45 protein-coding genes (1 of these 45 cut by a window edge) are annotated in these 57671 nt (G+C 44.6%); 20 read left to right on the plus strand and 25 right to left on the minus strand.

What is annotated here, in order from left to right:
* The first annotated feature begins 252 nt into the window (after nt 1-252).
* Both ACWYVB_RS14415 and ACWYVB_RS14420 read left to right on the plus strand, forming a co-directional pair.
* A complete protein-coding gene (locus ACWYVB_RS14415) occupies nt 253-1023 on the plus strand; it encodes a TerC family protein (RefSeq protein ID WP_457529271.1) in 771 nt (256 codons plus the stop codon).
* A 160-nt stretch (nt 1024-1183) separates the two neighbouring features.
* Entirely contained in the window at nt 1184-1786 is a 603-nt protein-coding gene (locus ACWYVB_RS14420) for a 2OG-Fe(II) oxygenase (RefSeq protein ID WP_005394168.1), read from the plus strand.
* 61 nt (nt 1787-1847) lie between these two features.
* Here the strand turns inward: ACWYVB_RS14420 and ACWYVB_RS14425 are convergent, their stop codons facing one another.
* Nucleotides 1848-3113: an HD domain-containing phosphohydrolase gene (locus ACWYVB_RS14425; protein ID WP_457529273.1), complete on the minus strand. Its 1266-nt coding sequence runs from the start codon at nt 3111-3113 to the stop codon at nt 1848-1850.
* 624 nt (nt 3114-3737) lie between these two features.
* On the opposite strand from ACWYVB_RS14425, the gene ACWYVB_RS14430 reads away from it, so the two are divergent.
* From ACWYVB_RS14430 to ACWYVB_RS14465, 8 genes are all read left to right on the plus strand, one after another.
* Nucleotides 3738-4931 carry an iron-containing alcohol dehydrogenase gene (locus ACWYVB_RS14430; RefSeq protein ID WP_457529275.1) on the plus strand — a complete coding sequence of 398 codons (1194 nt, stop codon included), beginning with the start codon at nt 3738-3740 and terminating at the stop codon, nt 4929-4931.
* Between the two features lie 161 nt (nt 4932-5092).
* Nucleotides 5093-6298: an aromatic amino acid transport family protein gene (locus ACWYVB_RS14435; RefSeq protein ID WP_150918642.1), complete on the plus strand. Its 1206-nt coding sequence runs from the start codon at nt 5093-5095 to the stop codon at nt 6296-6298.
* 274 nt (nt 6299-6572) lie between these two features.
* Entirely contained in the window at nt 6573-7697 is a 1125-nt protein-coding gene (locus ACWYVB_RS14440) for an HD-GYP domain-containing protein (protein WP_457529277.1), read from the plus strand.
* Between the two features lie 87 nt (nt 7698-7784).
* Nucleotides 7785-8003 (plus strand): hypothetical protein, encoded by a 219-nt coding sequence (locus ACWYVB_RS14445; protein WP_005377723.1) that lies wholly within the window; start codon nt 7785-7787, stop codon nt 8001-8003.
* A 325-nt stretch (nt 8004-8328) separates the two neighbouring features.
* Nucleotides 8329-9093, plus strand: a complete 765-nt coding sequence (locus ACWYVB_RS14450) for an ABC transporter ATP-binding protein (RefSeq protein ID WP_005394180.1) — start codon at nt 8329-8331, stop codon at nt 9091-9093.
* 10 nt (nt 9094-9103) lie between these two features.
* A complete protein-coding gene (locus ACWYVB_RS14455) occupies nt 9104-9988 on the plus strand; it encodes an ABC transporter substrate-binding protein (RefSeq protein ID WP_104969484.1) in 885 nt (294 codons plus the stop codon).
* Nucleotides 9985-11961, plus strand: coding sequence for a Fe(3+)-hydroxamate ABC transporter permease FhuB (fhuB, locus tag ACWYVB_RS14460; protein ID WP_256899135.1), 1977 nt, complete (start codon nt 9985-9987; stop codon nt 11959-11961). Before ACWYVB_RS14455 ends, fhuB begins: the two co-directional genes overlap by 4 nt.
* A gap of 210 nt (nt 11962-12171) precedes the next feature.
* Nucleotides 12172-14394 (plus strand): TonB-dependent siderophore receptor, encoded by a 2223-nt coding sequence (locus ACWYVB_RS14465; protein ID WP_457529279.1) that lies wholly within the window; start codon nt 12172-12174, stop codon nt 14392-14394.
* A gap of 41 nt (nt 14395-14435) precedes the next feature.
* Here the strand turns inward: ACWYVB_RS14465 and ACWYVB_RS14470 are convergent, their stop codons facing one another.
* The 6 genes from ACWYVB_RS14470 to ACWYVB_RS14495 all read right to left on the minus strand — a co-directional run bounded on the left by ACWYVB_RS14470 (nt 14436) and on the right by ACWYVB_RS14495 (nt 22338).
* Nucleotides 14436-14984, minus strand: coding sequence for an MSHA operon transcriptional regulator (locus ACWYVB_RS14470; RefSeq protein ID WP_457529281.1), 549 nt, complete (start codon nt 14982-14984; stop codon nt 14436-14438).
* Nucleotides 14985-15235: 251 nt separating this feature from the next.
* Nucleotides 15236-17011 (minus strand): ABC transporter transmembrane domain-containing protein, encoded by a 1776-nt coding sequence (locus ACWYVB_RS14475; RefSeq protein WP_457529283.1) that lies wholly within the window; start codon nt 17009-17011, stop codon nt 15236-15238.
* Nucleotides 17012-17014: 3 nt separating this feature from the next.
* The gene (locus tag ACWYVB_RS14480) at nt 17015-18754 is read right to left on the minus strand and encodes an ABC transporter transmembrane domain-containing protein (RefSeq protein ID WP_457529284.1); all 1740 of its coding nucleotides are present in this window, start codon (nt 18752-18754) and stop codon (nt 17015-17017) included.
* Nucleotides 18755-19027: 273 nt separating this feature from the next.
* Nucleotides 19028-19540: a prepilin-type N-terminal cleavage/methylation domain-containing protein gene (locus ACWYVB_RS14485; protein ID WP_264301720.1), complete on the minus strand. Its 513-nt coding sequence runs from the start codon at nt 19538-19540 to the stop codon at nt 19028-19030.
* 193 nt (nt 19541-19733) lie between these two features.
* Nucleotides 19734-21077, minus strand: a complete 1344-nt coding sequence (locus ACWYVB_RS14490) for a sodium/glutamate symporter (protein WP_041852964.1) — start codon at nt 21075-21077, stop codon at nt 19734-19736.
* Between the two features lie 574 nt (nt 21078-21651).
* The gene (locus ACWYVB_RS14495; RefSeq protein WP_012841859.1) at nt 21652-22338 is read right to left on the minus strand and encodes a DNA-3-methyladenine glycosylase I; all 687 of its coding nucleotides are present in this window, start codon (nt 22336-22338) and stop codon (nt 21652-21654) included.
* 86 nt (nt 22339-22424) lie between these two features.
* Between ACWYVB_RS14495 and ACWYVB_RS14500 the strand changes: the two genes are divergently transcribed.
* Nucleotides 22425-22619, plus strand: a complete 195-nt coding sequence (locus ACWYVB_RS14500) for a hypothetical protein (protein ID WP_005394200.1) — start codon at nt 22425-22427, stop codon at nt 22617-22619.
* A 98-nt stretch (nt 22620-22717) separates the two neighbouring features.
* On the opposite strand, the gene ACWYVB_RS14505 is transcribed toward ACWYVB_RS14500, so the two are convergent.
* The 3 genes from ACWYVB_RS14505 to ACWYVB_RS14515 all read right to left on the minus strand — a co-directional run bounded on the left by ACWYVB_RS14505 (nt 22718) and on the right by ACWYVB_RS14515 (nt 28177).
* Nucleotides 22718-25528 (minus strand): Hsp70 family protein, encoded by a 2811-nt coding sequence (locus ACWYVB_RS14505; RefSeq protein ID WP_457529287.1) that lies wholly within the window; start codon nt 25526-25528, stop codon nt 22718-22720.
* A 61-nt stretch (nt 25529-25589) separates the two neighbouring features.
* Entirely contained in the window at nt 25590-27545 is a 1956-nt protein-coding gene (locus ACWYVB_RS14510; RefSeq protein WP_191907421.1) for an Hsp70 family protein, read from the minus strand.
* Entirely contained in the window at nt 27545-28177 is a 633-nt protein-coding gene (locus tag ACWYVB_RS14515) for a DUF2760 domain-containing protein (RefSeq protein ID WP_005394205.1), read from the minus strand. The genes ACWYVB_RS14510 and ACWYVB_RS14515 overlap by 1 nt, the downstream gene beginning before the upstream one ends.
* Before the next feature lie 289 nt (nt 28178-28466).
* On the opposite strand from ACWYVB_RS14515, the gene ACWYVB_RS14520 reads away from it, so the two are divergent.
* A complete protein-coding gene (locus tag ACWYVB_RS14520; RefSeq protein ID WP_457529290.1) occupies nt 28467-30008 on the plus strand; it encodes a sensor domain-containing diguanylate cyclase in 1542 nt (513 codons plus the stop codon).
* Nucleotides 30009-30091: 83 nt separating this feature from the next.
* Nucleotides 30092-30622, plus strand: a complete 531-nt coding sequence (locus ACWYVB_RS14525; protein ID WP_457529292.1) for an exonuclease domain-containing protein — start codon at nt 30092-30094, stop codon at nt 30620-30622.
* 251 nt (nt 30623-30873) lie between these two features.
* Here ACWYVB_RS14525 and ACWYVB_RS14530 read toward each other — a convergent pair whose 3' ends face one another.
* From ACWYVB_RS14530 to ACWYVB_RS14540, 3 genes are all read right to left on the minus strand, one after another.
* On the minus strand, nt 30874-31314 hold the full coding sequence (locus ACWYVB_RS14530; RefSeq protein WP_457529294.1) for a tellurite resistance TerB family protein: 441 nt from the start codon (nt 31312-31314) through the stop codon (nt 30874-30876).
* A gap of 189 nt (nt 31315-31503) precedes the next feature.
* Entirely contained in the window at nt 31504-33444 is a 1941-nt protein-coding gene (locus ACWYVB_RS14535) for an alkaline phosphatase D family protein (RefSeq protein ID WP_457529296.1), read from the minus strand.
* 9 nt (nt 33445-33453) lie between these two features.
* Nucleotides 33454-33804 (minus strand): VC1380 family protein, encoded by a 351-nt coding sequence (locus ACWYVB_RS14540; RefSeq protein WP_005377676.1) that lies wholly within the window; start codon nt 33802-33804, stop codon nt 33454-33456.
* 237 nt (nt 33805-34041) lie between these two features.
* Between ACWYVB_RS14540 and ACWYVB_RS14545 the strand changes: the two genes are divergently transcribed.
* On the plus strand, nt 34042-35346 hold the full coding sequence (locus ACWYVB_RS14545; protein WP_457529299.1) for a MipA/OmpV family protein: 1305 nt from the start codon (nt 34042-34044) through the stop codon (nt 35344-35346).
* A 62-nt stretch (nt 35347-35408) separates the two neighbouring features.
* A complete protein-coding gene (locus ACWYVB_RS14550; RefSeq protein WP_225480717.1) occupies nt 35409-35828 on the plus strand; it encodes a hypothetical protein in 420 nt (139 codons plus the stop codon).
* 79 nt (nt 35829-35907) lie between these two features.
* Here ACWYVB_RS14550 and ACWYVB_RS14555 read toward each other — a convergent pair whose 3' ends face one another.
* Nucleotides 35908-36492: an FMN-dependent NADH-azoreductase gene (locus ACWYVB_RS14555; protein ID WP_167426600.1), complete on the minus strand. Its 585-nt coding sequence runs from the start codon at nt 36490-36492 to the stop codon at nt 35908-35910.
* A 185-nt stretch (nt 36493-36677) separates the two neighbouring features.
* Between ACWYVB_RS14555 and hrpA the strand changes: the two genes are divergently transcribed.
* The 5 genes from hrpA (at nt 36678) to ACWYVB_RS14580 (ending at nt 44505) form a co-directional block, all read left to right on the plus strand.
* Nucleotides 36678-40664: an ATP-dependent RNA helicase HrpA gene (hrpA, locus tag ACWYVB_RS14560; protein ID WP_457529301.1), complete on the plus strand. Its 3987-nt coding sequence runs from the start codon at nt 36678-36680 to the stop codon at nt 40662-40664.
* 182 nt (nt 40665-40846) lie between these two features.
* Nucleotides 40847-41326 (plus strand): outer membrane beta-barrel protein, encoded by a 480-nt coding sequence (locus ACWYVB_RS14565; RefSeq protein WP_005394221.1) that lies wholly within the window; start codon nt 40847-40849, stop codon nt 41324-41326.
* Nucleotides 41327-41525: 199 nt separating this feature from the next.
* On the plus strand, nt 41526-42041 hold the full coding sequence (locus ACWYVB_RS14570; protein ID WP_005394222.1) for an outer membrane beta-barrel protein: 516 nt from the start codon (nt 41526-41528) through the stop codon (nt 42039-42041).
* 372 nt (nt 42042-42413) lie between these two features.
* The gene (locus tag ACWYVB_RS14575; RefSeq protein ID WP_005394224.1) at nt 42414-43994 is read left to right on the plus strand and encodes a BCCT family transporter; all 1581 of its coding nucleotides are present in this window, start codon (nt 42414-42416) and stop codon (nt 43992-43994) included.
* A gap of 121 nt (nt 43995-44115) precedes the next feature.
* Complete coding sequence (locus ACWYVB_RS14580) at nt 44116-44505, plus strand: ATP-binding protein (RefSeq protein ID WP_005394226.1); 390 nt, start codon at nt 44116-44118, stop codon at nt 44503-44505.
* A 20-nt stretch (nt 44506-44525) separates the two neighbouring features.
* On the opposite strand, the gene ACWYVB_RS14585 is transcribed toward ACWYVB_RS14580, so the two are convergent.
* The 11 genes from ACWYVB_RS14585 to ACWYVB_RS14635 all read right to left on the minus strand — a co-directional run.
* On the minus strand, nt 44526-45164 hold the full coding sequence (locus tag ACWYVB_RS14585; RefSeq protein WP_005394228.1) for a sugar transferase: 639 nt from the start codon (nt 45162-45164) through the stop codon (nt 44526-44528).
* 10 nt (nt 45165-45174) lie between these two features.
* Entirely contained in the window at nt 45175-46362 is a 1188-nt protein-coding gene (locus ACWYVB_RS14590; RefSeq protein WP_457529304.1) for a glycosyltransferase family 2 protein, read from the minus strand.
* Nucleotides 46355-47473 (minus strand): glycosyltransferase, encoded by a 1119-nt coding sequence (locus ACWYVB_RS14595; RefSeq protein WP_457529305.1) that lies wholly within the window; start codon nt 47471-47473, stop codon nt 46355-46357. Before ACWYVB_RS14595 ends, ACWYVB_RS14590 begins: the two co-directional genes overlap by 8 nt.
* 220 nt (nt 47474-47693) lie before the next feature.
* Nucleotides 47694-49127, minus strand: a complete 1434-nt coding sequence (locus tag ACWYVB_RS14600; RefSeq protein ID WP_006742947.1) for a GumC family protein — start codon at nt 49125-49127, stop codon at nt 47694-47696.
* Nucleotides 49124-50248 carry a glycosyltransferase gene (locus ACWYVB_RS14605; RefSeq protein ID WP_432596209.1) on the minus strand — a complete coding sequence of 375 codons (1125 nt, stop codon included), beginning with the start codon at nt 50246-50248 and terminating at the stop codon, nt 49124-49126. Before ACWYVB_RS14605 ends, ACWYVB_RS14600 begins: the two co-directional genes overlap by 4 nt.
* Nucleotides 50249-50363: 115 nt before the next feature.
* Nucleotides 50364-51728 carry an O-antigen ligase family protein gene (locus ACWYVB_RS14610; RefSeq protein ID WP_457529308.1) on the minus strand — a complete coding sequence of 455 codons (1365 nt, stop codon included), beginning with the start codon at nt 51726-51728 and terminating at the stop codon, nt 50364-50366.
* Nucleotides 51725-53155, minus strand: a complete 1431-nt coding sequence (locus tag ACWYVB_RS14615) for a lipopolysaccharide biosynthesis protein (protein WP_432596211.1) — start codon at nt 53153-53155, stop codon at nt 51725-51727. The genes ACWYVB_RS14610 and ACWYVB_RS14615 overlap by 4 nt, the downstream gene beginning before the upstream one ends.
* Entirely contained in the window at nt 53148-54320 is a 1173-nt protein-coding gene (locus ACWYVB_RS14620; RefSeq protein ID WP_253652169.1) for a glycosyltransferase family 4 protein, read from the minus strand. Before ACWYVB_RS14620 ends, ACWYVB_RS14615 begins: the two co-directional genes overlap by 8 nt.
* A gap of 11 nt (nt 54321-54331) precedes the next feature.
* Complete coding sequence (locus ACWYVB_RS14625) at nt 54332-55516, minus strand: glycosyltransferase (RefSeq protein ID WP_457529310.1); 1185 nt, start codon at nt 55514-55516, stop codon at nt 54332-54334.
* Between the two features lie 155 nt (nt 55517-55671).
* Nucleotides 55672-56742: a glycosyltransferase family 4 protein gene (locus tag ACWYVB_RS14630; protein ID WP_253652170.1), complete on the minus strand. Its 1071-nt coding sequence runs from the start codon at nt 56740-56742 to the stop codon at nt 55672-55674.
* A protein-coding gene (locus tag ACWYVB_RS14635; protein ID WP_161445568.1) for a sigma-54-dependent transcriptional regulator crosses the window boundary here: on the minus strand, nt 56717-57671 show its 3' portion. It continues 569 nt past the right edge of the window; the window shows 955 of its 1524 coding nt (coding positions 570-1524); the start codon falls outside the window, past its right edge; the stop codon is at nt 56717-56719. The genes ACWYVB_RS14630 and ACWYVB_RS14635 overlap by 26 nt, the downstream gene beginning before the upstream one ends.

Consider the following 57671-nt stretch of genomic DNA (forward strand, 5'->3'; position numbering starts at 1 on the left):
TGTTAGATCTTTGGCGTTTTCCTTTCCTCAATTTTAGAATTTCTATTTTATTTATCTTTCTAGTGCGAGGGCTGAATAGTTTGTGTACGAATGAAAAGCCGTCATTACCTATTAAAAATAGCCATTGTGTTGTTGATTGTTTGGTGATTTACTCAAGATCCTTAAGTAACAGAGGTATAAATAATTAATGGACGACCCCTTTAGTCGACAGAACCCTTCACCGTATGTCTTCCCATCACTGGAGGCGTACTCATGTTAGAACTTTTCATGCAACCAGAGGCTTGGGCGATTTTTGCCACTTTGTTTGCGCTTGAAGTTGTCTTAGGCGTTGATAACGTCGTTTTTATCTCCGTCCTATGTGAAAGATTGCCACTGCATCAACGTAAACTGGCAAGAAACCTTGGTATCGGCCTTGCTGTTATTGCTCGTATTGCATTGGTTTTTTCTATCTCTTGGATTATGCAGTTGACTCAACCACTGTTTTCCGTCGTAAACCAAGCGTTTACCGGAAGAGACGTGATCATGATCGCGGGTGGTGCATTCCTATTGGCAAAAAGCCTGAAAGAGTTGTGGAGCTGGTTAAATCACAATGAATCTGGCCACTCGACTCATGCTCGTACTGGATTAGCGGTAGTGCTGCTGCAGATTGTTGCTGTGGATGCGGTATTCTCAATGGACTCGGTGATAACCGCCATCGGTTTGACAAGTGATGTCCCGCTTATGGTCGCGGCGATTGTCTCGTCTGCAATCGTGATGGTAATGACTGCTGAAAAAATCAATAATCTGGTGACGCGCTATCCCGGCTTTAAAACGTTGGCATTGCTGTTCCTCGTTTTATTGGGTGGCTTATTGATGGCAGAAGGCTTCGCAATTCATATCAATAAAGGTTATGTGTACTTTGCGATGGCATTTGGTTTGATTCTGGAACTTTGTCATATCCAGCTAAAAAACAAACAGCGTCCTAGCATTAAGCGTCTTCGTCCGTTGCGAATTCGAGCAACGAGATTAGAAGCTCGTCAATAACAAACGACATTGCCGCTCACATGAGCGGCATTTTTGTATCTTGTATCGTCATTTTTAATTCTCGTTTTGCTTCATTGTCGTCTCGATAAAAAATCGCATTTGTTGTTGTGTCGCAGATTTTTTATATAGAGCGCCCAACTAACACGAGTGAACGAAAATAATGAATAAAATGATCGATGCGTTAGCAACCAATGGCTACTACATCTGGGATGATTTTCTTTCTGAACAAGAGGTGGCTCAACTGCGAGATTGCATTCCAAGCAATTGGAAAAAAGCACGTATTGGTCGTAACGATGATGTGACTCGTATTGAATCTATTCGAAGTGACAAGATTCAATGGTTATCGCCAAATATGGGGCATGCTGTTGCTTCTTACTTGGATAAAATGGAAGAGATCCGCCAAGAAGTGAACCGTCACTTGTTTCTTGGACTTTTTGAGTACGAAGCTCATTTTGCCAAGTACGAGAAAGGGGACTTCTACCAAAAACATTTAGATTGCTTCAAAGGTAACGAAAACCGTCGATTGACGACCGTTTTTTATATGAACGAATCCTGGACGGAAGAAGACGCGGGTGAATTAGTAGTATACGATTTGAATGACAATAAAATTGCAACCATTCCCCCACGCTCAGGGCGTTTGTTCGTATTCTTATCAGAGCAGTTCCCACATGAGGTGTTACCAACTAATGCCGAGCGTTTTAGTATCGCTGGTTGGTTCAGAATCAATGGTGTGCGAGATAATTTACTTGATATTGCTAGGTAGCTATTTATCTGCCTAGTTTTATCATCCTAAAAAAGGGGGCGTGTGTTCGCCCCTGTTTTGATTAAACGTCGGTTGAGAGTTCGTAACACTCTGTCATGTGTCGTTCTAATACCGCATAAACGTCAGAGCAAAGCTCCTCTTTGGCTATTTGCTCACCCATAATGTCGGCGATCTGTGTTTGAGTCATTCGTCCTCGATAGGGGCGATCTTGAGACAGGGCTTGGAAGACATCCGCGACAACAATGATACGCGATGGAACATCGAGCTCGTCGCCTGTTTTGTGATAGGGATAGCCCGACCCGTCTAAACGTTCATGATGATTGGAAGCCCATTCCGCTATTTTCGCGTTAGGAAAGACCTTGTGCAATGCGAGCTGAGTATCAATGGTATGGCGTTTAATGCGTGTGTACTCTTGTTTGTTTAGAGAGCCTTCTTTGTGAAGGATTTCATCTGGTGTTTTTAACTTTCCAATATCATGCACCAGCCCTGCAATATATAACATTTCTTGATCGTGCTCGTTTAGCCCAAGCTTAATTGCTAGATAACGAGATAATTCCGCCACTTTTTGTGAATGTTGATAAGTGAATGGGCTCTTTGCATCAACAATTTGAGCGATAAACATTCCCAAACTGTTCATATCTTGGATGGTTAATTGTTTTTGAAGCCAATCAATGCTTTTAAAATTTAGGCCTATGGTTTCAATATTTTCCGACTCCATCGCGAACCAAAACGCGTCGGTCATGACGAGTTTAACCATTGCTTCGGCCATGCTTGGATTAAACAAGGTTCCAACGTTTGCCATGATGCACTCAGCAATCAATTCTTCATGAAGCGTGACAATGTCACAGTGGCAGTTCATGACGTATTTTGAGCGCATAAAATCAAGTCGGTCCGATAAGTAGAGCAGGGCGGCCACCTCTTTTTCAAAAGGCGGTAAATCGAGCTCTTTTAGTTCGCTCCAATGTGTATGGTGGTAAAGAACTGGTGTCGCAAATTGGCGCAACAAACGACACTGCTTGAGGCTTCGGTACCCTCTTAAGCAGTGTGTTTTCACGTCTTGTGGCACCAGCTCTCCAAGTAACATTTTATGTTCTTGTGTTTCGGAGACTCCACAGTCGTGGATCATACCTGCGAAGTAACAAAACTCCGCTTTTTCTGGCTCCCAACCCATGACGCGAGCACATTGGTAAGCGATATAAGCGACACGATGGCTGTGGTGAGTATCGTCAACACCGACATAATCGAGTGCTCGAGCAACCCAGATAAGTGCTTGTTTTAGATCGACTTCAAAGCCCGTGTCCGTATGGGAATGGCAAGAATGATTCATGGTTTATACCGACATTGCTAATTAGCCCACGCGAAACCCAAATCAGAAGGTGATAGGAAAATTGGGTACGACAGCGAATAGACCCCAAAAAGGTGGGCGTTTAGACGTAGTTTTAATTATGGGGCGGATAATAATCCTAGTTGCATAACAATATCACCTGAAGCTCATGATTAAGAGTCAGTTATTTGAACTAAGTATTAGTTTTGAAAGATTATTGTTGCTTTTATTGACTTATTTGAAAACGACAATAAATCATGATGTAACGCATTCTTATTTGTATTTTTATAAGTGATGTTCAGATTAGATTACTGATATGCCGTACAGTTATGTGATTAAGCAGAATCCATATTTTTGAGTTTGTATGAATGATAAGGCACCTTCAATAACCACTTTATGATCGGCAAAGCCGAAGAGGGGTGAGTTATTAAGGTAACGCTAATGGAAAATCATAAAAAATAATTTTCTCTACAGCTCATGTGGTGTGGAGAGATCAAGATAACGGTATTGCTCCCTCAGCAGCATTTATGTGTTGATGTAATGACTTAATTAAAAATGTGTGATTGCAAAGTAAGCATAGGTGATAAAAGTAGCTAGAATGATAGCTCTAAATGAAAAGGATTTCGTATGTTGAAGCATCGCTTATATCGGACTTACACCGCAGGGCTAAAAATAGCAGCTCTTATCCTTCCTATGCCGAGACCAACCTTGTTTTCCGGCCCTGGTTCGATGAATGAGCTATTAGAATCGATGACCGAACTGGGATTTAAACGCGTCTTATTAGTTACCGACGAAGGGTTACTCCAAGTCGGTATTGTCGATAAGGTGCTCAAGGCGGCAGCACAACTCGATTTACAGTTAGATGTTTTCTCGAAAGTGCAGCCCGATCCTACCTATGATCAGGTAGAAAGCGGTCTAGAGGCTTACCATCGTTTTCATTGTGAGGGTATATTAGCTTTGGGTGGTGGCTCGGCAATGGACTGCGCAAAGGTCATTGCTGCGAAAGTTACCAATAAACGGTCAATAAAAAAGTTAGCTGGACTATTGAAAGTATGGCGAATGCCAGCGCCTTTGTTTGCTATTCCAACGACCTCAGGAACAGGAAGTGAGGTCACCATCGCCGCGGTCGTGTCAGATCCCTCTTCACACATTAAAACCCCTTTGATGGATCCAAAGTTGGTGCCACTAATGGCAGCTTTAGATGCGAACTTAATGATTGGTTTACCTCCTAAGATCACGGCTGATACTGGCGTTGATGCATTAACTCACGCTATTGAGGCGTATATGTCGAGAAATGCTACTCAAGAAACTAGGGCTTACTCTGTTGCCGCCATTAAGTTAATTTTTAAGCATCTTCCTCGGGTCGTAGCACAAGGGGATGATGTTGAAGCTCGACATAAAATGGCCATGGCATCCTACTACGCAGGTTTAGCATTTACGAAAGCGAGTTTGGGTTATGTTCATGCGTTTGCTCACACATTCGGTGCGAAATATGGAATACCTCATGGTATGGCAAACGGATTAGCCTTGTTACCTGTGCTGCGCTTTTCATTGTCAGAGATAGAGCCTCAACTAAGAAAACTCGATGCGTTGACGGCCGAAGTGCAGTCAGGTGAGGCGAGTGCTCAACACTTTTTGACGCACGTGGAGTCTTTGTTTGCAAGCATTGATATTAAGCAGAAAAGTGCACTCATTAAGCGCGAAGATGCTGATGCGCTTGTAGATTTAATTCTGAAAGAGGCGCACTGGAATTACCCTGTCCCTAAGTTCATGAGCAGGGAAGAATGTACTCAGCTATTGTTGGATATTAGTGGTGTGTAAATTATCATTTACACTTGTGGTTTTTTATCCTTACACTTTGCTTGATCTTCTGCTGAAGATCCTACAATATCGACAGCATTACAAATATGGTATTGGTTTCGGTACGCCGTTGCCCGATCTAATACCGATAACTCCTAATAAAGTGTAAAGATAAATATACAATGAGTCGTTCTAAAGTATTCGGTAGTACTCTAATTATCGCGGGAACTACAATAGGTGCTGGCATGCTAGCCCTTCCACTTGCCTCTGCCGGCATTGGTTTTTCAACTTCAATCATCATCATGCTCAGTTTATGGGCTCTGATGGCTTTCACTGCCTTACTCATGCTTGAGCTTCATCAGCATGCAGAAAGTAGTGCAACTCTTCATACTTTAGCGAAACAGATCCTAGGCCAAAAAGGCAAGTGGGTGGCAAGTTTTGCGATGCTTTTTCTGTTCTACTCATTGTGTGCAGCATACATCGCTGGCGGTGGTGCTCAGTTCGGAGACCGCCTTGCACAATGGTTTGACCTTGATATTTCAGGGCCTACATCAACGATAATCTTTACCTTGATTGTGACTTTAGTTGTGACAGTTGGTACAGGTACGGTCGATAAAGTTAACCGCGTGTTGTTCGCGATGAAACTTGTTGCGATGGTTGCTGTGCTTTCTTTTCTTGCTCCAAACGTTACGGAATCTTACTTATTGAGTATGCCGATTGAGCAAGGTCTTATTGTAGCGGCGATTCCTGTTATCTTTACTTCGTTTGGTTTTCACGGAAGTATTCCGGCAATTGTGAATTACTTAGATGGCGATACTTCTTCTTTGCGCAAAGCCGTTATTATTGGCTCGACGATTCCGCTCGTGATTTACATCTTTTGGCAGATCGTGACGTTGGGTGTGGTTAGCCAAAATACACTTATTGAAAACGGTGGGTTGAGCGCGCTTATTGGTCAACTATCGCAGACGGTGCACCAATCAAACTTAGGCAACATTGTCGGTGTATTTGCTGATTTGGCACTGTTAACGTCATTTCTTGGTGTGAGTTTAGGTCTATTCGAGTTTTTGGGTGACACCATCAAAGGGAGCAACGATAAGCCTAATCGCTTGGTTGCGGCACTCGTGACGTTTACCCCACCGCTGGGCTTCGCACTTTTTTACCCTCAAGGCTTTATTATGGCTTTGGGCTATGCAGCGATTGCCTTAGCGATTTTAGCCATCTTTTTACCTCTGGTTATGGTGATCAAGGTTCGTAAATCGGATGATTTTACAGGAGAGTACCGAGTAGCTGGTGGCCAAGGCGCATTAGTGATAACGGGTATCGCTGGCACAGGTATCGTATTAGCTCAGGTGTTAATTACTTTGGGTGTGCTTCCTGCTTTGGGCTAGTTGTTTAGAACGTTCTCTGAATAACCTCTAGTTACTGAATCCATCGTAATCAATCAGTATTGTTAAGCCAACGAGTTTCGCTCGTTGGCTTTTTTAATCTGGATCAAATTACCGTAAGATATTCGGTGAAAGAATTGGTAGAAATGTGCTTTTATTTCGTACACTTAAGTTGTGGTATATCGATAATTTAAGTGGAGAAAACCGCTCAAAATACCATTGAATTTGCAACACAATGAGCTTCTCTTGTTTCTCTGCTTGGGTGTGGAGGTGAAGTATGGCGCAGCGGAGTTTTTACCCGTTTGCAAAACCGCTTAATGAGCAACTGCAAACGCTAAAGGGCAGGATGCAGGCGCACTTGCCGTGTATTGATAGGGTGTCATTTGCTAAATATCACCCAGACCAAGATGTGCTCAAATCATTTGCAGAAAGTGAGTTCGACACTTGGTGTTTAGCCCACCATGAGTCAGCATTCCGTAAACTCCACCACCTCAATATTGCCTCCAAAAACGCGATTCCTCGCATCGTCGAAGACCTTCACGATATTAATCATTGTCCTCGGGTTCAAACCTTACTCAAACACGGATACCAGTCGTCGGTTGCGATTCCTTGTTACGACAATAAAGCATTTACAGGCTTTGTGTTTTTAAATTCCACTCAGCCCAATGCGTTTAGCTTAGAAGCGTTGAATAGTCTCAAACCTTATTTCGAAATGATTCAATTTGCGGTTGAATCAGAAGACCACGTCGTTAGCGCGATAGAAACGTTGGCGAACCGAATGCAATGTATGATGCCAGGCTACTCCCCTGAGTTTTACGCGCATACCAAACGAATGAAGTACTACAGCCAAGTCATCGCAACGCAGTTAGCGGATCGTTATCACCTGAATGATGAAATGGTCGAAGATATTGGTATTTTTGCTCAATTCCATGCGCTCAGTGATGTTCAGCTGCCAGTTGAAATTGCTAGTCGCCGAACAAATTATACTCAAGAACAAGAGGCGATATTGATGCAACATATTGAGCGTTGCATCGACTCGGCCGATGACATAGTGGCTCGTATCGGAAATCCGGTTCACCCGAGTGTGACTTTGTTTTTGCAGATGGTTACTTATCAATACGAAAACTTAAATGGTACTGGTTATCCGTATGGTTTAACCAGTGACGATATACCAATCGCCGCGCAAATTACGGCTGTCGCGAATGCCTTTGATTTTATGACGACGCACCATCCGTACAGACAAGCGTGGTCCATCCCATACGCATTGTTAGAACTTGAAAAATGGGTATATCAGGGATGGTTATCTCGAGAATGTGTTAATGCTCTGCGAGAGCATCAAGGTTATATAAAGAAAATCATCCACAAATATCCGGAGCACTATACAGGCTTGGGGTTAATGTGAAGAGCAGTAACGAAGTTGAAATGTTGACGAGGAGGAATATTTAAACAATACTGTTTTTATATACAGTAATAAGTTTGGAGGTGAAGTATGTTGTGGGAAACCCTTGAAAGAGTAAACCGCTTACGCCAACAAGCACTTGCAAATCCTGAGTTTGTTGAGTCAGCAAAAGAGCACGAACAAGCACTTCAGGAGCAAGAATACCATTATCAAACGAAGAAAAAGCGTTCAGCCAAAGACAAACAAGGTAAAAAGTCGCTGGCCGATATCTATAAAGAAGTAGAGTTTGGCGCTGACGCTCGTCATTAATTTATTCACTGCGGCATTTCTCATTTCTTCATGCGCCGCAGTATTCATTCAAATTTATGCGAGGGCAGTGGTAGACCGCTGCTCTCGTTGACCTGCCGACAATCCACTAATGAAGTCATCCGCAACAAATAATCATTAACGCTTAGTAATTCTCTCAATGATCTTGTTGATGTAATGATAATGACAACGGTTTGCATTTGTATCTTTGTTGTTATATAAAACCTCCCTTATTAATCGTTCTGTTGAATAAGAACGGCAAACGTGATGAACGAATGAAAGCGGCTGATTAGCTTTCATTTGTGAATGGCTATTAGGTGAAGTAGGGATGTTGGAAGCTAAAGCACTCCAGTTTGAGATTGAAGGCAAGTCATTGCTAAAAGCGTTTGATGTGACATTTGAACCCGGAAAAACATACGCTCTTGTTGGGCACAATGGTTCAGGAAAATCTACATTGTTAAAGTTGCTGGCACAGCAACAGCCATACACCGCTGGTGACGTGGTTCTGCATGGAACGAGCATTAACGATCTCTCAGCGAAAAAATTCGCCCAACACATTGCCTACTTGCCTCAGCATCTTCCGGTGACCGACAGTATTTTAGGTCGCGATTTAGTCGGTTTTGGTCGTTACCCATGGCATGGTTTACTTGGTCGTTTGAGCAAGAAAGATCATGACATTGTTGAAGAATCAATGGCGATGACAGGAACACTAAAATACGCAGATCGTTTAGTTGACACGTTATCTGGAGGGGAGCGTCAACGTGTGTGGCTAGCTATGCTATTAGCGCAAAAAACCGAGTATTTGCTTCTTGATGAGCCTTTGTCTGCATTAGATATTAGCCATCAAGTCGATATGTTGAAGCTCATCTCTAAACTCAGTAAAGAGTTGGGTTTGGGCGTTATTATCGTATTGCACGACATCAACTTAGCGGCGCGCTTTTGCGATCATATCGTTGCATTACATCAAGGTGATTTGATTGCACAAGGCAATGTTGAACAGGTGTTTACTGAACCTAAGCTAAGGGACATATACGGGATAGAGATGAAGATCTCTGACCACCCTGCGGGTTATCCGGTGGCGATGCCAAGCTAGAGGTTGAATAATGAGCAGTACAAACACTCGACTTAAGCATTTCTCTTTCGCTCTCTCACTTAGTGCGCTTTTGGTCAGTTCCTTTCAAGCAGTAGCTGAGGCGTCACCTCGGGTGATGTCGGTTGATTGGACACAAACTGAAACGATGTTGGCGTTAGGGGTCGTGCCCGTAGGCGTCGCTCAAGGGCAAGATTACGATGCTTGGGTAAAATCGCCACCGTTACCACCTCAAACTAAGGATGTAGGGTTAAGAACTCAACCCAATATAGAGCGTATTTACGAGCTCAGACCTGACCGTATTTTTATTGCCCCGTATTTCTCCTCAATGAAGCATCGCTTAGTCGATATTGCCCCCGTTACCACGATTGACTTATATGAAAGCGGGATTACAGATTGGTCGGTACTTACTCGTTTCACTCGGAGGTTTGGTGAAGAGCTAGGAAGAGAAGCGGAGGCTGAGGCACTTATCCAACAATATGAAGAACGTTTCTCTTTACTAAAACAGCGCATAAACAAAGGCCAGCCGCCGCTTTTAATGATTCAGTTTATGGATACGAAGCACGTTCGTGTTTTTGGTCAGAATAGCCTTTACTCTCAGGCTATCGAAAAGATTGGGCTGAGTAATGCGTGGAACGAAGAGACAAATAGCTGGGGCTTCAGCTTAGTCGGCATCGATAAGTTAGCAGGTATAAGGGCCCAAATTGTTATCGTTGAGCCATTGCCTCACGGTGGCGAAAAGCGGCTCTCTCAAGATCCGTTTTGGCAATACGTTGTTCAACAGTCTGGTGAGAAGGTCATGCAAGTCGCGCCTGTTTGGAGTTTTGGTTCTATGCCTTCAGCGCTTCGGTTCGCGGAGTTAGTTACGGCGAGTAAGGTCGAGGAGTTAGAACAATGAAAACCATGCCTTTAAGCCTTGTGGTGTTACTTTCGGCATTTACCTTTTCTATTGGTGCTTTCCAATTGTATCAAGCAAGTTCATTCTCACTGGCTCTTAGCAGTTTATGGAAACCTAACTTTCAATCTATCGATTCCGTCTTACTTCACTTTAGCTGGTGGCCTCGAGTCTTCACCACGATTATTTCTGGTGCCGGATTAGCGGTTGCTGGGGTATTAATGCAACAAGTTCTGCGCAATCCTCTTGCTTCGCCAACAACATTAGGTGTGGCGAGCGGTTCAAGTTTTGCTTTGATGTTAGCTACGCTATTTGCCCCTTGGATGTTGGATATAGCACCTAATTTGGTTGCTCTCATCGGCGGTGTGACATCGATGGGGTTGGTGATGCTGTTGTCATGGCGACGAGCGTTATCTCCAACGGTCGTCGTCGTTTCTGGGTTAGTGATAAACCTGTACTTTGCATCATTAAGTACGGTTATTCTGATGATGAATACCGAAAAGCTGAATGGATTAATGATATGGGGAGCGGGCTCGCTTGTTCAGAGCGGATGGGGTGATTTCTCGTATCTTGCACCTCGAATCGCACTTGCTACGGTTATCGCATTTGTGTTTGCAAAGCCGTTAAGTCTGTTAGAACTCTCCGAGCAAGGTGCCAAGAGTTTAGGTGTCTCGCTAGCCAAACTGCGCTTTGTCTGTCTTGGGCTTGCGGTGTTAATCACTTCTTGGGTCGTTTCTGCAGTAGGAATCATCGGTTTCATCGGATTAGCAGCGCCAGCGATTACTCGATTGATAGGTATCAATAAAATCCAGCATAAGCTTTGGGTATCGATGCTGATTGGTGCCATGTTATTGACTTTAACCGATTTGGTTATTCAGCAACTGCCGGGGCTAATGGCGAGTTTTATACCAACGGGAGCAGCAACGGCTGCACTGGGCGCTCCGCTACTGTTATGGCTGCTACCTCGCTTATCACAAAAGACGCAGGGACATACTCAGACGGTGTTAACTCGGCATCGTCAACATGTTTACAAGCTAAACCCTAAAGCGATCTTATTGGCATTGTTCGGCACGCTAATTTCCGTTGTTCTTTTTGCCACGGTTGCTGTGCAAAATGACGGATGGACAAACTTGTTTGCTAGCCAAAATTGGATTTTTTTGGAATGGCGCGCACCTAGATTATTTGCAGCAGCAATTGCGGGGGCAATGTTAGCGATTGCTGGGACCATGATTCAACGCCTAAGTGGAAACCCAATGGCCAGTCCTGAAGTGATCGGTATCAGTTCAGGGACAGCGATGGGGTTGATTATCGCGATGTTTACTGGGTTTGGTTCGTCAATTTTCACTCTTTCTTTAGGCGGGCTTGTAGGTGCATTAGCGACGGTATTGGTCATTGTGCTGCTAAACCGTAAATCAGGTTTTCAGCCGGAGCGTATTTTGTTGACTGGTATTGCTATTACCGCACTGATGAATGCAATACAGAGCTTTATTCTAGCCACTGGTGACCCAAGAAGTTATCAAGCATTGGCTTGGTTGTCTGGGTCTACCTACTATGTTTCGGTTGAAACGTTACTCCCATTGTCTTTATCTGCGCTTGTCTTTATAGGGTTGAGTTTTCTCTGCGTAAGATGGCTAGATATTCTTCCTGTTGGCGCCGCTTCCTCTAAAGCACTTGGGATTCGCGTTGATCGTTCGCGCGCGATACTGCTGCTTTTAGTTGCTTGTCTCACGGTCAGTGCGACATTGGTTGTTGGTCCTATTAGCTTTGTTGGGTTACTGGCTCCGCATTTAGCTCGCTTATTTGGCTTTAACAAAGCGTCACAACACATGTTATGCGCCGCGATATTGGGTTCTGGCGTGATGTTGTTGGCCGATTGGTTGGGACGACAAGTTCTTTACCCGCAAGAAATACCAACAGGGCTGATGGCGTCTCTCATTGGCGGTTTGTATCTGATGTGGGGATTACGCCGTTTATAGATACCAGCTAAGCCTCAACGAAGAAAGTACTTATACAACAAACAAGCACTCGCAATGGCATTGGTAACCTATGCCACTGCGAGTGCCTTATGCAAAAACCTCTGGTTTGTCTTTATGGAAACAACTGGCGATGCCGTAACTCGCTTTTCTTTCAGCGTTCGCTGAAGTCATGAAGGGTTAGTTTGGCTGCCGACAAAAAAGGAGAATAATATGACTCGGCAGTTTATGCTGACACCAACGTCAATGGCGGTTGTATTAGCGTTATCAACACCAAATGTCTTGGCTCAGGAAGATCAAAATATAGTCGTGATTGGACAGCAGCAAGACAGTGCAGTTGGTCCTGATTTTAGTTATCTTGGAGCGAAGAGTCGGGCAGCGACGAAAACTGATATTGCCATCAATGAGACTCCAAGAGCGGTGTCTGTTGTTACGCGAGAACAAATGGATGATCGTGCCTCTATTAGCATTTCTGACGCACTACAGTACACACCAAGTATTCAAACTAATTATTTTGGCGAAGATAACAAGCAAGATTGGTTTATTATTCGTGGTTTTAAACAGGCGAACAGCGGGCTGTATCAAGATGGTACCCGTTTATATTCTTCTGGTTTCTATAGTTGGCAAATAGATCCGTTTGCGTTAGAAAGGGTTGAAGTGTTACGTGGTGCAGCGTCTGTTCTTTATGGGCAAAACCCTCCAGGTGGGGTCATCAATGTCGTCAGTAAGCGACCTCAATTTGATGGGGGCTCAGGGCTTGTATCTTTGGAGTACGGTTCTGAAGACCGTAAACAACTTTCTCTTGACGTAAACTCTGAGGTGAGTGAGCAGTTAGCTTTCCGCTTTCAAGGGTTAGCGAGAAAAAATGGGACGAGAATTAGTGGGGTAGAAGCGGAGCGCATTCTTCTCTCTCCATCAATGACGTACAAATTTACTGAGACGTCTGAAATTACCTTTCTAACGAGCTATCAAAAAGACGACTCAGATCCTTATCTGCAATTTTTGCCAGTTGAAGGAACATTAACGCCAAACAAAAATGGAAAGATCAGTGATAGTTTAGCGATAGGTAATCCTAACTGGGAGGCCTTTGAGCGTGAGCAGGTGTCTTTAGGCTATGAGTTTTCTCATGCGTTTAATGATACCACTTCATTTGTTCAAGCAGCTCGTTACAGTGAAATGGATGTTAAGTTGAGACAAATGTATTCGTACGTTTACTCGGCTGATGTGTCTGGTTTGGGGCCGATTTTAGATCCATCAAATGAACGCAAGACCATACTTCGGGGCGCTTCAACAGAAGATGGGTCATCCGATGCTTTTAATATTGATAATCGTTTGATGCACCAAGTAAATTGGGGAAGCGTTGAGCATAACTTGATGTTGGGCTTAGATTTTCAAATGATCAGTATCGATGGTAAGGACTTTGCTAATGATCCTATCGTTGCTGATGGTAATGCACTCTTAAACACACCAATGGGAGCTTTGCCCGATCCTAGGTTTAATGTATTTAATCCTACTTATTCGGATAACATAATGTTACTCGATCCGAATACGCTACAACCATTGAGCGAAACCGATAAGCAAAGAACGAAAATCGATAATCAGCAACTCGGCGTCTACTTTCAAGATCATATGCTGATCAACGATAAATGGGCGATGTTATTGGGGGCACGTTACGACGATACAAGTAATGAAGTACATAATGTTACCACGGGTGCTCGCACGAAAGTCGATAATGGAGAGTGGACGTTTAGCGTGGGAACGGCTTATATTTCTGATTCTGGCTTCACGCCATATTTTAGTTACTCTCAGTACTTTGATCCAATTATTCAAGAAGACAGCAATGGTAAGCCAGCGAAGCCTGAAAGCGGTGATCAATTTGAAATCGGTATGAAATTCCAACCGGATTCATTTGATGGCTATTTCAATATTGCAACGTATCGGGCAACAAAAGAAAACTTGGCTCGTATCTACCTGAGTGAATTAACGCAAATAGGAAAAATAGAAAATAACGGCGTTGAGTTTGAAGCTGTAGCTAATGTGACACCATCCTTAACATTGATCGGGAACATTGCGTACGTTGATGCAGAGATAAAAGAAGACATCAATAAGGTATGGGTTGGCAAAACACCTTCCCAAGTGGCGAATACCGTATCATCAGCTTGGGCACATTATCGTTTCTTTGATGGACCTCTTGATGGCTTTGCTGTTGGCTTAGGTGCGCGCTATACAGGTGAGTCATACGGAGATAATGAAGAGAGACTAAAAGTACCAAGTTACTTTTTAATGGATGCGACGGTCAGCTATCGCATTGGAGATTACAAGCTACAAGTCGCAGCCAAAAATATCACTGATAAAGAGTACATAGCGACATGTGATGGTTTTTGTTGGTATGGCGATCGACAAAATATTATTGCCAGTTTAACTTACGATTGGTGATTTAACGGATAAATAAACACCCCTAGTGTAGGGGTGTTTATTTAGAAATCGGCTTTGCGGACAAAATGTGGGTTTTTGTACTTTTTCTGCGGACCAAACGATGATACTACGAGCTTGTTCCATAACGTTTTGTCAAACTCACCCTTTGGAATCGAAGGGTAGAGGGTTTCCTCTTCTTCTCTTGCAAAGTTCATGTACTGTTTCTTCTTAATTTGATTGTACTTTTTGGCGATCTGGTTATGTTTTCTTACCCACTCCAGTTTGTAATTGTGGAGCACTTTTTCACCTTCTTCCGCACTCATTCGAGATAGGAATAATCGCTTGTACGAGACCTTTCTGTCCAACATTGTGCGCATGACGGTTTGGATATATTTACCGTGGTGCGTGACAGTAATATCTTTTTCGTCAACAGGAGTGACGCACCAGCCTTTAGGTAAAAAGTCTGGCTTCTTAAACTGCTTATTACGCTCCATTAGCGCCTGATGTAAAATCAAATCAGAGGTACCGCGGAACGTTTTTTGCCATTTACCGATACGAATTTGAATCGAACCAGGCAAGCGATAGATGTTAGTAAACTTATCTTTGTCCATGGACTTGTGTCATGAGATTAATATGCATTATTAGAAAGTGAAAACAGTCTAGTGCAAAGGGCGCCAGACTGAAGTACCGTACGATTTTACAACGACCTTGCGTGATATAGCGAGGGGTTATGTCAATAATAGGTAAGAAATAGAAAATTAGTTCACATTATGAAGAAATTGGAAGCTAATCAGGCTAACTTTTGAAGTTGGGCCGATTATGCCCATGCCTACCAAATAAAAAGAAGGCATGGGTATAAACATCACACCGCTTCTTCGAGTTGCTTGGTTTCTTCTTCAATCTGCTGTAAATGTCGGTTTGCTTGCTGTAACTGATACATTTGGGCATAACGACCATTTTGTTTCAACAGTGTTTTGTGTGTGCCTTTCTCTACTAACTCCCCATGATGAAGAACAATGATTTGGTCCGCATCCAAAATAGTTGAAAGTCGATGAGCGATAACGACTAGTGTCATGTCTTGTCTGAGTACTGCCAAGCTCTTTTGTATTAAAGCTTCTGTTCCTGAGTCAATATTGGCCGTTGCTTCATCTAATATCAATATTTTAGGTTTTACCACAAGCACACGCGCTAACGCTAAGAGCTGTTTTTGTCCAGCAGATAGATTGGTTTCACCTTGACCTAACTGCGTGTCTAGCCCATTAGGATAACGGTGAATTTGCTCTGCCAAACCTACCTTGTCTAACGCATCCCATATTTGAGTATCATCAACCGCCCGACTGAGGGAGATGTTTTCTCTGACTGAAGCAGGGAGAATATGTGGATCTTGTTGAACCATTGCCACATCTTTGCGAAGGACGTCTTTCCCTAGTGTTTTAAGTGGACGACCATCGATGAGCAGTTTACCACATTGCGTTGGATAAAAGCCCATCAATAGTGACGCTAATGTGCTTTTACCGCTTCCGGTATGCCCGACAAGCGCGATAAAGTCTTGGTGGTTGGCCTTCAACGAAATGTCTTTTAGGACGTCCTGTTTACCATCGTAGCTAAATGTGAGGTCTTTAAGTTCGATAGCACCTGACCTTAATGGCAGATGATCGTCCCCATAAGTTTGTTCTTTCGCATCAATCAATTCAAACACACGTTCGCTTGATACTAACGCTTGTTGAAGTAGAGCAAGCTGCTGAGTCATTTCAATTAATGGCTCAGTAACGCGCGCAAGATAACTGATAAACGCATACAGTACCCCCACACCAATCAACTCAATACCGTTAAAGCCAAAGATCGCAACCAAGCAAAGTAACGCGAGGCCAGCGAGCAAGTCCATCAATGGTCTTAGCAGATAGCCGTTTAGCCGAATCACTCGTTTAGATGCCACCAAATGCTCTGCGGTTAGCTCGTTGAACTGTTTATTAAAACGCTCTTCTTGTTGCATTAATTGAATGACACTCATCCCTTGAATGGATTCACTCAGATTCGCATTTATATCAGTCAATAGGTCACGCATCTTTCGGTAGCTTTCTGTACTTAGCTGCTTAAACAAGTACATAAAGCCGATGACGATCGGTAGCAATACAAGCACAACAAGTGTGAGTTTCCAGCTCATGAAAAACATAACGCCAAGCATCACCACAATCATGACCACGTTTTTCACCACGGTCGCGATCAAGAGCTCATAAAATTGCTGTAGAGATTCCGTATCGTTGGTGATTCGCGATACCAATTTTCCAGCAGGAGTGTAATCAAACGCAGATAACGGCTGCTTAATCACGCCAGAAAATACTTGCTTACGAATCGCTTTGATCGTGTTAGCCGCGACAATGCTAAATTGCAATGACTGAAAATACTGGAATGTTGCCGATACGATCTGAAGAGCGATATAACCTACTGCTAGCGAAATCAGAATATTTTGTGAATAGTCACCTTTAGCGATGTGCTCATCAATGAAATATTGAATTAACCAAGGGCCGCCGGCGCTGGCTAACGCTGCAATAAACAGCAAGGCGAGTCCTTTAATCATTGGCTTTGGTTGAGATAATGGGTAAGACATTAACCGTTTAAACGTACTGGTCTGCTTCATTCATTATTCCTCCATCGCCTGTTCTAGTTTTTGGTACTCGAACATTTCGGCGTACCAGCCTTTATGCGCTAATAAAGCGCTATGTTGCCCACGTTCAGTAATGTGTCCGTGATTCAATACAATGATCTCGTCTGCTGCTTCCAATGCGGTGAGGCGGTGCGCAATAACGATTAGGGCTTGATCACGGTAGTGCGTTTCCAAATTCTTAAGGATTTGATGTTCGGTCCGTCCATCAACAGCGGAAAGTGCATCGTCCAAAACCAACACTTGGGCATTCAACAGCATAGCGCGTGCTATCGCAATACGTTGTTTTTGCCCGCCGGAGAGTGTAATGCCTTTTTCACCGACTTCTGTTTGGTAGCCTTCAGGAAACTTCTCAATATCGTCATGTATACAGGCTAACTTTGCTGCTCTGTAGACTTCTTCCTTTCCCGCGTTAGGGTTTCCTAAGGCAATATTGTCAAAGATAGATTTGGAGAATAGAAACGGGCTTTGATTAACCACGGCAAAGCGGTTGCGCCACTGAGGAAGTAGGGCATCTTTAATCTCAACATCCCCGAATGTAATTGAACCGTTTGTTAGGTCGTGCTGACGCAAAAGCAGCGTTAGCAGGGTTGATTTTCCGCTTCCGACAGGGCCAGCTACTCCCAACATTTTACCGGGTTCAAGTTCGATTTTTATTTCGGCTAAAGCTGGTGGTAAATCACTGGACCAGTGGAAAGCATCGATATCAATTTTTAATGGCAGTGGTTTATCTTCTAATGGTTTATTTCCACTGACAATCTCTGGTGTTTCATCAAAGATCTCTTGTAGGCGATTCCATGCTGCGGAGCCTCGCTCTAAAATATTAAATAAGAAAGCGAAGGCCAGCATAGGCCATATCATTAACCCTAAATACATCGTAAAGGCTGTTAGATCACCAAGCGTGATCTCTCCCTTATCGACAAGGTAAGCACCAGCAGCGACACTGAGAAGGAAAGAGAGGCCGATGGTGAGTTGGATAGCTGGATCAAATCTCGCGTCGACTCTAGCGACGGCGATATTTTTCTGACCGGTATCCTCGACTACATCTTCAAAGCGCTGTTGTTCTTGATTCTCTAACCCAAAAGCTCGCAACATTCGCACGCCGTTAAGTGACTCTTGCGTCATGTCTGACATGGTAGAAAAGGCTTCCTGAGCAATGCGGAAACGTTGATGCAGTATACGGACAATAAAAAAGATGATGATTGCAAGAAACGGCATTGGAAGAAGTGCCATAACGGTGAGCTTCCAGCTAACTTGCGTTACCATGATGATTAAAACTGCAATACCCGTGATCAAGGAATCGGCTGCCGTTAAAACCCCTTCGCCGGCTGTCATTACGATGTTACGTACATCATTAGTACCACGCGCCATCAGATCACCGGTCTTATAACGTTCGAAAAATCGGGGTGGTTGTGTCGATAAGTGCCTATAGAGACGATTACGTAGAATGGTTCCGAGTTCCCAGCTTGCGCCGAAAAGCCAAATTCGCCATAAGATACGGCATCCATAAATGGCAAAGATCAGTGCAGTGAGTCCCAAGAGCCACAGAATCAGCGTATTTGTATCTAACGTGTTATCTACGACCCCATCAACGATGATACCGACCGCTTTAGGAGGAACAAGTTGTAGAGTTGATATCACAGCGAAAAGCAAAATCGATCCGACATAATGCTTCCACTTTTGTTGGAAATACCAACGTAACTGCCAGAATATTCTCATCACGCCTCCCGCTTTAAATTATTGAATTTGTTATAGAACTATTATTGAGCGAAATGATGAGTTTACAAGCACAAATTATTGGCGGTCGGAAAAACGATAGATTGTTTCGATTACGGGCGTGTGCGGTCGCGAATTACTTGTTTTCTCGCTGCAAGCTAATTATGAAACAACATTATGTGAAATAGTTGTTAATAATGGGTTTTGGGGCCAGTATTCTGCTAAAAGCGATGAAAGCACCAAAAGTGCAACTGTTACTTTCACTCACTAGGGGAACTAGCAGTCGTCAGTTTGTATTTTGTAGCTGACTTGGCCACCTGGAGTTTCTGGGTAGTAAACTTCGACATAACACATATGGTCTGGACCAACAGGTTTGTTTGCAAAGCCGATAAGGAAATAGGGTTCGTCCGGGCTGTCTACCCCGTACCAAGTATTGATAGTGAGTTGAGGGTCGAAACCTGCCAGCTCTTTTGCGGGAATGACATTCTTAATAAATCCAAAGTAACCAATTAGGTCGTTATTGCCGTCATTATCTAGATCAATGTTATGTTGTTCGCCACCATCTACCGTCTCTTGAGATTGAATAACGGCTTTGGTGTACACAAAGTTGTTTGCAGTCATGAGCGCTTCCCTCGCGCCATATAGAACCGCCACTCGGGCATCTTTTTGCAGACCAAGAAATTTAGGAAGGGCAATAACACTAACGACACCAAGGATAATGATGCACACAATGAGTTCAATGAGGGTAAATCCTTGAGAGCGATGCACTGCCTTTTCTCCATGAGTCATGAATAGTTTGGCGGCTATTTTGATATAAAAATGCGCAGGTCAAGTATTAAAAAAGGATGGGAAGGAGTGACCAAGCTTGCAGATCTTAAATACAAAACAAGTTGCTTATTTGTTGCATGCTGGTGGGAGGCGGCTATCGAATAAGGGGAGAGAGTTAAATTCGGGAGGATAAAATACCTCCCGAAATGAGCAATTAAGACTCGTTTGCGACGGCTTGACCGCTGCGCTTAAACACAAATCGCCAAATAAATAAGACAACGGCAATATAGGTTAGACCAACACCTAACGCTTGCCAGTGCATGCCGTTATACATTGCGATTGGCATAAGCGAGATGATGAAAATGTCCGTAATTGAGCCTGGAACATAAGCGATAGCATAGTCATCTAACACTTTACTGCGCATTTTGGGGTCGACAATGCGTAATAACGCGATACCCATAGCGACTGTACCTGTTAACCATCCCCAAGAGAAAATGCCTTTCTCAAACCAGTCATCTCCCATGATGCGAGGTGCAACCCAAAAGATAAGCCATAGCGTGAACGCGATACCACCAATTGCGAGCACTACCATTGGCATTAAATACTGCGCTAGAACCGTGATCTTAATAGCTGAAATACCAAAGATGATCAGGTAATCCGTACTAATACCCGCTGCGTGTTTGAATGCGCCGTCACATAGGTAATGAGATGCCTTGGTTTGCTTAGCGATGATTCGAACTAACATACCGCCTAGAAAGCCAGTAACGAAAGTCGGAATTTGTACCTTATCGTGGAAAGAAGATAAGTAGTTGGCTGCTACATAAGAGAAAGCCGTTACCACTACAACCAGCGCCGCGTGAATCGCGAAAGAATCGACTGACAATGATGACATCGTATCTTTCATCACAGGTTCTTGATCGTCAGGTTTCACTAAGCCTTTGCGTTCGTGTTCGTCCATGCTGTCGAATGTCGTAAAGCTACGAATCCAGCCCATTTTCAACGCAAACTGAAGCATTAACATGCCCACAGAGATTGAAATAAAGATCCCAACTGTGGCGAACGTTAAACCGAGCGTGAAGCCATCTTCCCAACCAAGTCCCGTGAAGATTTCACCGACTACAGATGCTGAACCATGTCCGCCCATGAATCCAGCGGACATGGTTACGCCAAACCCAGGATTAATGTCAGGCCAAAAGAAGGTGGTAAGTACTAAACCAAACATTGCTGCAAACAGCCATTGCGACACGGATGCAATTTGGTTAAACGCCCACAATGAGCCTGCTCGTTGAGCAACCACTTTTGGTGACGGGACATCTGTTGCTAAACCCAACGCAGAAAAAAGTGCAGCAGTTAAGAGGCTTGCGTTTGCGGTAAAGGTATCTGTCCAAGGTAATACGTTAAGCAGAGCTGGGCCAAAAATAAGACCAAATAACCCAGCCAATACAGCAGATGGAATGTACATGCGTTGTAGTAAAGGCATATGTACACGAATTACTTTTGCTGCAATTAATAGTAAGCCAGCGATGGCTAAGTCAGTCAGCATTAGACCTTTTGGCATTTCTTGTCCTCCAGTAAATGCGTTCAAGGGGCTCATCCTTTTAACCAGCCTTGATGTAATAAATAACTTCCAGCACAAAACCACGAAAATAGTCACTCATGTGACATCGCGTCATGGTTGTTCTAGTCAGCACTCTATTGCGCTGTCGAATTTGTATTAACGGATCTGTTGATCCTTAAATCTATAAAGTGAGTGCAATTGTTGTGAGTGCTCACGAAGTGTTGAGAAATTTGAATAAATTCCTCGATCAAGTTTCTGATAGTTCACTCAGGAAGGGCGTGTATCCTAGTCAGTTTGTCAGCGCAATGCAATTGAGCGTCATCAATATTTAGTGCCTAAAAACTGGGCACTTGTAATTAAATATTTGATAAATAAAAATATTGAACAAGAAAAATAATTTGTCGATATGATAACTTTTTGTGATTTGAATGGGGATTTTGCCACTTTAAGGAGAGATTTTTTGGAGGAATCGAGAAAGTAGTAATATCAGTAAGAGCTAAAGTAGAGTGATTCGCGCAAATATCATGCGTTATAGGGGGCCGGAATTTCGCCCCCAGAGCTACAAAGTGCTTGTTTAAATTCGATTGTCACCAGTACTAAACGCGATAATTTGACTGATTTCGGTCAAGCTTCTTCCACTTTCTTGCTGCCACTGAATAAAGGCTTTATTAGCAGAGTCCAAGGACTTTTTCGTGTCTTTGCCGCCTTCAATGATCTTGCAGTTGCGTAAATAAGCTTCGACATCGTTAGACAGAATAAAAGTGTCCACGCCCATTTGGCGTAAAGTGTAAGGGCCTGTATTTCCACCCAAACGACTACCATGCTTCTTCAAGTAGCCCCATAGATCCGTGATCTTTTCCCGAGGCCATTCAGCAATCATGTTACTGAACGAGCCATATTCGATTCTTGCTTCATGGATCATGCGAGCGTTGGCCGGAATCGACATGACTTTGGTGAGGTGGCGAATGATGCGTTTGTCGGTTGCTTTGGTTTCCCATTGCTCATCAGACAGCATCAATAGCGGCTCGATTTTAAAGCCGAAAAATACCTCTTCGAAGTTCGGCCACTTGTTGCGAACCACACTCCAAGAAATTCCACTTTGGAATACTTTCATCGAAAAAGCGGCGAGCCAACGGTCATCGGGAATCGCTGCTAATTCCTCTTTACTTAATGGGTGAGACAATAGCGCTTCAAGCTGATCTTCTCCGCCTTTTCGCTCAGCAGCACGTTGATAAATCGCGTCAAATTTTTCGATACTCATAAAAGAAGTTAGTCCTAGTTTATGTCGATATTTGCGAAACATACTACGCTTAAGTGGCTGAATCGTAAATTGATGGAGTGTCACAAATGAAGAAGGTCACATTAACGTTTGTCGGGGAAGGTTCGGAGCGTATCGCGGATAAATTTTATACTTGGCTGGCTGATGGCGGATTAGAAGACAGCTTAATTGAGACTCTATCGGACAGAGAAGTGTCGGTGGTCGGTATTAGCGATATGGATAACGAAACGCGCGATGTAGTGATTACGACAGAAATGAATTAGCGCGTTGTACACGATAAAAACCAAAAGAATGCGATACAACAAAGCCCTTCGTCGGAAGGGCTTTGTACGTCTAACTCGTGTTCTTGTGTAGAGTGGATTTAATGATGAACCAGCGTTAAACCGCTTGGTAAAGCATCACCGAAGATACGCTTCGATTCACTCTCCGATAGCTCTTTGACTTCTTCAACCAGCGATACCCAAGATTCAGGTACCTTACTTTGCTTCAACTTAGCCAGTACCTGCTCACGGTAATCGTCTGAGATATCGAATAGGCGGTCGCCCGTCTTACGACAAATCATCACGGCTGCGAAAGCGATCATTGGCTCTTTCTGCCAATTCTGCTCTAATAGCTTAGGCAACCATTGTTCCGCTTGTTCACGAGGAATGACGTTGTGCTGGCTGCCATAAAGTGGTGTGCGAGAAGCCAAACGTCCCATCGCCCACCAGTGCGCTTGTTCAAACTGGTTTTGGTTGATCGCTTTACTTAAGAACCACGTTGCCAATAGAACTTTATCTTCCACTTCTAGATGCTCTAGAGAGGCTGAAAGACGCACCATGGATTCGTAACCCATGTCTTGTGCCGCTTTGGCGGACTGTGGGTTTTTCATCGCGCCGGGATGCAGATATTTTGCGATGTCTGCCAAAATGGTTTCTTGTTGTTCTTGGCTTAGACCGCCCGCGATACGTCGCCAGAATACCCACCAGTCTGTCCAGCCTTGATGGTTTTTGAACTGAATATTTTGTTGATACAGTCCCCAAACTTGCTCAATACGCCAAGAGTCTGTTGGATCGCCAAAGCCCGGACGCAGTGCAAAGCCCGCCAAACGAAGCCAGTTTTTCTCGTGCTGTTCAGAACGACGGCGACGTTTACGACCTTGTGCAAAGGTATCAAACAGTTGACGTAGGGTAGTGAAATCCCACTCGTCACGTTTGCCGAGCTTCTTCTCAAGATCTTTGGCTAAGGTTTTGATCTCTTTGCCTTCTGCGCTTTTTTTGTTACCGCTGTATAGGCGAGCGATCAGCTCCTTACATTCGTTCAGTTTAGGGTGAAGCTTAACTTGTTCACTGTCGTCGGTTTGCTTGTTACGGACTTCGAATTCCAGCTCCCAACGTTTGTTGTCGTCTTCTGCGCTGACACATTCCATCTTAAGTGTGCCGACTTCAGTCAACTGACACGCCAGTTGTACTTCGACACGTTCTTTCTGGTTGGCTTGCAGTTCGGCACCTTCACCTTCAAGGGTGGTGATATAAGGCGGTAGTGGAGCAAACAAGTCTGGGTCAACATCAACCATCACGCCATTTTGGATGGCGGTGTTATTGGTTAAGGTATCGTGGGTAGAAGTCAGCAGGTTAAAGCGGACTGGCTCTCCAAGAGTGAGCGAGAAACGACGACCGCTTAAACGGATCTCGTGACCTTCTTCTGTACCTTTTGCAAGCAAACAGAGCGCTTTGCCCATTTTGTTTTTTTCTTGAAGATGCAAGAAGTAAGAACGCGCTGCACCACCACCAATTTTTAGCTGTGCGCCACGACGCGCTTTACCAAATGCTACAGCACCTAATGCAACAGACCAATCTGGATGTGGGTTATCTAATACCGTAACTGGTGCGCCGCGCCAGTCAGAAAGTAGGGCGGTGACACGTTCAGTCACCAGATCACTGTTAAACACGCCACCGTTCAACAACACGCCAACTGGAATCGCGTTTTGTTTATCGTCTTCAATGCCAAGAGCGGCACGAGCGACTTGCTGGTGCTGAGTTAAGAACTCGGCAACGTGCTTGCTCACCGCTGGGTCAGCAACGTATGGAAGGCCAAACTCGACAACCGCGCTACGACGTTTGTCTGGTACGTCACTGAAATCAGAAAGCGGGAAGAAGCCATCTAATGCGATTTGGTGCACTTCTTGTTTGCTTAGAGCAATACTCTTTGTGCCCCCAAGTAGCTTAGAGCCGCTACCTAACATGGTGATCTTCACTTCGTCAGGTGCGCTCGCTGAAAGCAGGTTCTCTTTCGCTTTACGCGTTTGCTGAATCAGCTTAGTCAGGCTTGCTGCAGTGAGTTTCTTACTTTGATTGAAGCGGCTCTCTGCAAGGTGTGCTAATGCTAAGTCGAGGTTATCACCACCCAGCATCAAGTGTTCGCCAACGCCAATACGATCAAGGGCTAGCTCATCTTGAGAAGAGAAACTTGCTTCAATCAAGCTCAAGTCGGTGGTACCACCGCCCACATCGCACACAAGAATCAGCGGTAACTCTTTGAGTTCATCAGCTGCGGTTTTCTGATGGCGTGCGTACCAGTCGTAACATACGGCTTGTGGCTCTTCGAGCAGGACGATTTTCTTTAAACCTGCCAACTCAGCGGCTTCAAGCGTGAGCTTACGAGCGGTTTCATCGAACGATGCTGGAACGGTCACAACCACATCTTGGTCTTCTAGCTTGTTGCTAGGATGACGGTAGTTCCATGCTTGACGAATGTGGTTGAGGTAGCTTGCGCTGGCAATGACGGGCGAGACTTTATCTACGTCTTGCGCGCCAGCCCAAGGGAGAATGTCTGAGCTACGATCTACCGCTTGGTGCGATAGCCAGCTTTTTGCACTGGATACCTGACGTCCTTCCACCTTCGCGCCTAATTCACGAGCCCATTCACCAACGATGACATTGTTAATGTCGCCAGCAACAGGTTCGTTGTCCCAAGGAAGAGTGAGGTCAGAAGGGGAGATTTGACCTACAGCTGGATGATAGCGGAAAGAGGGCAGAAGTGGTTTACGAACGACTTCGCCCGGACCAATCAGTTGGTCGATGTCAAATAGGGATACTTCGGATTGTTCAAGGTTGTCGGTGATTTCACAGTAGGCCACCACAGTGTTTGTGGTGCCGAGGTCAATACCAACAAGGAAACGAGGAGATGCCATACAAAACCAAACCTTCGTGTATTTAAAAACGGCACCCGATTGGATGCCGTTTGACTTCTAATTATTGTTCTTCGTTTGAGTCACTTTTCGCGTCTTCGCGCACATCGAACTCAACATGCCATTTTTGCCCGTTATCAGCGGCAATGGCTTCTAAGTAAAGCGTACCAAGCTCTGTTACGCGAGAAGCTAGGGTAACTGGAACCACTTCACCTTCACGACGACCTTCAGATACAGGCAGCGTTACTTGGATTTCTGGTAGCTCTTCAAGCTCTTCTGGTGCCCAGTAGTCAAGGTGAGTACCTGCTAGGTCGTCACGACGAACGGTTGAGCCGAAGAATTGGAAGTTAACTGGCTGGCCGATGATCAAACCAAACTCTTGGCTTGGTACGTCAACGCTTGAGCCTTCTTCCATACCAAATGGTGCTACACACAGTGCTTCCATTGGAGGCGCCATGCCCGGAATCGCAGGCATCGCACTTTCGATACCCACGTAGTACGCCGAAGCAATACCGCCGCGGATACGAACGCCTTGACCACGACGGACAGAGCCGTAGTAAGCCGCACCGCTAGCAACCGCAAGGTCTAGATCCACACCTGTTAGGCGTTTCGCCATTTCTGCGTCTGCTTCAATTAGCCATTCGTTGATCGTGTCTTCTAGACGACTGGCTAGAAGTTTCGATTTCAGCACACCACCGTTGAATAGGATTGCCGTTGGTTTGATGAAGTCAGCCGATTGCGCTGCATCCGCCCCTGGCATACCTGGCATGTTTGCAAATGGGTTGAAATCTTGAGCTTGCGCTGATTCACCACCGCTTTGCGCGTGTGCTTGCTTAGACAAGAATGCTGCAATGTGGCGAGTAATACCCGCATCTTGTGCGTAAGGCAGACCCATTTGCGTTAGTGCACCACGGTTACGTTGAACAGGGTGGTCCGTAATCGCAACTTGAGGGAAGAAACCGTCAACTAATGTTTGTTGTACTTCTTCTTGAGTCAGTTCTGTTTTCAGTGTTGCGCCAAGCAGTTTAGAACCACGGCTTGGTACCACGATTGGCACTGACTGCAGCTCGCTGTCGTTCAATAGCGCTTCTTTCGCGTCACGACATGCGTGCGTCATCGCCTGAACTTGCCACGGCTGTAGCTCTTTGCCTTCTTGCGCTAGCTTCATCTTCAAGCGGTACGCAAGTGCAAGGTCCATGTTGTCACCGCCAAGTAGGATGTGTTCACCTACCGCGATACGGTTCAAAGTTAGGTTGCCGTCGTCTTCAGTTACTTCAACCAAAGAAAGGTCAGTTGTACCACCACCGATATCGACCACAAGCACAATGTCGCCAACTTCAACTTCGTCGCGCCATTTGTCGTTGCTGTTATCAATCCAGTTGTAAAGCGCAGCTTGAGGCTCTTCTAGAAGCGTTAGGTGCACAAAACCAACGTTGCGTGCTGCTTCGGCTGTTAGATCACGAGCAGCAGGATCGAAAGAAGCAGGAACCGTAATGGTAACGTCTTGATCGGCAAGATTATGATTTGGGTTTGCGTGATTCCAAGCATCTTTTAAGTGCTCAAGGTATAGCTCGGTTGCGCGAAGAGGGGATACTTTTTCCACTTCTTCTGGGCTACCCGCTGGTAGGAATGCGTCACGACGGTTTACACCACCGTGGCAAAGCCAAGATTTCGCACTTGCAACAAGACGAATTGGTGTTTTTGAACCTAGGTTACGTGCAATTGCACCAACTAGAGCTTTTGGCTCGCTCGACCACGGAAGAACACGTGATTGCGGGTTCATTTCGTGTTCGTGTGGTTGGTATAGGAAAGAGCCTAATTGGCTACGAGTCTCTACCGTACCCGGCGCAGTCAGCTGCGGGATAGGCATAACTTCAACGCGAGCATCTTCGTCATGTGTATCAACAAAAGACATTACACAGTGTGTTGTACCTAAGTCGATACCGACACTGAATTTAGGCGTCTGTTGTGTTTCAACAGACGCTTCTTGAGAATGGTTTTCTTGGTTCATGTGTTCCATTACAGCTCAACCTCGGCTGGAGCAATCACAGATGCATCGTAGTTTTCAGCCAGCTTAGGAAGGTTCATCGATGTTGCCTTCCAGCCTTTGTGCACTAACGTGCCTTGGAATGGCGCGCTACCTGTCACGTTGCCAGTAAGGCGGATTTCTTGTGGGTTGAAGCCTTCTTCAACCGTAATACGAGTTTCTTCGTCTTCGTTGCGAACGTGCGCAAGTGTTACGTAATCGTTCAATACTTTCTGGCCACCAGTATGAATTACGCGAGCTGCTGCGCCTACTTCTTCATCAGAGAATGACGTTAGGTCTTCTTGTAGGAAGTCAATCAGACGAGCTTCTTGTTGCATGATAGAAAGTAGCTGCATTGCAGAATCAGTAGAAGCTGTTGCGAGTTTCGATTCAACTTCCACCACTTTTTCTACGACTTTCTCAACTTCAACGACTTTTTCTACTTCGACGATCTTCTCAACTGGCTTCTCAACTTCGACGATTTTCTCGACCGGTTTTTCTACGACTTTCTCAACCACTTTTGATTTGCGAGAGACCGCGACTAAAAGAAGCAAAACGCTCGATGCGGTTAGGCCAGCGTGAAGCATATCGAACGTTTGAGGAATTAGGTTCAAATCAATGTTCATGACGTTTTTTCTCTTTCTATTGATTATTGGTGCTCAGTATTGGCTCATATGTGTTCACTAAAACGATGGTCTTTGCGATCTTGCACCAAGTTTAGACATTAAAATGATGACGGATGGTAGCATATTCAAGGCTTAAGGCTGTAATAATTCGTGACTATACCGTACGAACAGCGTGAAAAATCGACGATCGGACTGCCCAGCATAGGTTGTTGCTTGATGTTTGTGCGTTGCTAACGCAGTATTTCAATAGATCCCGAAGTTTAACTTACGGAAGTATCAAAATTACGATATGACACAAAGCACCGCTCACAAGAGCGTTATCAAACGACATTCAGACTCTATTCTAGCTTTTGCAGCGACGTTGTGTGTCACTGCTGGTGTGGTCGGTGCTGCTTATACGATGCAGCAACGGTATACGCAGACGACGTTTGATACTTTAGCTGACCGACAAGCAGAATCACTGAAAGCGAACGTCGAAAATGATTTAAAGTTCATTGGTGCAGGTGCAAACTTTTTTCATTCGATTGAACGCACCTATTGGTCTTCGTTCCCAATGTATGCGGAACAAGTAATCAATAGCTCGCGAAGTCTAATTGGACTTCAATGGATGCAAAAGGTCGAATTCGAAGACCTTGATGAGCATATTTTAAAGACCCGTCAAACATTTCCTGATTTCCAACCGTTTACCGTTCCTAAAGATGGCCCTAAAACCTACGGATACATTTTTGAACACAAAGAGCCAATTTTTATCGCATCGGATATTTATCCAAGAACACCAGAAAACCTTTCTCTATTAGGTTTCTATTTTTCACGTAAACGCTTCGATCTCATCTTGGATGATATATCCACAAATGGGCGAGCGAATGTCTCGGATAAAGTTCGCTTATTGCAAGATGGGTATGACAAGTCCATTCCTAAAACTGGGCTGCTAGTGTTCCATCCAGTGTTTGACTTCCAGGATAAAAATTTATTAGGTGTAGTGACAGGGGTGATTCGAAGTACGGTTTACTTTGAGGATTTGATCACGAAAACCGCGACCGAGCTAGATATGTCGGTGCGCGTAGAAGATTTAGGCTTTGACGCAGCAGATGACCCCGTTCTCTTCCAAAGTTCAAACTGGGATAACATTCGAGGAACGGTTATAAGCCGTACCATTCAGCTGCCCAATCGTGAGTGGCGGATTGATTTTAAACTTTCTGATGCCGTCTCTGCTTGGGAGCGTTCTATTTTAGCGGGCACGACATTAGCCGGGTTGGTAATCGCCTTTTTGATTAGTTGGATTGTGAATTTACAGTCACGAGAAAAAGAGCGCTTGGCGGTCATGTTAGAGCTTAAAACCGTCGAATTAAAAAGGATGGCTGAGCGTGACCCTCTAACTCAGTTATTCAATCGCCGAGCGTTTAACGATCATTTGCTTAGCCAGATAAACAAAGGTGTTAGCTTCGCATTGGTTGGTTTTGATATCGACCACTTCAAAGTTATCAATGACAAGCACGGTCATTTAGGGGGAGATGAAGCATTGCAGCATGTGACTAAGCTAGTCAGTGCGAATCTAAAGCCTGGAGACCGATTTTATCGTGCTGGTGGTGATGAGTTCTGTATTATTTCTAAAGTCATTGATAAAGAAGCACTGGAAGCTTATCTGGAAAAGTTGCGGAGCATCGTGGCAAGTACGGCTTTTGACTATGGCGATGCTTCAATCATTTGCACGTTAAGTATCGGCGCGGCTGTCCATAAAGATGAAGATCCTGAAAGCCTGTATCACAAAATGGATAATCAACTTTATTTGAGTAAAAAAAACGGTCGTAATAATGTGTCGATTGGCGATTAAATGGGCGCGCAAATTCGAGTTTTACACCGTGTTACGGTAGAATCCCACGCTTTAAAATTTTATGTTAGGAATCAAGACAAACTATGAACCATAACCGTATTGTATGCTTCGATTTAGAAATGTGTTGCTGGAACGAAAATGGTGTCGGCAGCACGGGTGAAATTATCGAAGTTGGGTTGGCTGAAATAGATTTGTCTAGAGGCGAGATAGTCAAGCGAGCTCAATACTACGTAAAACCTGAACATGATGAAGTTTCGCTGTTTTGTGCCGAGCTAACAGGTATTACGCCGCGTAAAATTGAAAAACAAGGACGCCCATTAAAAGAAGTGCTTAAATCCATGGTTAAGAACTTTGGTGGTCGAAACAAGATTTATGCATCATGGGGCCGAGATGACCTCATCCTGCTTGAAGAGTGTAAGCAAAAAGGTATTGAAGCGCCATTTACGGAGTTCATCAACTTAGCAACGCTTTATCGCATTCAAAATCGTCTTAAGGATAAGCGTATTGGTCACCGAGCAGCTCAAGAAGCAAAAGGCATTGATTGGGAAGGGCGCCAACATTCTGGTTATGTGGATGCGTATAATTTAGCGAAGCTTGCTCTGACTATGCTTTAATGGTCCGATATAGATAGGCAAACTTGTAATCAAATCGTCATTCAACCATTGTTGTTTTGTCATGGAATCTGTTTAGTGTAGAGCTCGTTAAACACATTCATATCTTGACCAGTATTTTAATAACAATGTCGTTGGCTTATCGAAAAAACGCGCGTAATGCGCGTTTTTTTATGGCTATAAAACTCATCTTCGACATCATTTCACGGTAGACTTGAAATAGCTTGCGCGACTTACATGTTTACCTTGTTGCCTTACTGAGATTGCAACTTTGCTCGAATGAACTCACTGTGATCAACGTAGAGTAGTTCTGCTGTTTTGCGGATCACTGCATCTTCTAGTGGATCAATTTCGCCATCGGCATAAGCCACTTCCCACATGCTTTTGATTAAGTTGTAGCGTGTTTCTTGAGTCAATTCTCTCAGTTGAGAAGTAAAATCGTACAGAGACGCGGAGTCTTTTATTTTCTGTTGCGCTTGCTCTAACAAAGCGTTTGATTCTTCTTCATTTAATGATAGGAGCTTCATCAATAATGAACGCTTTGTTTCTTGTTCTTTATCATTGACGTTATGGTCTGCGCCAGATACTTCACACAGCAAGCACGCGATAGCCATATTCGGAGAGAGTGTGTTGGTTTGGCTTAAATCAGACCCTTCAATGAGCTGTTTAAATAATGAGGTAAGAGAGTTAAACATATTGAACACCGAGCTATTGTTTATTTGGTTAACATGGTTATAAATACGGTAGATCTCAAGGTGTGGTATCAAATTTAGCACGCCGTTGACAGTCAAGAGCTTTGCTCATCTACCCAAATCCCTCGTACTTTTAAGTTCAGTCAAAATGATTTGCCTTCAATAAAGGGCAAGTCATTTTGGGAGCGAGAGTTAGCCTTCGGCACGAGTTGGTGGAAAATGTACCTCTTCACCATCGCTCGTTAGAATGCTAATTTGGCTCGGCTTTCCTTCGTCATCAAGACGCAGCTCACCAATGGCGCTGTGGTTAACTAAGCGATAAAAATTGTGCGTACTTGGTGCGCGTTTGTAGATCTTTAGACGCTTACGTTTTGTAAACCAGTTTAAAGGCGAACGAGGGCTATATAGAAGCCTATCTAGACCATCACAAATATTGAGCAATTGGGTTGGGAACTGATTTTTAATCCCGCTACAGGTGATTTGATAGATATTCGGACTATTTTTTCGGTAGCGAAGTTTAATGTCGTATGCAAAAGAGTAGTGCACGTCACCAGAGAGAATAACGAAATTGGTCGGCGTCTTAGTATGTGTAAAAATACTAATAAGCGTATTCGCACTTCCGGGGTGCGCCATCCAGTTTTCAGCGTCGACCATCAACGGTTTACCAAGCATTGTCACTACTCGCTGCAGTGCTTCGATAAATTTCACCCCGAACATTGGCGCGGCAGAAACAATGATAACTTTATCTTGATGAACAAGTTCTTGGTGGAACTCAATCATTGCTTCCCAGTCCATTAACCCAGAGGGCTTGTTCATTTTAGACTCAGAACGCCAGCGTCTGGTTCGCGTATCTAGCACGACAACTTTTGGCGTCGTCGGAATGGTGTAATGCCAATTCTCAAAGCGATACAAATATTGAATAAATGCATCTTGAGTTTGTGAGGAACGCTCGTTGAAAAAGCGTTGAGCGATACTCATAAACTCATCATTGAATTTTTCTGGCGCGTTTCCCCACCCTTGGCAGAGCCAGTAGGCAATCAGGCTGTTCCCGATAATACGTTTCGCAAAGGCGTTGCTGTACGCGGCTTGTTCCCAGCCTATGGTAAGGTTCCAATCGTCGGTGACATCGTGATCATCAAAGATCATGTAGGTTGGAATGTGAGCAAGTAAGCGTTGAACCTTATCTAGACCTGAGACGAATTTATCTATTTGAGCTTTTTCTTCGCGCCATTGCTGCTGCCATTTAGGTTCGAGAGTTGCTCCGCCGACAGTAAACTCATTTTCTAATAAGCGATCTGTCCGAATGAGCTTCCATAAGGTCGGAGACCAAACCAATAAGTACATTGCAAAGCATTCGGCAAAGCTTATTAGATGGTTTTCACACTCTTTGGCGCTGAATATTGGCGTCCCTCTGTGCGGGAAAAACGTACTCAGTAAACTGCCATCATTCACATAATGAGGCAACAATTTGTCCCGACCATAATAACAAGCTGAGTGCTGGTAGAGGGCATTGGTATTTTTTATCGGCGCTTGCTCGAATTCTTCGCCCGGTAAACCGAGTAGGACAATGACTTGTTCGATGGCGTCCAGAGTAGGGCCTGCAACATGGTCTGCGTAGATTTGGTCACCACTCATGATGAGCATATCTGGTCTTTCTTCGATGGTTTGAGATGCGATTTTATGATCCGCAGCGACCAATGTATCTTTACTGAAGTGGTGGGGATTCCGGCACGAGCCATGCAGAACATAATCTGCTTTTTCGCTGATTAGGAACTCAACGCCCAAATTTGGACAGTTATCTCGTTCATAAGTCAGATGAGGAAGCAGTTCCGTTACGGAGCCGTGTTGCGTTTGTATTTGATAGTGTAACGTTTGATGGGTCGGAAACTCGCCCTTTAATTGCAACAAACAGCACCACGCATTGAGACCGATTTGAAGCTGTTCTTTTTGCTTACTTAAGGGGGCTTGATGAAGGACGGAGGCGTTTTCATCCGTAATTTGCACCATACCCTCCAAGCGTTGGGTGGTGACTAGCCAAATATTGATTTCAGTTGCGGTCACTTTGCGCAAAATCGGACCTGCAACGATAAGAGGAAGTGAAGATGTTTCAGTCGTATTCATCAATGCTGGCAAAACGGCTCCTTATGTGTCAGCTTCTTCTTCTAATATTTCGATAACTTGGGAACTGCTAAGTTCATGTCCCATAAGGAATAAACCTAGCATAGCATCGGCTTTTGACGCGTTATCACTGTCTTCATCCAAAATCTGCTGAAGTCGCGTTCTGATTAGATCTATTTCGTGCTCGACGAAGCCGCGTCCCTCTTCGTCTCCCTGACCATCTTCTGGAGCATTATCAAAGTGCAAAAATAACATGTCACCATCAAGTTGAGTCCCTATCAACCTTTCAGGCAGCCATGCTTCTCCCATCACAATGTCTGGGTCCGTGTCTGCGGGTAAATGATTCAAGGTAGAGATAAGTTCTGATGCTTTCACTTTTTACTTCATTATGTTTGATTTAGAACTAAGCTAGAGTTTTAAGAGCTTGTTACGATAGTAAAAATATTCACAAACAAGCTCATCTAGGCGTGCAATATTAATATAATCTTGGGACTCAAACTGTCACGAGGATGACAACATTTGTCATTGTAACGGCTATCATCAGAAGAACATAAGCTTTAAATGGCAAATCATTGATGTTTGCCTGCTTCTCAACCAACATTTTTCGAACTCATGAAGAGATTAATTCTAACAACACTCACTTTGCCTTTAGCTGCGATGGCTTCTTCTGCGTATGGTGTAGAAGAGCAAACGTGGGGAATTGCAGCGATGTATCGCACTGCATCGATCCCGTTTTATACCGCCGATAATGACTCGACGGTGAGTACATTTGTACCAATGATGTTCTTTGAAAACGAGCATTTGTATATCAATGGCATTGAAGGCGGCGTTTTTCTGTATGACGAGAGTGATTCTGACTGGCGCGCGAGTGCGATTATGCGATTGAGATTTGTTGATATTCCCATGTCGCTACAAAATGCCAATGAAGGGGACAGAGTCGACTTCGGTGGTCAAGTTCGTTATAGCATTAACGACAACTGGCGCGCAGAGTTAGAATTAATGACGGACGATGAACTCCAGTTTCACTCTAATTATCGCCTTGCCGCTAATTATGCGTTTGGTGATTGGGAGTTAGAGCCATCTATCACGATTCGATACAAAGACGCTGACTTCAACAGTGAATATTATGCGTTTAAAGATGTTACTGGGGAAAGAATTGGAGCAGGACTTGACGCCAACCTCGGCATCAAAGCGCGTTATCATGTGACTTCCAACTTGTATTTATTGGGGGAAACGAGTGTCACTCGCTTAGATGATAATGCCTACAACAGCCAGCTTGTAGAAGACCGATATCAAGGTGAAGTGTTTGTCGGTTTTGGCTTTTTCAACGATAAAGGCAAAGCTCCGAAATCAGCACTGAGCAATAAACCATACCTACGTATCGCGCATGGTTGGGCGACGCCTTCAAATATTGGTGAAATATTTAGCTTTGAGAGAGAAAAAGACCCATACAACAATCAACTTACTTCACTGTTTTATGGGCACCCGCTAACGGACGAGTTGTTTGGTTTTCCTCTTGATATTTATTTAACGCCAGGTTTGGTTCATCACTGGTCGTCCAGTGTTCAGTCCGCGAGCACAGAATACGTGATGGCGATTAAGGCTTATTATACCGTTAATTGGCCAACGACTTGGCGATTTGGTGTTGCGGAAGGTATGTCATACGTCGACAACATTACCTACATCGAAGGAACCGAAATGGAAGACAAGGGTTATACACCAAGTAAGCTACTGAACTACTTAGACTTCTCGTTTGATGTAAATATAGGTGACTTATTCAACCAAAAAAACTGGGAAAATATGTGGGTGGGTTATTCATTGCATCACCGCTCAGCAATTTTCGAAAGTGCGTCCCAGTTTGGGCGCATTAAAGGCGGAAGTAACTACAATACCATTTACTTCCAGTTCGAGTTTTAGAGCATCGTAAGATGCATATAGGTCGGATTTGCAACTGACTTCTTTATCGCCCATTATGAGTAATGATGAATAATACAATGCTGCTTTCAACGCGAACCTTCGTGTATCGTGCCAAAGTTAAGGCTGTTTGTGATGCATCTGATGAATCGGATGGCATGAGCACCATGAGTATCGACTCCTCATTCAATATTCAAATTGAGGCGATAAACTGTACCAACGATGAATTTGCCAAGCGCTTTTTTGTCGTCCACGGGGAAGGACATTTAGAGAGTGATGAATGGTTAGTGTTGTACGTCAATTCTCTTGAGGTTGACGTTGGAGACGATCTCGAAATTCCGAGTGATGTCGCGTTTGATGCGATGATTGAGAATATGATAAACGAAGCTGAGCAGTCTTTGGAAAAGCTCTATCACGAAGCGCTACACAACTTAGAGAAAGTGAATCGCTCTGGGAGAAATAAGATAACTTCTAAACACGATTAGGGTATTTTGATCGACAAGGGATTGGCGCGAACCAATCCCTTGTTATTTGTATTCTACTTGTTCTTGAACTTAGGCCAATTTACGCTATCGCTGCAAGTTGGCTCTGCGCTTCAGAAATGCCTTTCGCAGCGAAATCTTCACCCATGTTTAGCGCTTCCGCATAAACAAATTCCACATCAGTTATACCAACGAAACCTAGCACGGTACGCAGGTATGGTGTGACGTTGTCAGTTGGTGAATCTTTATGGATACCACCGCGAGTCGTGATGACAATCGCTTTCTTACCTTCGATCAGGCCTTGAACGCCGTTTTCAGTGTATTTGAATGTCACGCCAGCACGAGCAATCAAATCAATCCAGTTTTTAAGCTGAGTTGGAATTGTAAAGTTATACATTGGTGCGGCAATAACCAAAGTGTCTGCGGCTTTTACTTCTTCAATAAGGGTATCCGACAGTTCGACAACCTCTTGTTGTTCTTGTGAAAGATCTTCCGTTGCGCGAAGTGCAGTGGCAACGGCGAAGTCCAAAACTGGTAATGGGTTGGCAGCCAAATCACGAACAGTTAGCTTGTCTTGGTCTACATTTTTGATGAAGTCTTCAACCAGTTTGTTTGATTGAGAGTAATCGCCAAGGATGCTTGATTTTAGAGCTAGTACACGAGACATAATGGTTATTCCTTAAATAAGTGCTTTTGACTATGGGAGCCATTATAAGCGAGGCACGTTGGTTAAAAAGTATAGGGATTCGCTGAACATGTTCGAAAAATTTGAATGTGGTTTCGGTTATCTTGTTGCAGATCTTGTGTGATACAATCCGCGCAGTTTTTGTAATGAAAAGAATAGGAAACGCTTTGACTTCGTCACAGCCCCCAAAAAAGAATCCCGCTGAAGAGCAAGCGACACCGTCAAATGGTGTGCAAAAGGCGACAGCGAAACAAGATAAAGCACCTCAGGCTCAAGTGAATAGCGCGGCGTCTCTACGCAAAGCGTTAAGCCAGTGCATGATGCGTGACCGCTTCCGTTTAAGTAAACGCATTTCTGGTGCGAGCAAAATTAAGAAAGATGCAGCACGTAATGCTGTGTTTGATGAAATTGCACTCGACATTGCTAAATCGATGATGGTTGCGGAACAACGCAGCAACTACAAACCAACGATTGAATACCCAGAAATTCTGCCCGTCAGCCAAAAGCGTGACGACATCGCTAAAGCGATTGAAGAAAACCAAGTGGTTATCGTCGCGGGTGAAACCGGTTCTGGTAAAACCACTCAGCTGCCAAAAATCTGTGCTGAGCTTGGTCGCGGTAAGTACGGTTTGATTGGCCATACTCAGCCTCGTCGTCTTGCGGCGCGTTCGGTTGCGAACCGTATTGCCGAAGAGATGGAAACTAAGTTGGGTGAGCTTGTTGGTTACAAGGTTCGATTCAACGATCAGATCTCTGAAAATACCCAAATCAAATTGATGACGGACGGTATCTTGCTGGCTGAAATTCAGCATGACCGTTTCTTGAATCAATACGACACCATTATTATCGATGAAGCGCACGAGCGCAGCCTTAACATCGATTTCATCTTGGGTTACTTGAAAGAGTTGCTACCACGCCGTCCTGATTTGAAAGTGATCATCACGTCGGCAACCATCGACCCAGAGCGTTTTTCAAAACACTTCAACAATGCACCAATCATTGAAGTATCGGGTCGTACTTACCCAGTAGAAACGCGTTACCGCCCACTAAGCGGTGATGACGACAATGATCGTGACCAACTTGAAGGCATCTTCGAAGCGGTCGACGAATTGTGCGATGAAGGTTTAGGTGACATCCTGATCTTCATGAACGGTGAGCGTGAAATTCGTGATACCGCAGATGCACTGTCTAAACGCAATCTGAAGAGCACCGAAATTGTGCCGCTTTACGCGCGTTTGTCGGCGGGCGAGCAGAACAAGATTTTCCAACCTCATGCTGGTCGCCGAATTGTACTGGCAACCAACGTGGCAGAAACCTCGCTAACCGTTCCGGGCATCAAGTATGTTATCGACCCGGGCACGGCGCGCATTAGCCGCTACAGTTACCGAACTAAGGTTCAGCGTCTTCCAATCGAGCCGGTTTCTCAGGCGAGTGCGAACCAACGTAAAGGTCGTTGTGGTCGTGTGGAAGAGGGTATCTGTATCCGTCTGTACTCAGAGGAAGATTTTGAGTCGCGCCCAGAGTTTACCGATCCCGAGATCCTGCGTACCAACCTAGCATCGGTTATCTTACAGATGACCGCACTTGGCTTGGGCGACATTCAAGCCTTCCCATTTGTGGAAGCGCCGGACAAACGTAACATCCAAGATGGTGTTCGTTTGCTGGAAGAGCTTGGCGCGATTAATTCTGAGGTAAAAGACCCGAAAAAACGCCTGACTTCCATCGGTCGCCAATTAGCTCGTTTGCCAATCGACCCACGCTTGGCGCGTATGGTTTTGGAAGCGCCAAAATATGGTGCGCTTAAAGAAGTGATGATCATTGCAGCGGCCTTGTCGATTCAAGATCCACGCGAGCGTCCTTCAGACAAACAACAATCATCAGATGATAAGCACCGTCGTTTCTTCCATGAAGAGTCGGACTTCCTGACGTTTGTAAATTTGTGGGAATACATCCAAAAGCAGCAAAAAGCGTTGTCTAGTAACCAGTTCCGCAAGCAGTGTAAGCAAGATTATTTGAACTACTTGCGCGTTCGCGAGTGGCAAGACGTTTACTTCCAAATTCATCAGTCGATGCGTGAGATGGAATTCAAACTTAACGATGAGCCTGCTTCTTACCATGGTGTACACAGTGCGATCTTGGTTGGTTTGTTGTCGCACATCGGTATGAAAGACCAAGAAAAGAATGAATATCAAGGCGCGCGCAACGCTCGTTTCCATATCTTCCCTGCATCGGGTCTATTTAAGAAACAACCTAAGTGGATAATGTCGGCCGAGCTGGTGGAAACCTCAAAACTTTGGGGTCGCATCATTGCCAAGATTCAGCCGGAGTGGATTGAGCCATTAGCCAAACACCTTATCAAGCGCAGTTACAGCGAACCGCATTGGTCGAAGAAACGCGCGGCGGTGATGGCGCACGAAAAAGTCATGCTTTACGGCGTACCAATCGTACCGAAACGTTTGGTGAACTACGGCAGTATCGATCCGACCGTTAGCCGCGAAATCTTTATTCGTAGTGCATTGGTTGAAGGTGAGTGGGAAACCAAACACGCGTTCTTTAAACAAAACCGTAAGCTTCTGCAAGAAGTGGAAGAGCTTGAACACAAATCTCGTCGTCGTGACATCTTGGTGGATGATGATGAGCTGTTTGATTTCTATGACCAACGTGTTGGTACCGAAGTGGTGTCTGGTAAACATTTCGATACGTGGTGGAAAAAAGCATCGAAAGAAGATCCTGAACTGCTGAACTTTGAAAAAGAGATGCTGTTCAAGGGTGATGCTAGCCATGTGACCGATTTGGATTACCCGAACTTCTGGCATCAAAATGGTTTGAAGCTCAAGTTGAGTTACCAATTTGAACCGGGCGATGATAGTGACGGTGTCACAGTGCATTTGCCGTTGCCGATTTTAAACCAAGTTGAGCCAGCGGGCTTTGACTGGCAGATCCCAGGTTTACGTCATGAGCTTGTGGTTAGCTTGATTAAATCGCTGCCGAAGACGATTCGTAAGAACTTTGTGCCTGCGCCAAACTATGCCGATGCATTCTTGGCACGCGTCAAGCCAATGGAAGCGCCGTTGCTAGACTCGCTAGAGAAAGAACTGCGCCGCATGACGGGTGTAGAAGTATTGCGTGAAGACTGGAACTTGGAACAGGTGCCTGAGCACTTGAAAGTGACGTTCCGCGCGGTTGATCATCGAAATCGCAAACTGAAGGAACATAAAGACCTTCACGAATTGAAAGAGAGCTTGAAAGACAAAGTTCAAGAAACGCTTTCTAAAGTGGCGGATGACGATATTGAACAGCAAGGTCTGCATACGTGGAGCTTCGGTGAATTGCCGAAAGTGTATCAACAAAAACGTGGTGGCTACGATGTAAAAGCGTATCCTGCACTTGTTGATAGCAAAGACAGCGTTGAAATCAAACTCTACGAAACGGAGTACGAGCAGATAACGGCAATGCGTGCTGGTCAGCGTCGTTTGATTTTGTTGAATGTGCCGTCTCCAATTAAATATCTGCACGCTAACTTACCGAACAAATCGAAGTTGGGTTTGTATTTTAACCCTTACGGCAAAGTGCTTGATCTGATTGATGACTGTATCGCCTGTGGTGTCGATAAGCTTATTGAAGAGCAGGGTGGCTTAGTTTGGGAGCCTGAGAAGTTCGAGGCGTTGAAAGAACACGTTCGTGCTGAACTGGGTGATACCGTCGTAGAGATCGCGAAACAGGTTGAGACTATTCTGACAACGGCGTTCAGCATCAATAAGAAGCTAAAAGGCAAAATCGACTTCACTATGGCGTTTGCTCTGTCGGATATCAAAGCACAAATTGAAGGCTTGATCTTCAAAGGCTTTGCGACGGAATGTGGCTGGAAACGCTTGCCGGATATTCTTCGCTACATGCGTGCGATAGAGCGTCGTATGGAGAAGTTGCCAATCGATCCAAACAAAGATCGTTTACATATGCTGAAGATTGAATCTGTGACTCAAGACTATAAAGAGTTGCTGAACAAGATCCCGAAAGGTGTGGCCATTCCTGAAAACGTAAAGGAAGTGCGTTGGATGATTGAAGAGCTTCGCGTGAGTTACTTTGCTCAACAATTAGGCACTCCTTATCCTGTTTCTGATAAACGAGTCAAAAACGCGATTGATGCTTGCTAATCAACCAGTAAAATAGCGTCAGATTTGTAATTCTCGCGTATGAGATTACTGGTACACTAATTGCTAGTAACTCAATAAGCGTTATTTTTTAGTTCTGGGAGGCAATGGTTCGCCTCCCTTTATTTGTAGTACCAACGACTGAGTTATGCAGACGTGGGAATAATAAAGAGTAAAGGTAGATGATGAAAAAAACTCTATTAGCAGTGGCGCTACTTGGCGCATCTTCTGCGGCAATGGCAGATTCTTGGATTTACGGTGGTGCAACAGTAGGTCAGTCTGACTACAAAGGTGAGACGGATACATCATACTCTGTTCACGTTGGTACAGGCATTCTACCTATCATTGGTATTGAAGCTGGTGTGACGCAACACGGTGAATTTAACGTAAATGGTCAAGACACTAAGCTAACGTCTTACTACGCAGCACTTAAGCCAAGCATCGACTTTGGTCCACTGCATGTATATGCAAAAGGTGGCTTCCACCAGTGGGACAAAGAAGTGAAAGGCGGCAAAGACGATGACGATTTGGATCTAATGTACGGTGTAGGTGCTGAGTACTTCATTTTTGGTCCGATGTCTGTTGGTGCTAGCTACATGAACTACACGGCGGGTAAAGACGATATCGGCACGTTCTCTGTTAACGCAACACTGCATTTCCTATAAGCGTCTAGCTTTCTAACACCCATATGAAAAACACCGATTTTATGTCGGTGTTTTTTTGTCTGGAAGTCACAAAACAAAAGTTGAACATAAATTATTCACTTTTGGATCTTAAAATGCTCATGCTTTCCAATATATAGTGGCGATTAAATGCGCATATTTGCGTAATGTTTCGCTTAGGAATCGCTCAGGAAGGGATAGTATGAAAAAAACACTCTCGTTATTAGCTCTAACGTTGTGCTCAACATCAGCAATGGCTGACTCATGGATTTACGCTGGCGGTCAAATTGGTCAATCTGATATTGATAGCGAAAACGATACAACCTACGGTATTCATGTAGGTACTGGTATTTTGCCATTCATTGGCATTGAAGCAGGTTACTTTAATCACGGCAAGGTGGATTTATCACTGAGTGGCAGCAGGGGTAGTGCTGATTTTGATTCATTCTATTTAGCAGCGAAACCAAGCATCGACTTTGGGCCGCTTCATGTCTATGCCAAAGGTGGCATCAATGCATTCAATGTTGATTATGACGGCGGACTGAGAAATCTAGATAAAGATGATGGTGTCTCCTACATGTATGGTGTCGGTGCCGAATACTTCTTGCTCGATAATGTTTCTATTGGGGCAAGCTATCAAGCGTTTGGCGTGGATATTGACAGCGATAGTGACACCGTGAGCAGTGTGACGGGGAATATTACCTTCCATTTCCTATAATAATCAGTCTCTATGAAAACTTTACTGACTTGGTTTCATCGCTATCTTTGAAACCAAGTCAGTGTTACTTATCTCAATTTACGCGCCCATCAATGATAAAGCCACAGAGCGCAAGTATTTCCAGTGCTTTTCGAACGATCAAATTACGATAAAATCAATCGTTAGACCTCATAATTTTTGTGTTGATATTACTTTGTTCTCATCTGCCTTTAACTGAGCCAAAAATGCAATAAATGGCGATTTTTTGCAAAAATATGTGATTACTGCTAAACTTCGCCCCGCTTTAAAACTTTAGAGTTCAAATTAATGGAGGGCGGTATTGGAGTTCTTCTCACCTGAGGGGCGTTTCAAATTCACGTTAAATTTGTATTTATGGATAATGCATTTAAAAAATATAGTATCGACACAACAGACTATCAGGTTGGACAGGACAACGTTCAAAAGTGGGGATTCGACATACATAACCCCGTTTTTGGCATCAGTGCGGGTCTCGTTGTTTTCTGTCTAATTTCACTTCTTCTTGTTGAGCCAACCACTGCTCGTGATGTATTAAACGGTCTGAAAAACGGAATTATCGAACAGTTTGATGCGTTCTTTATGTGGTCGACAAACTTCTTCTTATTATTCGCTGTTGCTCTTCTTTTTTCTCCGCTGGGTAAAATCCGCTTAGGTGGCAAAGAAGCAACGCCGGATCACTCAACCGTTTCTTGGTTGTCGATGCTCTTTGCTGCTGGTATGGGTATTGGCCTTCTGTTCTGGAGTGTGGCGGAGCCGACCGCGTACTTCACTGATTGGTGGGGAATGCCACTGAACGCAGTGCCATACACAGAAGAAGCGAAATCTCTCGCGATGGGTGCCACCATGTTCCACTGGGGTGTGCATGGTTGGAGTATTTACGCACTCGTTGCACTAGCACTTGCGTTTTTTGCTTTTAACAAAGGTTTACCGCTTTCATTGCGCGCGGCGTTTTATCCAATTTTTGGTGACCGAGCATGGGGTTGGTTAGGGCATGTTATCGACATTCTTGCCGTTTTATCCACGCTGTTTGGTCTTGCAACGTCGCTGGGTCTCGGTGCTCAGCAGGCGACCAGTGGTATTAACCATGTCTTTGGTCTAGAAGGCGGCATTGGTACACAAATGATTGTGATCACCTTTGTTACCTTTATCGCGGTGCTATCAGTAATTCGTGGTATTGATGGTGGTGTTAAGCTACTGAGTAACGTCAATATGGTGGTTGCGTTTGCCCTGCTTATTTTCATTACCTTTATCACGTTTGATACGGCGTGGGGTTCGCTACGCGACACAACAATGGCTTACATTGAAAATATTATTCCGTTGAGCAACCCCCACGGTCGTGAAGATGAAACTTGGATGCACGGCTGGACGGTATTCTACTGGGCTTGGTGGGTATCTTGGTCACCGTTTGTTGGTATGTTTATCGCGCGTGTGTCTAAAGGTCGTACGGTTCGAGAATTCCTGTTCGCAGTGATCGTTATTCCTACTGTCGTTACCTTGATTTGGATGTCTGTATTCGGTGGTATCGCGCTTGACCAAGTGGTGAATAAAGTTGGTGAGCTAGGTGCAAATGGTCTAACTGATATTTCACTGACTCTGTTCCATGTTTACGATGCGCTTCCGTATAGCTCAGTGATTTCAATGCTTTCTATCGTGCTGATTCTGGTGTTCTTTATTACATCATCAGACTCTGGCTCACTGGTTATCGATAGTATCACTGCGGGTGGTAAGATTGATGCACCAATTCCACAGCGTATTTTCTGGGCTTGTATTGAAGGTGCAATTGCAGCTGTTATGCTTTGGGTTGGTGGTAAAGAAGCCTTGCAAGCATTGCAGTCCGGTGTGGTTGCAACGGGATTACCGTTTACCTTTGTTCTGTTGTTGATGTGTGTAAGCTTGGTTAAAGGGTTAAGAACCGAACTGTCAGCTTACAAATAAACACTATCCACTATTGAATTTAAATGCCGAGCCTAATGCGCTCGGCATTTTTTATTTCTACTTTTCTTTTTCAATAATTCCGTTACAGTTTGGGCTTATTCCCACCTCATTTAACAGCATTATGTCACTGGCTAAACTCATTCTTATTCGTGGACTTCCAGGTTCAGGTAAAACAACCTTAGCAAAGCAATTGGCGATAGAGCTTGGTGCTAAGCATTTTGAAGCTGACATGTATTTTGAAAATGATGAAGGTGATTATCACTTTAACCCAACTGAGTTACCCCAAGCGCATGAATGGTGTTTTCAGCAAACTCGAAAGTGGTTGAACAAAGGGAAAGTCGTGATTGTGAGTAATACGTTTGTTCGGCACTGGGAGATGAAGCGTTACTTGGACTACTGCGTGAAGAAGCGCATTGAGGTGGAAGTTAAAGTGTGTCGCGGCGCGTATCAAAGCATTCATGATGTGCCACCAGCGACCATCGAAAAGATGCGACGCCAGTGGCAAGAGTGATCGTTACCAGAATCGAGAAACTACTGGCCTCGTCCATCAATCATTACAACGAATGTTTTACTCATGATTGAAAGGTCCATTGAAATCCAAGAGTAGAACGAACCTAAGCTTAGTGCGTAACTGTGGTCAAAACCAACTTTACGTCTTACATCTTCAATGCATGCATCATAGCCTTGGTTAACTTGCGCTAGGCCTGTAATTCCTGGTAATACGCCATATGTGCGTTCAACAAAATAAGGGATTTCATCTTCCAACTTTTGGTAGAAAGCAGGGCGCTCTGGACGTGGCCCGATCATGGACATTTCACCTCTCAACACATTAAACAGCTGTGGTAACTCATCTAAACGCGTCTTACGTAAAAAACGTCCTACTGGTGTGATTCGAGGATCATTTTCGGTTGCCCAAACTGCACCGGAGCGTTGCTCCGCATCAATATACATGGTGCGAAACTTCATGATTTGAAAAAGATCCATTTTTTCTGGTGTACAGCGCCCAACACGCAGTTGACGATAGATCACTGGGCCTTTTGATGTGATTTTTATAGCTAGCGCGATAAATGGGAATAGTGGTGCAGTGACGAGCAAAATAAACATTGCAACCAGTACATCAAACGTTCTTTTCGCGTGGCATACATTTGAATCGTAGCGTGAGTTTTTCATGATGCTTTCCTTATTGGTTGACGCGTTTCCAACGTCCATTTTCCATTCCTAGCAAATACTTCATACCGCCGATGAAATTGGCGAGATGACCAATGACGATGTAGCTAATCAGTTTAAAAGGCTTGACTGTGTTAAGTGCAGGCGCCAAGTAAGTGACAAGTGCGATACCATAAACACAGGCTTGAGCGAGCAGCATTATTTGAAACAGCGGGTTGTGTGCCAGTAGTAGTGAACAAACCAAGCAAACAATCATCAAATAGGGTGTTGCTAAGCGCAGAACCTTTCCCGATAGAAATGCAAAGGCAGTGCCACGATAGCGAGGTAGCAGTAATTTCTTTAATTGCATGAGCTGCTGCATGTTACCCGCTGAAATTCTTAGGCGTCGCTTGAAGTCTGCGTCGTCTGAGCTTTGTTCGAGTTCAAGAGCCAGCATGTTAGGTTCGTAGATAGCGTTATAGCCTCGCAAAACGATTCTCATAGGGAGAATAAAATCGTCATTGATGGTGCTGACTTCAAGTGGTTCAAATAGGTGGGTTCTGAATGTATAAAACGCACCGTGAGAGCCAATCGTTGAACCTAGCAAGGATTCTTGGTGCTTCACTCGAGACTGGTATTGCCAGTACGCTGCTTCACCTTGGTTATCGGTACTCATTATTTGATATGTCGCGTTAACCACTCCAACCTTCTCATTTTGATAATGCTGACTAGCTAGCAACAGAGAATCGCAAGAAATCAATGCCGATGTATCACTCAGTGCGGTAATGTCCGAGTTAACATGACGCATTTCTTCGTTGAGTAGGGCAACTTTACCGCGATTGACTTGGTGGTCATTAATGATGAACAGTGTATCTGAGCAGATTGCTTCTTGAATCGTCGCTTGAGCAATCTCGGCTGTGTTATCTGTGCAGCCATCACATGCGATCACCACTTTCAATTTATCTCTTGGGTAATCTAAGCTCGCAAGGTTGCGGATCTTTTCTGCTATCCACTGTTCTTCATTGTAGGCGGGCACGATGACAGTAATAGATGGTAACTGACTGTCTGTTTGAGAGGCTTTGTAAGCTCGCTCTACAAATGGTGCTGTGGTTTTTTGCTGTTTTAAAGGAAGCCATTTAAGTAGCAATGGATAACCAACATGATGATAGACAATCAAAAATGCGGATAAACCAAAACCTGTAATCCAAAGTAAATCATTCATAGCTAGCCTCCTTGGCCAAACGTGAGTAGCTACTCACCATGTCTTTGATATCAAAATGTTTGAGAATAAAAGTTCGAGGAGAACCATGGGTTGATTTCAATTGATGCGACAAAGCTTCCGCCAAAGAGAACACTCGGTTGGCTTCAACCAATGTGCTGTTAATCGGGCAGAGCGTCTCTTTCACGCCACCAACATCGGTTGCGACACAAGGAATGTCACATGCTTGAGCTTCTAGTGTTGAGAGGGGGAAACCCTCTTGAAGCGACGGTAAACAAAATAAATCGAGGCTTTGGTAAAAGCTGGGCATATCATCGACCAAGCCTAAAAAGGTAACGCGATCCTCAAGTTTTAACGTTCTAACTTGTGCTTCCAATTGAGCTCTCTGAGAACCATCTCCAGCAATGGCTAGGTGTGTGTTTGGCGTAAGATGAGAGAAGGCTTCGATAAGCACTTTATGGCCTTTAACTGCTTCTAAACGTCCAGCCACTCCAATCACGGTTTTGTTGGCTGGAAGCCCAAACAAGTTTCTCTTGGTTGCTTGATTACCGCTTTGAAATTTCTGGCAATCGATTCCATTGTGAATGGTGCAGACTTTGCGGTAATTCAGTTTTGTCTGGATTTGTTCGGCTACAAAGTTCGCATCGGCAACCACATGTGGACGAATCATTTTTAGCAGTAGGGACTGCAGTCGAGCTGACTTTCTGTTATTCAGATGCCAGGCGTCGTGCTCAGTATGGATAATTACTGGCACCTGCGCTAAGCGTGCCGCAATCCCACCATATAAGAGTGGACCGATATGGTGAGTGTGGACCACATCAGGCTTAAGTCCTTTGAGCATGGAAGTCAGCGTACTGATGGTTGTCCCGCTGAATCCAGGTTTCTTATTGAGAAAGTGCAGTTGGCCTTGGTAGGCCGAGAGTTTTGACCAGCATTGCAGTGCTTGCGCTTTGCTTCCCTCTAAACTTACGACAAACACGGAATGATTCGGTTGCGCAAAACGAAGCATCTCTAATACGAGCGTTTCCAAACCGCCAGGAGCTAAGTGCTGCACGACGTGTAATATCACTTTTTTATTGCGTTGAGTGCTATTTTGCTTTTGTCTGAATTCCATTCTCAAACCCTCGTTGAGTTCTTTGTTTATTCAGGAATTGCAGACTGCGTGCCAATAAATTAAGTGTTTAAAAACATTAAGTTAATGGCGACACATATGAAGTTCGATGTTTATTCTCAATTTGAGATTCATATTAGTGGAAACCTTATGCGGAGTTAGAATAAGCACAAAAAGAAAAGCACTCGCTGAACGAGTGCTTGTCATGGAGTGTTAACGGCTGTTAGCTTCCGTATACCACTTTAGGTAGGGTGGTGATCACAGGAACGCCAAGATGCTTTTCTAATGCTCTTTTAGAGCGGATAGAGTTATCTGCTAACTCAAGTATCGTCGCTAATCCAATGCCCAAACCCGCGCCACCGATAAACCCTAAAATAACAAACACAAAACTAGGTAAGTTAGACGGAATGGTTGGTGTGAAAGGTTCATCAATGATTTTCACGCGTTTATTCTCTTCAAATACGCCAAGTGAACCAGTTAATTGAGCCATTTCATAACGCTCCACAAGGTCATCATACATTTCTCTTTTTACCGCGACATCACGAGCTAGGCGGTTGATTTCTGTTGCTGTGCTACCAAATCGATGCGCATTACTTTCTAACTCTTGAATCATTGTTCGTAAGCTATTTGTTTCTTCTGTGAGGGCTTCAAAGCGTCCGCGCATAATTTGCAGTTGGTGAAGCTGAGAGACCAGAAGAGGCTGAGCTTCTCCAAGACTGTTTACGGTGGTATTGCTTGCGATATCCCAAAGTTGGGCGCTGTTTAATTCCGGTTGTTTAGAGTTCAATAGTACTGAGCGCTCTTGCTCCAAGCGGTTTAACTCTCGTAGCTTGCCTTGAACCATGCTATGCGCCTCAGTGTACTTGGCGCGAAGCAAAGTGAGCTCACTACGAATGTCGATGATTTGTTCTTCAAGCTTACCGATAACCGGGTTGGTTTTAGAAAGCTGTTGGTCCAAACTACCTAGGCTTCGGGTAACACCAGCAAGCTCCGCTTCTTTTTCTGCCAAGGTTTGTTTAAGGCTTGCCAGACGAGTCAGGCTTTGTGCTTGCATTTCAGGCGTCGCGTGAGAGTAAGTATTCTTGTATTCCGCGAACGCTTGCTCTGCTTTATCCAACTCTTCTCTGCGTTTATTAATATGGATGGTTAAAAAGTGACTTGAATCTTTAATTGAAGATCGTTCAGGAGCTAAAAGCTGTTCGACAAAATGTTCGCTGACGGAGAGTAACATCGACTCCATACCATTCGGTTTGCCACTTCGTAGTTGGATTTGAATGAAGTCCTTACCAAGCTGCTGAACAGACAAACGCGACGCGAGATCTTTAATGATGAACTCTTGCTCTTTGGCACTCATTTCGTCACTAATCAGCGCTTGTTCTTTGGCAACTGAGTACAAAACATGTCGGCTTTTTAGCAAGGTACTGAGTGCGCTCAATCGATCTTTCAGCATGGTTGAGACGGCAAGATCTTGAAGGAATGGGTTCATTTTCGCTGTCTCTTGGATAAGCATACTCGTATGAGCGACATAAGTCGTCGGAACCAGTTTACTTACGATGAAACCCAGCACAGGCAATACAAGCATAGGAATAACGATCATGTAGCGACGTCTCCAAGCTCCATGTAACAGTACACTGAGGTTTTCTCTTAAATCGTTCATAGCGCCCTCACTAATTTATCAACTTGGTTGGCTCTTGCTTCCCAGCTTTGCTGTTGAACAAATGACTTTGAATCTGTCGGTGGCGGTAGGAGGTGATCGAGACTGGCACGCACGTCTTCGACATCTTGAACCACATGGAGCATATGTTTGTAGGGCATTAATGCGGGAAAGGGTGTGCTGATAACAGGGGTTCCTGTTGCCAAGTACTCAAGAAGTTTAAGCGGATTACATGCCTTGATTTGAGCGTTATCAACAAAGGGCAACCAACTGGCATCCCAGTGTTGAGAGTAACGTGGCAGAGTGTGATGCGCTCTCGGGCCCAGGTAGTATATGTTGCTTCTTTGTGGAAGTGGATTATCACTGAACTCGTTGGGGCCGATGAACACGAGATCCCAGTCAGGCGCTTGGTCTGCGACTTGGGCAATTAAGTCGTAGTCTAACCATTCAGACAAACTGCCATAAAAGCCCAGCACTTTGCGACCATTATTAGGAAAATCTTCAGCCTTAGGTGCTGGCTCAGAAAATAGACTAAAGTCGACACCGTGAGGCAAAGTGACGGTTTTACCAGATGGAAATTGAGTGGCGAGTTTGTCACTTGCTGTAAAAATCACATCAGCCGCGTTAACCAGTGTACGTTCATGCTTGGCAACCGTGTCGTGGTCAACACCAGCTAAAGCGCTAAAGTCATCGCCACAATAGTAAATTAGCCCACGTGAATTCATTTCCGCACAAACATCTGCGGCCGTCGGGAGCGATGTCCAAAATATAGGCTTATCAAAACCAAGAGCGTGTAATTTTTTATTGAGCTGGTATTTCATCATCTTAGCCGCTACTTTTCTTGCCAGCGCAGAACTTGGAGCAGGAATAGTGAGTAGGTTAATGGTGTGAATATTTGGGTTTATTTCAGACTCTAACGTTGGCTTATGCGATCCAGCGTTATTAAACACACGAGCGAGCTTGTTTAACGCACGTTGCATGTCTTTAGCGATCAGCCTAGGTTGACGCAGACCAATTGAGTTAACCCAAAGGATGCGGTGGCTCGTTGCTAGTCGTTTGACAATGTGTTGAGTGGAGGAGGGTAGCCCGCCAAAATCTTCTCCAAATACTACGATATCTGTCATGTGGCTCTCCTTGAGTCTTCGTTATTTGATTACTAATCTAGAGAGTAATCACAATACGTGCCAAGGATTTACTTCTTATAAAACAGGCAATTGGACTTTCTGTTGGTATTTGAAATTAGGGTTTCTCATTTTGACAATCACTTTGAACGATTCGGCTAACGACAACCGTTAATGCTGCCAGAATGTAAATTGGCCAAGTGAAACCTTGAGTGAGGAAAGTGCCTGATACGATGGTCCCGATAAGCCCACTTAAGACTGCGTTTGCTCCAACAGAGAGGGTGTAATCCGATGTTGGCGTCAGTAGTGAAATAGAATGCAAAGAGGTTCGAATCAATGACACAATCAATGTAATGAACACGGCGAGTCCAACAAACCCCGTTTCTGCTAATACGCCAAACCAAGTACTGTGTACGGCGTGATTGATACCATCCCAGTGCGGGCTATAGAAATAGTAATTGAAGTAGAAATTATCAAGCCCAACCCCAGTTAACGGATGGTGGAGAGCCATTTTAAATGCGGCTTCCCACGCGTAAAGTCGCCCCATCGCAGAGGCATCTATACCATCCTCGGCTGCGCCACCCGATTCTCGCCCTGAGATACCAGCAAATGCGTAGAGTACGATGGCTGCGACGGCGCCTAGTACTAAAACTAACGTTTTGCTTTTGATATGCTTAAAGGCAAAGTACGCAAATACCGATAGAGAGCCTAACAAGCCCCCGCGGCTTTGTGTCTCAATAATCGCAAAAAACAACACCAAACAGGTAACAAGTGCGAAGAGCCGGAGATGCTTAGGTGAACGTTTCTCTATTAACTGACTAACGGTAAAGGCGAGAGGAAACATTAACACCAGCGCCAAGTCGTTCGGATCGCCGAGTACTGAACCTATGGAGCGTCCAATCGATACGCGTGTCCCTTCCACTAAATCAATGCCATTCGCTGCGTTTTGTAATGCGACTAAACCAATCAACAATCCGGCGAAAATTATTGCTTTCGACATTTGTGCTAACTGAGCAGGCTTGGTAATAAGCCAGGTGATCGCCAATGTCATAATGATGATTTTCCAATAGGTATTTTTGAAAACTGTAATGGCAATGTCACGACTGGAGGCGAAGACGATACCGATGATCACCAGCCCCCAAAATATGCACAGCCATTTTAATGAAGGGTGCCAAAAAGCCGTAAGCTGGCGACTTATCAAAAGGTGGAAAGCAAGTGCGGCCAGTGCCCCCAATGATAGTAGCAATGGGATTTTAAAGTTATAGATAATGGGAAACGCTTCATGAATACGAAAGAATGAAAAAATAACGAACAGCGTGACAAGCCAAAACGTTTGGTTGAGAACGAACAGTAAAGCCAGCGGGGCGAAACATAGTGCGACAATCAAAATAGGGTGAGGCATAACAATCCAAAGCAGGCCGATACAGACGGTAATCGTCAGCGCTGCGATGGACTGCTTTCTTCTCACCTTGGTTTCAGTCATAACGAGTATCTCTTCACCTGTCCACGCCACTTCACCATGTATCGAGTGAGCGCATTTAGCGTCTCTTTACTCATATAGCGAGTGGCTATCCCTGCCAGCAAAGTGCATGTCAAAATGCAAATTGCGATGGCGATGCCTATTGATTGTGAAGAGTGAAGCAGGAACAGTGCCACACCGGAGATAATCTGCAATAAAACCATCAGGCTTAGGTGAAAAGGCAACGGCATGCATTGTTGGCCTACCACATAAGTAAGGCCAAGCTTACACAGTTGAGCGTAATAAAGCGCAATGAAAACCCCATAGATACCCAGGGACGATAGGCCAAACAGCAAAGCAATTGCAACGCATGCTGAGACGACATTAATACCCAGTAACCAGCGAGTACGACGCTTGTACAAAATGGAAATATTAATGAGTTCGCTCCACTCTTTTAGCATGGCGATAGGCAGTAAGAACAAGCTGAACAGTACCGCCTCATGATAGGTTTCTGGTAACAGGTAAGTGATCATCACCATTGCTAATGTGCCGACTGCAACACTTAAACCTGTAATGTAAAACATGCCTAGATGAGTGATGCGCACAGCTTCTGTACTCCTACGCGCTTCTAGGTAATTAAATCGACGTGGCATCCACCACATGCCAAATGGCTGAACTAAAATACACATGCCAACCGCAAATTTTACGGCTATTGCGTAAATCCCTAACGTCGCAAGTGAGGCGTTCGCGCCGATGAACCAGCGTTCAGCGCCATTGAGACAAAACGCAACCAATCCAGCCATCATCATGGGCAGACAGTAATTTACGTATTGTTTCGCCACTGTCAGATTTGGCAGAGTCATGCTGTAGCGGTTAATGATGTGCAGCCAGACAAACTGAGTAATAGCAGCCAACAAGCCACCCCATAAAACAGAAATAACATGTGGGTGAACAGACAGCGCCGTGATGATGAAAATAACCTGAAAAACAGTGGTAGTCACCATGACGTTAAGTAGGGTTCTTGCTTTGTCGTCCTGTGTTCTCAACCAAGCTGTGCCGATTGCGATACTGCCTTCTAGAACGATAGCAAACATAACAATAGCAAACTCGACTCGCGTAAAAGGAGCAGGAATAGGCGCGAGCATAATGATAGCGAGTAGGCATAAAGCCACTATGCCAGCGATGAATAAAGCAAGTGAGTACAGCTGGTTTAGTAGGCTTGTGCGCGTATTTTGATCCTTCTCAACCCCGACGAATCGATACAGCGCTTCATGCAAAGCGAAACTGACGAATAAGGTTGTGACAACGCCAAAGGTGGTAAGCAGTTCAAGCTTGCCCATTTGTTCTGGTGAGAGAAAGTGGGGCAATACAGGCAGCATGATTAAGCTGATGCTTTTGTTTATCACTAACGCGATAGCGAACAGCGACATATTGGTCATTGCTTTAGACATGGTCATATCCTTTGATGTATCGCGGTGTTTTGAGTTTACAATCGCCATTCGGTGCGGATTCTGCTGCAAGGTGCTGAGCGATTGGCAGATAACAACGTTCGGCCGTATAAAGTTGAGAAACGTTGAGTGCTTCGATACCCATTGTCACTTTCATCCATGGAGACTCATTCAAAAGGCGAATTGCGTTATGTAACGACGCCACATTGTTTGGTGTGTACTTGATGCAATTGCGGCCGTGCGTTAATACGCGATCCCAGTAGCTATCATCATGTGGGATGACGATGCACATGCCTGCTGCGAGAGCTTCTAAAATGGATAACCCAAAAGGTTCGTTAACACTGGTGGAAACAAACACACCACACTGAGAGCGTAGGTCATCTAGGTTATCTGGGCACTCATGCCATTCAACACCTTTTGTGGTGAAGTCTGGTGTTGAATATTCCACACCTGCCACACTTGGTTTGATGTAACACACGGTAGATTTGATCTCTTTTGTCTTATCAAGTGTTAAAGCATCAAGAAAAAGATCGATGTTCTTCCATTTTAGTAAGCTGGCCGCCCAGAAGACGCGGTTTGAAATCGGATTTGCTTGTTTTGGCCAGCGGTCTCTCGATAGTCCGTTAACAAACGTAGAAGCATTCAAACCACACCAATAGCGTTCAGTGGCTGGCTTCTCGGTTTTGAGGTAAACCTGTAAGGCCTCTAGCATCGATTCTCGGGTGTTTGCCAAGTAATAAATTGCGGATGCTTTTACCAAGCAGTAGCCGGAAGATCTTGAACGACCAATTGGACCATGAACCATTTGTACCACAGGCTTTTTGCTGATTAATCTTAGTAAGTACAAAGGCATATCATTACTTGGGCAAGATAAACCTAAAAAGCTATCTATCTTTGGTAGTTTCATGCACGCAAAAATCAGTTGGATAAAGTAATACGCGTTCATTAACCAGTAAGTGAGGCCATGAGTGGAGCTCAGTGGTGATGGTTTGATTTTGATAATCTGCACACGAGGCGTATCGCTAAGTAGTGACTCCCAATGCTCTGGATTCGTGGTCAGCAGATAACCAATTACGTTCAGTTTATCGCACTGTTTTAGGAGTTCTGCATTCGCAATTTTAGAACCACCTTGCATTGGGATTGCGTCGAACATTAATACACGTTTCATGACTGGCCTCCTCAATTGATGCTCAACCAGCGTGAAAGAGGCTTCATGCAGTGAGTCATTGGCATTGGTGTAATACTGTTGTTCTCAAGCTCACCTTCATAAATACGTTCAATGGCGCTTATGGATGCTGCAGTCGTGAGGTTTTGGCTAGCATGAAGATAGGCGTTTTCAGCTAGCTTGTTTCTTAGAGCTACATCTTGCATGACTTGTTGGATAGCGTTTAATAAGCCTGCCATTCCGCGATTCTGGTACAGTAGCGCAGAGTGATTATGCTCGAACAACTCAGGGATGCCTCCTGTTTTAGGAGCCACGATAGGCAGCTGAGCTAAAGCCGCTTCCCCGAGCACGAGACCAAAGGCCTCTTCATAGGCGCCGCTAATAAAAGCGTCTGCATTCCCAGACATCCATGCACCAGCATTGCTTTTTTCCCCGACAAAGTGGACTCTGTCTTGGATACCGAGATCCGAAGCAAGTTGTTGCAATGTTTCTCTTTCCTCGCCATCGCCAACGATAACAAGATGAGGATTATCGTGATGGTAATTGTGCATGCGCATAGCGCGAATAAGGCGGTCGAATCCTTTTCTTTTAATCAACGAACCTACCGAGAGAAAGGTAAACGCTTGTGGAGGTATTCCGAGGTGAGCCTTGATATCAATGGGCGTATCAGAGTCTTGAAGCGATACACCGTTGTGCACAACATAAAGCTGGTCTTCTGGGTAACCGTCCTGAATAATTTCACGACCGACATCTTTACTAACGCAAATCAATTTTGGGGAGAGGTGTAGCCCAAGAGAGAAGCGATCTCGCAATGTATAGTGACAATGAAGTTGGGTGACAAGTGGGATGTGATTCATGCGTGCAGCCAAACACATCCATTGACAAGGGCCACCGCTATTAACGTGTACCAAGTCGATATTGTGTTTTTCGATCAGTGCTGAGCCTTGTTTGATAAGGCTATTCCATCCGCTAATATCCCAGCGAGGCGCACTCCAGCCACCAACGAGATTGAAAACAGAATGTTCCGCTTCAATTCCGAGCGATTGACACTTATCGATTAGTGGCTGGCAGTTTGACCACACGAATGGCTCAAACTTATCACGGTCAATCCCTGAGATGAGATCCAGAAATACCACTTCACTGCCGCGAATCCAGTTATCACCATAATGAACATATAGAATGCGTTTTGGAGTAGTCATAAGTCACCTCTGTCTCATCATTAACTTGTGTTAACTGCTGAGTTGCAACAGAGATGCCAAAATATGCCATTAGTTTATGTGTTTGAATATTATTAGATATTTGTGCTTGGCCTTAAGGGGGTAAGCAATATTCTCATATTGAGAACCAATATGGCTTATTGCTCCGTTTCAATTTGATATTTTCGTAGCAATACAGGAATAACGCTTTGCGCCGAGAAATCATCAATAATGGTCTGCCGAGCGTTTTGACGAATGTGAGATTGCTGCACTTCATCAAGAGACATCCAATGTTTAAGGCATTGAGCGAGAGATGGGACGTCATCGACAATAAAGCCATTTTCGCCAGTTTGGATAATATCGGGCAAGCGACCCACGCGTAGGCTCATCACTACTATTCCTCTAGCCATTGCTTCAAGCGCCGCCATAGGCAGGCCTTCATAGCGAGAAGAAATTACCAGCACGCTAATGTTTTTCCAAACGGTCTCCATTTCAGTTTGATGACCGAAAAATATCACATTTGAAGGGGCAATGTGGGCGAGTGATTCTCTTTCGGGTCCATCACCGTAAACACTAAAATGCAGTGTTGGGCAGAGCTTTGCTACTTCGATAAATTGGTCGGCACCTTTTTCTTTGCTCAATCGGCCGACGAAAGCGATTTCTTGATAGTTGAGATTACGATCGGGAATCGAAACAAAGTTATTCAGCAGTTCCGAAGGGAAAATGACTTTACGCTGAATGCTTGGGCTGACGGAAAAGCAGTGGTTAGAGAGGTAGCCTGAACTTCTATCAAGCCAATCATAGAGCCACAGTTTGCCCGAGGATGATTCTCCTGCATGATAAGTTGAAATCAAGCGAGGAAATGTGCGCGTGAGTAGCTTGGCACAGCGCGCTAAGATTGACGCTTTGTAACCGTGGGAGTGAATGACCGATGGTTGGTGATTGGCGACCGCGCTTGTTAGGTGTTTGATCTTTAATGCCTTATGTGGCTCACCAGACAAATGGTTCAAGTAACTCACAGGGATGGTGGATTCTTCTGCTTTCTCTACAATCTGTGCTGGTGGCGAGTACTCAGTCGTTAAGACAACACGTGCTTTGTGCCCAAATGTCATTAATCCACGAGCAAGCTCTATGACGTGACTTTCGATACCGCCAAACAGGCGGCTATCAAGAAAAATCCAAATTTCACCAACGGCAAGTTTCTCAAGATTGTTCGAGATTAATTTCATCCGCTTCCCACGCTTGTTTTTTTCGGTAAACCGTAGATGGGCTTAGCTCCAGCATTACGGCGGCATTGAGTACGTTGCCATCACAGTATGCGATTGCGTTTTGAATCGCCTCACGCTCCACCTGCCACATAGGGCGAATGGTTCCATCAGAGTTAAAGTACGGCGAGGCAGCCGCTGATGATTGTATGTTAGGTTCCGGTGTCGGTATTGACGGTTCTCTAGCGGGGGCCGATTGTTCCTCAACATACACTGGTCGGGATGTTATTGTTGGAGGGGGTGCTGGCTCTTGAGTTACATGCGCGGGAGTGGATGTTCTCACCGTTTTAGACTTTCTAGTCAGTTGAGCGGGTAGGTGATTCACCGTGACTTTTTCGTCATTATTAAGCACCACAATGTTACGTATGATGTTTTGTAATTGCCTTACATTACCCGGCCATTCGTAATGCTTGATGATATGTTGAGCTTCGCTGTCGATTGTTGAGAATTTCTTTTTGTCCTGTTTGGCATAAGTGGTCAAAAAGTGCTTGGCTAGCGTGACAATGTCACTTCCTCGCTCGCGTAGGGGGGGCATATCGATAGGTATTACGTGTACGCGGTAATACAAATCTTCACGAAAACGACCTTCTTCCACTTCTGTTAATGGATCTCGGTTGGTGGCACAAATGATTCGAACATCCACCTTCATCTCTCGAGTGCCGCCAAGCGGTGTGTAGGTTCCTGTTTGAAGAAAACGGAGCAACTTCTTTTGCATCTCAAGTTCCATTTCACACAGTTCATCGAGAAAAAGCGTCCCACCGTGAGCCAGCGTCGCAGCACCTTTTCGGTCTGTTGTGGCTCCGGTAAATGCGCCTTTAACATGGCCAAAAATCTCGCTTTCCATTAAATCTCGGGGGATGGCCCCGCAGTTAATAGCAATAAAAGGTTTGTCT

The organism is Vibrio sp. JZG10 (assembly GCF_054064075.1).

Excerpts from the sequence above, each read along its gene's own strand:
- ACWYVB_RS14415 (WP_457529271.1), top strand. The coding sequence starts at position 253 with ATGTTAGAACTTTTCATGCAACCAGAGGCTTGGGCGATTTTTGCCACT.
- ACWYVB_RS14420 (WP_005394168.1), top strand. The coding sequence starts at position 1,184 with ATGAATAAAATGATCGATGCGTTAGCAACCAATGGCTACTACATCTGG.
- ACWYVB_RS14425 (WP_457529273.1), bottom strand. The coding sequence starts at position 3,113 with ATGAATCATTCTTGCCATTCCCATACGGACACGGGCTTTGAAGTCGAT.
- ACWYVB_RS14430 (WP_457529275.1), top strand. The coding sequence starts at position 3,738 with ATGTTGAAGCATCGCTTATATCGGACTTACACCGCAGGGCTAAAAATA.
- ACWYVB_RS14435 (WP_150918642.1), top strand. The coding sequence starts at position 5,093 with ATGAGTCGTTCTAAAGTATTCGGTAGTACTCTAATTATCGCGGGAACT.
- ACWYVB_RS14440 (WP_457529277.1), top strand. The coding sequence starts at position 6,573 with ATGGCGCAGCGGAGTTTTTACCCGTTTGCAAAACCGCTTAATGAGCAA.
- ACWYVB_RS14445 (WP_005377723.1), top strand. The coding sequence starts at position 7,785 with ATGTTGTGGGAAACCCTTGAAAGAGTAAACCGCTTACGCCAACAAGCA.
- ACWYVB_RS14450 (WP_005394180.1), top strand. The coding sequence starts at position 8,329 with ATGTTGGAAGCTAAAGCACTCCAGTTTGAGATTGAAGGCAAGTCATTG.
- ACWYVB_RS14455 (WP_104969484.1), top strand. The coding sequence starts at position 9,104 with ATGAGCAGTACAAACACTCGACTTAAGCATTTCTCTTTCGCTCTCTCA.
- fhuB (WP_256899135.1), top strand. The coding sequence starts at position 9,985 with ATGAAAACCATGCCTTTAAGCCTTGTGGTGTTACTTTCGGCATTTACC.
- ACWYVB_RS14465 (WP_457529279.1), top strand. The coding sequence starts at position 12,172 with ATGACTCGGCAGTTTATGCTGACACCAACGTCAATGGCGGTTGTATTA.
- ACWYVB_RS14470 (WP_457529281.1), bottom strand. The coding sequence starts at position 14,984 with ATGGACAAAGATAAGTTTACTAACATCTATCGCTTGCCTGGTTCGATT.
- ACWYVB_RS14475 (WP_457529283.1), bottom strand. The coding sequence starts at position 17,011 with ATGAAGCAGACCAGTACGTTTAAACGGTTAATGTCTTACCCATTATCT.
- ACWYVB_RS14480 (WP_457529284.1), bottom strand. The coding sequence starts at position 18,754 with ATGAGAATATTCTGGCAGTTACGTTGGTATTTCCAACAAAAGTGGAAG.
- ACWYVB_RS14485 (WP_264301720.1), bottom strand. The coding sequence starts at position 19,540 with ATGACTCATGGAGAAAAGGCAGTGCATCGCTCTCAAGGATTTACCCTC.
- ACWYVB_RS14490 (WP_041852964.1), bottom strand. The coding sequence starts at position 21,077 with ATGCCAAAAGGTCTAATGCTGACTGACTTAGCCATCGCTGGCTTACTA.
- ACWYVB_RS14495 (WP_012841859.1), bottom strand. The coding sequence starts at position 22,338 with ATGAGTATCGAAAAATTTGACGCGATTTATCAACGTGCTGCTGAGCGA.
- ACWYVB_RS14500 (WP_005394200.1), top strand. The coding sequence starts at position 22,425 with ATGAAGAAGGTCACATTAACGTTTGTCGGGGAAGGTTCGGAGCGTATC.
- ACWYVB_RS14505 (WP_457529287.1), bottom strand. The coding sequence starts at position 25,528 with ATGGCATCTCCTCGTTTCCTTGTTGGTATTGACCTCGGCACCACAAAC.
- ACWYVB_RS14510 (WP_191907421.1), bottom strand. The coding sequence starts at position 27,545 with ATGGAACACATGAACCAAGAAAACCATTCTCAAGAAGCGTCTGTTGAA.
- ACWYVB_RS14515 (WP_005394205.1), bottom strand. The coding sequence starts at position 28,177 with ATGAACATTGATTTGAACCTAATTCCTCAAACGTTCGATATGCTTCAC.
- ACWYVB_RS14520 (WP_457529290.1), top strand. The coding sequence starts at position 28,467 with ATGACACAAAGCACCGCTCACAAGAGCGTTATCAAACGACATTCAGAC.
- ACWYVB_RS14525 (WP_457529292.1), top strand. The coding sequence starts at position 30,092 with ATGAACCATAACCGTATTGTATGCTTCGATTTAGAAATGTGTTGCTGG.
- ACWYVB_RS14530 (WP_457529294.1), bottom strand. The coding sequence starts at position 31,314 with ATGTTTAACTCTCTTACCTCATTATTTAAACAGCTCATTGAAGGGTCT.
- ACWYVB_RS14545 (WP_457529299.1), top strand. The coding sequence starts at position 34,042 with ATGAAGAGATTAATTCTAACAACACTCACTTTGCCTTTAGCTGCGATG.
- ACWYVB_RS14550 (WP_225480717.1), top strand. The coding sequence starts at position 35,409 with ATGATGAATAATACAATGCTGCTTTCAACGCGAACCTTCGTGTATCGT.
- ACWYVB_RS14555 (WP_167426600.1), bottom strand. The coding sequence starts at position 36,492 with ATGTCTCGTGTACTAGCTCTAAAATCAAGCATCCTTGGCGATTACTCT.
- ACWYVB_RS14565 (WP_005394221.1), top strand. The coding sequence starts at position 40,847 with ATGAAAAAAACTCTATTAGCAGTGGCGCTACTTGGCGCATCTTCTGCG.
- ACWYVB_RS14570 (WP_005394222.1), top strand. The coding sequence starts at position 41,526 with ATGAAAAAAACACTCTCGTTATTAGCTCTAACGTTGTGCTCAACATCA.
- ACWYVB_RS14575 (WP_005394224.1), top strand. The coding sequence starts at position 42,414 with ATGGATAATGCATTTAAAAAATATAGTATCGACACAACAGACTATCAG.
- ACWYVB_RS14580 (WP_005394226.1), top strand. The coding sequence starts at position 44,116 with ATGTCACTGGCTAAACTCATTCTTATTCGTGGACTTCCAGGTTCAGGT.
- ACWYVB_RS14585 (WP_005394228.1), bottom strand. The coding sequence starts at position 45,164 with ATGAAAAACTCACGCTACGATTCAAATGTATGCCACGCGAAAAGAACG.
- ACWYVB_RS14590 (WP_457529304.1), bottom strand. The coding sequence starts at position 46,362 with ATGAATGATTTACTTTGGATTACAGGTTTTGGTTTATCCGCATTTTTG.
- ACWYVB_RS14595 (WP_457529305.1), bottom strand. The coding sequence starts at position 47,473 with ATGGAATTCAGACAAAAGCAAAATAGCACTCAACGCAATAAAAAAGTG.
- ACWYVB_RS14600 (WP_006742947.1), bottom strand. The coding sequence starts at position 49,127 with ATGAACGATTTAAGAGAAAACCTCAGTGTACTGTTACATGGAGCTTGG.
- ACWYVB_RS14605 (WP_432596209.1), bottom strand. The coding sequence starts at position 50,248 with ATGACAGATATCGTAGTATTTGGAGAAGATTTTGGCGGGCTACCCTCC.
- ACWYVB_RS14610 (WP_457529308.1), bottom strand. The coding sequence starts at position 51,728 with ATGACTGAAACCAAGGTGAGAAGAAAGCAGTCCATCGCAGCGCTGACG.
- ACWYVB_RS14615 (WP_432596211.1), bottom strand. The coding sequence starts at position 53,155 with ATGTCTAAAGCAATGACCAATATGTCGCTGTTCGCTATCGCGTTAGTG.
- ACWYVB_RS14620 (WP_253652169.1), bottom strand. The coding sequence starts at position 54,320 with ATGAAACGTGTATTAATGTTCGACGCAATCCCAATGCAAGGTGGTTCT.
- ACWYVB_RS14625 (WP_457529310.1), bottom strand. The coding sequence starts at position 55,516 with ATGACTACTCCAAAACGCATTCTATATGTTCATTATGGTGATAACTGG.
- ACWYVB_RS14630 (WP_253652170.1), bottom strand. The coding sequence starts at position 56,742 with ATGAAATTAATCTCGAACAATCTTGAGAAACTTGCCGTTGGTGAAATT.